Here is a 57671-nt window from a genome sequence, read left to right as displayed (position 1 = left end):
ATTTTAAAATATAGATTAATAAAGTATATATTTAAGTTTATAGTTATTTTACTTAACCATTAAATTCTGAAGGATTTGGTCCAATGCGTTTATCTTCATTAAGTGCGTCCAACATTTGTATTTGATCATCATTTAAATTAAAATCAAATACTTCAAAGTTCTCTTCTATACGTGATGGTGTAACAGACTTAGGAATTGTGATGACACCATGTTCTATATTCCAACGTATAATGACTTGTGCAGGTGTTTTGTTAATTTCTTTGGCAATATGATTAACGACTTTATCTTTTAATATTTCTGCGTTCATTAGAGGAGACCAAGATTCCATTTTTATGCCATTTCTATATAAATAATTTCTAAGTTCTAATTGAGTTAAGTATGGATGGAATTCTACTTGGTTTAAGACGGGTTTATATGTCGCTTTGTTTGATAATTTTTCTAAATGATCTATATTGAAATTACTTACACCGATATTATTAACTAATTTTTGTTGGTATAATTCTTCTAGACCTGACCATGTGTCTATCATAAGATTTTCATCTGTACCTGGCCAGTGCATTAAATATAAATCTAAATAATCTAGACCTAATAACTTTAATGACTTTTCATATGCTCGTTTAACATTTTCCTTACCGTAATCTTCTAACCATAATTTAGAAGTTATAAATAAATCTTCTCTTGAGATATTTGCTGCTTTAATTCCCTCTACAATACCTTCTCCAACTTTACTTTCATTTCCATATATAAATGCTGCATCAATACTTCTATAACCTGAAATAATTGCGTGTTTAACTGCATCTTTTGCTGTGTCATCATTTTCCACTCTAAAAACACCTAGGCCAACATTAGGCATAGTATTACCATTATGAAATGTTGTGTAATTCATGCTCAAAACTCCTTTTTAATATTGTATGGAATAGTATAATTGTAAATAAAATAAAATGTAAGTACGCACTATTTAGTTCCATAGGTACAAAAAAGTAATATTCAAACTTAATAGTTGACGGATTAAAATATCATTGTATGATAATAACGAGTATCAAAATTTATAAATTAAAAATAAAAATATATATGGAGATGAATTTCATGATAAGAACAATGATGAACGGGAAGATTCATCGTGCGAGAGTTACAGAAGCTAATTTAAATTACGTAGGTAGTATAACAATAGATGCAGACATATTAGATGCGGTAGATATTTTGCCTAATGAGAAAGTTGCGATTGTTAATAATAACAACGGTGCAAGACTTGAAACATATGTTATTGAAGGTGAAAGAGGAAGCGGTAAAATTTGTCTTAATGGTGCTGCGGCACGACTTGTACAAGTAGATGATGTGATTATTATTATGAATTATGTTCAAGTAACAGATGAAGAAGCGAGATCACATGCACCGAAAGTAGCAGTTATGAATGAAAAGAATGAAATTATTGAAATGATTCATGAAAAGGAAAGTCAAATAATTCTATAGAGGAGATTTAAGGTGAGTATTCTAGCAACGATTTTTGTCGTTATTGTAGCAGTTGAACATTTGTACATTATGTATTTAGAAACAATCGCTACGACTTCTAAAAAAACGGCAGAAACATTTAATATAAAGCAACAAGTGTTAAAAGATAAAAATATTCAAACACTACTTAAAAACCAAGGTATTTATAATGGTTTGCTCGCATTATCTTTATTTTATGGTGCCTTTTTATCAAGTAATCCTAAAGAGTTTGTAGCGGTTCTGTTAATATTCATTATATTAGCTGCCATATATGGCAGCCTTACAAGTTCAAAGTCTATTATTTTAAAACAAGGTGGACCAGCAATTCTTGCATTAATTCTACTATTAATATAGATCTAAGAAATCCCAAATGTGAACGTTTTGTTAACAGCTTTTCTACAATTTTTGAAAAGTGTAGACAAAGTATACACATTTGGGATTTTATCTCTTTTTAGGGAACATTACAGGTGTTAGTATAAACGTTATGCTGTATACACTGTATGCATAAACTATATAGTAGATTTAAGGGAGGAAATATTTTTGGCGAACTTTTTATACAAATTGGGTTCTTCTATTGCTAAACATAAGTGGTTAACAATATTTATATGGGTCATCTTATTAGCTGGAATCGTGACGCCATTAACGATTAATAAACCCACATTTGACAACGATATTACAATGAGTGGTATTAAATCAATCGACACGAATGAAAAGATTGAGAAAGAATTTAATCAAGATAGTGAAAAAGCAAATATAAGAGTTGTCTTTAAAAGTGAAGATAAAAAAGGCATAACGGATCAAAAAGTTATGCAAGATATTCAAAAAGCTTTAAAAGATGTAAAAGATAAAGATGATGATATTAAAGAAGTGACAGATCCTTATAAAAATAAACAAATTAATAAAGATCAAACAACTGCTTTTGCAGATATCAATTATAAAGTATCTCAAACTTCTATTAAATCAGATTCCGTTGAGAAAGTTAAAGATGCTGTTAAAACTTTAGAAGATGATGACGATATTCAAACTGAATTAACAGGTAATGCTTTAACTGCGAATACTGAAATTGGTGGCGCTTCTGAAGCTATTGGTATCGTAATTGCTTTCGTTGTGTTACTTGTGACTTTCGGATCATTTATTGCTGCAGGCATGCCAATACTAAGTGCGGTTATCGGACTTGGTTCTAGTATTGGTACAATCGCTTTACTTACGTATTCATTTGATATTCCAAACGTTACGCTATCATTAGCAGTTATGATTGGACTAGCGTTAGGTATTGATTATGCTTTATTCATTTTATTTAGATATAGACAAATTATTAAGACTGAGAAAAATCATATTAAAGCAATTGGATTAGCATTAGGTACAGCCGGAAGTGCCGTTATCTTTGCAGGGGTTACGGTTGTCATAGCTGTCTGTGGTTTAGCATTAGTTGGTATTGATTTCTTAGCTACAATGGGATTTGCATCAGCACTAAGTGTTATCTTTGCTGTACTCAGTGCGATTACATTACTACCAGCATTAATTAGTGTCTTCCATAAACAAATTCATCCGAAAAAACGTAAAATACATTCAAATGAAAGTTTGGATACACCATGGTCAAAATTTGTAGTAGGTAAACCGTGGATTGCTTTAATCATTGGATTTGTCATTTTAATTGCAGCAGCACTACCGGTGACACATATGCGTTTAGGTATACCAGATAATGGTATGAAACCAAATGATTCTACAGAGAAGAAAGCATATGATATTATTTCTGACGATTTTGGAGAAGGCTTTAATGGTCCGATCGTCATGCTTGTAGATACTTCTGATAAAAAAGATAACCCGAAAGCATTACAAAAAGATTTAAAAGATTTGATGCAAGATGTAGACGATATTAAAAATGTTAAAACTGTCACACCACCTCAATTGAACAAAGATCAAGACTATGCACTTGTGACAGTTTTTCCTGAAAAAGGTCCAAATGCAGAATCAACATATGATTTAGTTCATGATTTAAGAGATTATAATAAAGATGCTAAAGACAAATATGATTTAGATACAGAAATATCAGGTCAAAGTGTTATTAATATAGATATGTCTGAAAAACTTAACGATGCGATACCGTTATTTGCAGGTGTTATTATATTATTAGCCTTCATATTATTAATGGTTGTATTTAGATCAATTATTATTCCTTTAAAGGCAGTACTGGGATTTGTATTATCATTAGCAGCGACTTTAGGATTCACAACACTTATCATGCAAGATGGCTTTATGAGTAGCCTGTTTGGGGTAGATACAACAGGTCCGCTATTAGCATTCTTACCAGTTATCACAATAGGTTTGTTATTTGGTTTAGCCATGGATTACGAAGTATTCCTTATGTCACGTGTACATGAAGAATATGTACGTACAATGAATAATACGAAGTCCATTAAAGTTGGTCTTAAAGAAAGTGGACCGGTTATTGTCGCAGCAGCACTCATTATGTTCAGTGTATTCATCAGCTTCGTATTCCAAGATGATGTTATGATTAAATCGATGGGTATAGCATTAGCATTCGGTGTTTTATTCGATGCATTTATCGTAAGAATGACAATTATTCCAGCATTGACGAAACTATTTGGTAGAGCATCATGGTATATACCAAATTGGCTAAATTCAATTTTACCTAAAATCGATATAGAAGGACATGCATTAAGTGAGAATAATCAAGTTGCTGAAGAAGCAGGTGCAGACAATACAAATGCGACAACAATAGAAGTAAGTTCAAAAACAAAAGCATTATACGATAAGATAGATGAAACAAATAAAGATGAAGTATTATATGAAGCATTGCGTCAACATCGTTACAAGCAAGAAAATAATACTCAAGATGATATTAAAACAAACAAAGACAACCAAGAGATCGTAGAAATATTGAATCGACAAACTAAAAATATCGAACAAGTAAACCAATTAGTAGAACGTTTGATAAATAAGAAATAATAGAATAATGAAGAACGCCGGAACTGCAGAAGTTCCGGCGTTTTTTTGGGTGGGGAGTAATCTTAGAGATTGAATGTATTAAATTTAAATAGAGTCTTGGCTTAATTACTGAGTAAAGCCAAGAGATCGCTCAAGTCATGGCTTAAGTGCTGAGTAAAGCCAAGTGATTGAGCAAGTCATGGCTTAATTACTGAGTAAAGCCAAGAGATAGCTCATTACTTTCAAATTTACCTACAATCCCCACATTCTGTAACGAGATTTCGCAAATATCCATATAAACTTTTAACTATTGAAATAATGTTTCAAAAATGAGATAATGTAAACGATTCCAATAGGGGTGAGTTGCTATGTTAGGGTTTTCGGTATATTTAGGTGAGACGTTTGATGAATTATATATTGAAACGATGTTAAATCATGGTTTCAAGTATGTGTTTACTTCTCTTCAAATTCCTGAAGAGAATTCGGAATTGTATTTTGATAGGTTAAAAGCATTAAAGTTACTTGTAGGTGATAAAGCTGAGATTATAGCTGATGCGAGTCCTCATGCTTTTCAAAACCTTGGCCTTTCTTATAAGCAACCTGATGTATTAAAAGGTTTAGGTATTGATTATATAAGGTTAGATATTTCTCTAGCGATTCCAGATATTATTTCTTTATTAAGTGAAGTTAAAATTGTCTGTAATGCGAGCACGGATGCTATTAGTTTATTGGATGAACTTAAAGATCAAGATATTGATATGTCTCGTATTATGGTTGCGCATAATTATTATCCTCGTCCTGAAACTGGACTGGATAAAGCTTACTTTATAAAGCAAAACACAAAATTAAAGACATCATTCCCGGATATTTCAATTATGGCTTTTGTAACAGGTACGGTATTTAGAGGTCCGGTATATGAAGGCTTACCTACATTAGAAGATCATAGATATTGCCACCCATTAATTGCTGCTCATGAATTAGCGGCATTAGGAGTAGATGATATATGTATAGGGGATACAGGTATCGATACAACAACGATTAATCAATTCAACAACTTCTTTAATAAAGGAATCGTGTCACTTCATGTGCAATCTGAAACAAAGCATTTAGAAAGTTATATTGGGAGAATTTTTCATAATAGAAAAGACAAAGCAAGAGATGTGATTAGAGCGGAAGAAGGACGGCAAATGTTTCAATCTGAAATATTACCTGAAAACACGGTTGCAAGAACAAGGGGTGCGATTACTTTAGATAATAACAAGTATGGTCGCTATATGAATGAATTACAAATCGTCAATAAAGATTTAAAGCGTCATGAAGCTGTTAATGTTATTGGACATGTATACCAACAAGATATACCATGCATAGATTTAATTGATGCAGGTACAGCTTTTCAGTTTGTGAAGGGGGAAGAATAAATGGATATCAGTCGTTTAACGACAGAATCAAGAAATGAGCACTCGTCTAAGTTAGACACATTAACACCTGAGCAATTTGTTGATGTTATGAACAACGAAGATCAAAAAGTAGCTCAGTTTATTAAAGAAGAAAATCATGCAATTGCTCAATTAATTACACAAGTTATTAACGGATTAAACAATGGTGGAAGATTAATTTATATGGGCGCAGGTACAAGTGGTCGATTAGGTGTATTAGACGCAGCTGAATGTGTACCAACATTTGGTGTAACACCTGATGTTGTCGTAGGACTTATTGCGGGTGGTCCAAGTGCGATGACTGTAGCTGTTGAGGGTGCAGAAGATGATGAAAGTCTAGGAGAACAAGATTTAAGAGACTTAAATATTAATGAACATGATACGGTTATCGGGATAGCTGCCAGTGGTAGAACACCATATGTAATAGGTGGTTTAAGATACGCACAAAGTATAAATGTACCTACTGGCTGTGTGACATGCAACAAAGCATCTGAAGTTGGTAAACATGCAGATTATCCGGTCCAAGTTGATGTTGGTCCTGAAGTATTGACAGGTTCAACAAGATTGAAGGCTGGTACTGCTCAAAAATTAATTCTTAATATGATATCAACAGGGGCTATGGTTGGTATAGGAAAAGTATATGAGAATTTAATGATTGATGTAAAACCAACTAATAAAAAATTAAAGCAAAGAGCTGTAAACATGATTCAAGAAGTATTGCAAACAACGGATGAAGATAGTGAGAGATTATTCAATCAAAGTGATGAACAAGTGAAAGTTGCAATTGTAATGGGGATGCATGGAATTTCTAAAGAGGAAGCATTAGTAAGACTTAAACAAGCTAAGGGGTTTGTGAGAAACACGTAAATTAAGGGGTGTGTAGGCTATGTCAAAAGAAAGAGAGATTGCACAAAATATTCTTAAAGAAGTCGGCGGAAGAGATAATTTAGACAAAGTGATACATTGTATGACGCGTGTCAGAATGAATATCGTGGATTACAGTAAAGTCGATGTCGAAGGTTTAAAAAATATAAAGGGCGTAATGGGTGTAGTAGAAGATGATATGCTTCAAGTTGTAATTGGACCAGGTACTGTTAATAAAGTAGCTAATGAAATGAGTTCAATTATAGGGGTTCCTTTAGGTGAAGATATAAAGCATAAAGCATCTAATAAAGAACAAGTTGAAAAAGAAGCGGATTTGTTTAAGCAAAGTATTAATAAGAAGAATCAAACACCATTTAAAAAAGTATTAAGATCTATTGCTAATATATTTGTACCATTAATTCCAGCCTTTGTTGGTGCAGGTTTAATTGGTGGTATTTCTGCAGTACTATCTAATATGTTAACAGCAGGTACAATAGATGGTGCGACATGGGAACAGTTCGTATTAATATTCGATATCATTAAAAATGGTATTTTTGCATATCTCGTGATTTATGTTGGGATTAATGCTGCAAAAGAATTTGGTGCGACACCAGGATTGGGTGGTGTTATTGGTGGTACAACCATGCTGACGGGTATGGATCCAGAAAGTCCACTTAAAAATATTTTTAATGGAGAACCATTAGCTGCCGGTCAAGGTGGTGTCATTGGAGTTATCATTGCAGTTTGGATTTTATCTTTAATTGAAAAAAGGTTACACAAAGTCGTTCCGAGTGCGGTAGATATCATTGTCACGCCAACGATTACACTATTTATTATGGGACTAGGAACAATTTTCTTAATCATGCCAATTGCCGGATTTATTTCAAATGGCTTATTAGGCGTAATAGATTGGGTTCTAAATATAGGTGGTGCATTTAGTGGATTTGTACTAGGTGCAACGTTCTTACCACTTGTAATGTTTGGCTTACACCAAGTATTAACACCGATTCATATCGAAATGATTAATCAATCTGGTGCAACTTACCTCTTACCAATTCTAGCAATGGCTGGTGCAGGTCAAGTAGGTGCAGCATTTGCATTATGGTTTAAATGTAGAAAAAATAAAAAGATTATCAACTTACTTAAAGGTGCATTACCAGTTGGTATTTTAGGCATTGGAGAACCGTTGATTTACGGTGTAACACTTCCTTTAGGTAGACCATTTATTACAGCATGTATAGGTGGCGGTGTTGGTGGTGCAGTTATCGGTGGCATTGGTCATATCGGTGCATCAGCAATTGGACCGAGTGGCGTTTCACTTATTCCACTTATTTCTGATAATATGTATTTAGGATATATCGCAGGATTGCTTGCAGCATATCTTGGAGGATTCATTGCCACATATTTATTTGGAACAAATAAAGAAATGACGGCACCACAAGAATTAGAAGAGGATTAAATCATATGGAACATCAACATTTACTCATATTTATAAAAGAACAAATGCCACGTTTAACGAAACATGAAAAACGTATTGCAGAATATTTTATTGAACATCCTGAAAAAACAATTAACTTGAGCGCTAAAGAACTTGGCAAATTAACGAATACGAGTGCAGCTTCTGTTATTAGATGTACACATAAACTTGAATTTAAAGGGTTCACAGACTTGAAGTTAGCAATTTCTAGATATTTACCGCAACATGAACAAAGTATTTATCAAGAAATTAAACAAGATGAAACAGTCGACTCAATTAGTAAGAAGCTTATTACAAGAGCTTCTCATACACTTGAAATGACCGAAAAGAATATTTCGAGTAAACATATTGAGCAGGTTGTCAATCAATTATACGATACAGATACGATTATCGTATTTGGTGTCGGTGCTTCAAGTTTGGTTGCTCAAGATTTGTATCAGAAGTTCACTAGAATAGGTAAACAAGTGATTCATTCATTAGATACACACTTTTTAGCGACAGCCATTGCTTCACATAGTGATAGTTGTGTTCTGATAGGTATATCCAATTCAGGCGAGAATCATGAGACGTTATCTTTAGCAAAAGTAGCTCGAAAATATGGTGTAAAAATAGTTGGTTTAACACAGTCAGAACAGTCTACATTAGCAAAAGCTTCTGATATATATTTAATTCATGACGCAAGTTCTGAAAAAAGTTTGAGGTTAGCAGCGACAAGTTCTCTTATATCTCAACTTATGACTATAGATATTCTTTTCTATAGTTACTTATCAAGAAATTATGATGAACATGTCGTAACAATGAGTAAAACAAGAGATGCAGTAGAATTGTATCTAGAATAGGATTATCAAAGGGAGCGAGACAGAAATCTAACTTGAAAAAAAGATTTCGTAGTCTCGCCCTGGCAAGGATGACTAGAGTTGAAAAAAGCTTGCTACAAGTGCATTTTCAACTCAGTCATCTACTGCCAAGATACTAAAAGAGACTGAGACATTCCATTATGTCCCAGTCTCTTTGAATTAAGTATTATATTGAAAAAACAATAAAAAAATAGTACAATTTAACTAATAATCTTATTGCCAAAAAATGTAATGTAGTGATATTAATAATGTAAAAAGTTTATATATCCTAAAGAAAAAGAAATGGCATAAGACAAATTATATAAATATTCTTCAACTCTATGAAACAATAGTAGCAGTCATCTAAGCGCTTATCATCACATTTCATATAATAAGAATTAAAGAAAGTTAGCGTGAAATCATGAAACAAGTGGAAATTATAAGAATATTAGATGATACGTCATTTATTATTAATGCAGGAACAGATAAAGGTATTAAACCTGGTTATTATATTGATGTATTGAAAAGAGATAAGTCATATAATTATATTGCAAAAGTAGAAGAAGTATATCCTGAGTTATCTTTATGTACAAGGTATGGAGAACAAAGGTTATTTTATGGGGATGTTGTCAGAATTAGATATCCAGATGAGTTTAATATAAAAACAAAAGTTATTAAATCTAAAACAAATAGACGCAAAAAGAGAGGATGAGATCGCCGAATCTCATCCTCTTTCCCGTTTAATATGTCATAAAAATTAAAAAACAAGTAACGTTGTAGATTTATAATAATACTCTATCATATAATGTATAGATTTTCCAGAAATAAGTATGGAATCTTTGTATAATTTAAATATTCATTACAGGATTATTTAAATTGTGCACATAATTATGTTCAATATGGAAATGTGGTATAAATAAATGTATAATAAAGAAAAAAATAGAATGGACTGAGAACACGTGGCAAACCAATATGAGCGTTCTACAAAGAAAAAGAAGTCAACAGCATTCAAAATAGTAACGACAATCATTATTATTTTATTACTCGTATTTTTATTAGTGATCGCATTTTTTGTCTATAAATTCTTTGCATTAGGTAATTCAATACATAATCCATTAGACAGAGATAAATCAGAATTAAGAAAGAAAGCAGTAGATACGAATGGCGATCCGATATCTATCGCATTATTCGGTATTGATTCAGATTCAACAAGAGCAGCAGAAGGTGGCGGAGAAAGATCAGATTCAATATTACTATTATCCATCAACCCTGATAAGAAAAAGACTGTAATGGTAAGTGTACCTAGAGATACAAGAGCTCAAATCGTAGGCAGAGATTCTGTCGAGAAAATTAACCATGCATATGCATATGGTGGACCAAAAATGGCAATTAATTCTTTAGAGAAATTAATGAATGTACCGATTGACCACTATGCGACAATTAATATGGATGGTGTTAAAGAATTAGTAGACCAAGCAGGTGGCGTAACCGTTAAAAGTAATGCAACATTTACAGTTAAAGGCAATTCATATGTTAAAGACCAAAAGTATAAACTTGATGGAGACGAAGCTTTAGCATTTATTAGAAGTAGAAAAGAAGATGGTGCTGGTGGAGACTTTGGTAGACAAGAAAGACAACAACTTGTTATCCAAGCATTAGCAAAAGAATTAGTAAGTATCGGTTCATTACCGAAAATCAACCAAATCTTTGATACATTAGGCGATAATGTTCAAACAGATTTAAAAATTTCACAAATCAATAGCTTAAGATCTAAATATAGTGACGCATTAGATAATGTTGATAGAAATCAATTAGAAGGTCAAGATGCCATTCTAGATGATGGATTGTATTATTTTGTACCTAGCGATTCAAGCAAGAAAGAAGTCGTAGATAATTATCGTACTAACTTAGAATTAGATTAAATATAAAAAATCTTGGACATCCATTCGATGCCCAAGATTTTTTTGAATATTTATTTCGTTTGTTTTAATATGTGTTTCTCTATCCTCTATTTTGTACAATTAATAATTGTACAGCGTTCGTCTTTAAGAAATAAGTTTCGTCAATTTTATTTGTATTATAATCTGCCATTTCTATATCTGGTGAACAATATCTATCTAATAATACTGTATTTAAGAAGTCCAAATTACCATGAGTATGATCTAACTTTCTAATAGCTTTAAAGATATTTCCATTGTCTTGATCGAAAGTAATTTTAGTGACTCTGAAATTATTGAATGGAATGTCTCGATAAGATAGTATAATCCCGATATTATTTTGATAGTTGATATCATGTGGGTGGTACAGCTCATAGTTAAATAATAAATAGAATATTTTATTATGAATTTCAAATTTAATATAGTTTGGACCTTCAGAAAATTCATGACCGTTAAAATGACTCAGTATAGATAATAAATAATTCGTTGGACTTTTACAGTGATATTTTAAATATAAAGATAAAGGTTGATCGATGGTTGAATATTTAGCAGATGATTCTTCCATTAACCAAAATCCTATACCAGATATGTAATTTGTAATACTCATTAAATGCTTTAACATAATTGATGCATTAAAATAAAAGCTTTTACTTGTATACGTATCACCGTTTAATATATTCCATTCAATAGGAATAACATGTTTATTTTTTGATTTTAAATAAGCCATATTTTGAATGAGTTGTTTAGTATATTGTTTTGTAATATCTGCGATATCATAATTGTTGATCTCATTTAAGTTATACAAGTCATTAAAGTTATAACTTAATGCAAAGGCATCAATGTCTTCATATTGCGAGAAATCGATCTCTAATTCTTCATATATATGCATAAATGGATTTGGCGCATTTAATCCAATATGTATATCAGGTAATTTCATCTTTGTTTCTCTAATTTGCTTGTTAATATGATGAATATCATTATAATCTACATCGAAGAAGATTTCTCCGTTCTTATTATAGAAATAGTTATAAATGGCATCTATTAATTCATGCCAGTCGTTTTTAAAGCTGTCGTCGCCATAATCAATATCATATATTTTTATGGCAGGTATAATTCTCGTATCTGAAAACATACTTAAACAAAATGCTAAATTTTGTTTATAATGATTTTGATGTTCTTCACTAAAGAAAGTCTTCATAGAACAGTGAATGACAATAATCGGCGTATCCGTCATTTTCTCTACATTTTCTAAAATTTCTCCAAGAAAAGGTGTATAAAAATCATAAACATCACCGATATGTAAATATGTCTTATGATTTGCTGAGAGTGTCTTAAAAGGTACATCACTAAATGCCATCCTTTTATATTCATGAACAAACGATTTATTATGCATCAATTTTTGTAATTTCGAAATCAATGAAGCTTTTTCCTCTTTAGAAATCACTTCATTTTCTTTATCTTTTTTATGACGTCTATATTGAAGACGATATTGATTAGGCGTTACATGAAACTGTTCTTTAAATTGTCTATTAAAGTTATGATAACTAGAAAAGCCATGACTATTTGCGATTTGTTCTGTTTTAAACTGAGTGAACAGTAGTGCATATGTCGCTTGAAAAAGTCTTTTTTCTTTTAAATATTGTATGAATGTAGTACCCATTTGTTTAGAGAATTCTCTAGATAGATGTTCAGGAGAAATATAAAAATGACTCGCGACACTATTAAGTGATAATCTTTCGTGATAATTTTGATCAATATATTGTTTTACTTTATAAATAAGGCTACTGAGTTCAATTTCAATATGACCATAATTTTTAGTATCCACTTGAAAACGTTCAAACATGATTTTATAAATTTCAACAACGTAATTACTACATCTAATTTTAACGTTTGTTAAGTTTGCAAGTATGGCTCTAATATATAATTCTTTAATTTCATGCTTATATCTATCTAATTCATTTGTCTTCGTCGTACGTGGAATCCTAAAGACAAATGCTTCTTCTCCACTTAAATTCTCCATCATTGCATAACTAATATGAAGTATAGCGACTAATCCATTATTAATAATCGGCAAATAATTATCGTTATCTTGAAGATAAAATAGGTCACCGACATTAAATTCATAAGTCGTTTGATTTAATGTAACTTCTGTGTGACCTTCTAAAACAAAACATAAAGCACCAAATCCAAGTAACTTCGGATTAATGATACTTTCTTTATGGAGTGAAATCTTATAATTGTACAAATAATCACCTCTAAATATAGACAAATTATGGAATAAAACATCAAAATTCGTCAATATATTTCTTTATTTAACAATATGATATCAAAAATCGTATGTAAATGTTACCTAATTTAATAAAATGGAGAAGATACTTCATAATAAATCAAATATGTTAATCGATTTAATCAAAATATGAATTTAAAACGCGTTAAAATAATAATTAATGTAATTTGTGTATTGTGAACTATTAAAAATCGGGGAAAATTAAATTGGGAGGGCTTTACTTGATAGAAACATTCAACAAAACCATTCAACAAATGATCGACTATGAGAATAAATTGACAACATTAAAAAATGAAAAGAAATTATCACTCGTGGATTTCATTATTTTAGAAGAAATATATACTGCAAAAGAAATTACAATCAAAGAAATTCTTAGTGGAAAACTTTTAGAGTTAACAACAAGACCTTCTAATATAGGTACAAACTTAGCAAAATTATATAGAAAAGGTTTAATCGATAAATATAGAAGTAATCTCGACGAAAGAAAAGTTTACTATTTTATGGATGCATCACATAAAGAAAAATACGAAACACTTGTTAAAGATATATAAGAAAAAGGCAAGGACAAAATTAATGTCCTTGCCTTTTCTGTTACTCTAGTATATTTATTTAATCAATTGGCGTGTGCTGCGCTCGATATATTGTGCGGAATGGATTGATACGAGCTCACCTTTGTTTAAGTTAAATAAGTTAAGATTCATAATTTTATTCATCGCATTTTCAACGATATCACTTGATAAGTCTGCTTTTGGATTTTGAATTTGTAATGTGAATGTTTTATCTAAAGATGTTTTGAATGTTAATTCTAATACTCTTTTCATATTTTCACCTCCTAAATCTTTTTAGATAGCATTAATTCTCTATCTGTATTGTTTTGACGATATATGCATCTTTAAATTTCTCGTCACTTAATGTTTCGATAATGCCTTTAAAAGTTTTAACTTGTTCGGGTGTAACATTTAAATTAATTGCATTAAATTTACGTTGAACAGTTTTTACTTTAGAAGCTTCATCTAAATACTGATGCAATAAAATGATGTTGATATCTTTAACTGTTTCCATGATTAAAACCTCCTTTCACTTTATATATCGAAGCAAGTATGTAAAAACGACAAAAAAATGTATAAATTACTTTCATGTTACTCAAATATATATTATTATTAATATGTACCTTAATTAGGAAGGATGGACCAAATTTATGCAACAAGTATCTCCAATTAAGAATAAAGATGACATTAGAGCAATGTATGAAGTATTGAAATCACATAGTGAACGAGACTATTTATTGTTTAGCTTAGCTATTCATACGGGTATGAAAGTAAACCAGCTACTTAATTTAACGGTCCAAGATTTATTTGATGAGGACAATGATATAAAGCAAGATTGGATAAATGACGAACAGGATTTAATTAAAGTTGTTATACCGTTACATTTGAGATCAAGTTTATCCACTTTTATATATGAAGAAGGATTAAAAAGAGATGACTTTGTGTTTATGTCCATCAAAACAAAAAAACAATTATCAAGGCAACAAGCTTATCGAATTATACATGTTGCAGCTGAAGAAGTAGGGTTGAAGAATATCGGGTTGTACTCGTTAAGAAAGACTTTTGCATATCATGCCTTCAAATCAGGGGTATCTGTTTCGATTATTCAAAAATACCTCGGACATCAATCTTTAATAGAAACTTTAAAATTCATTGATGTCACGACAATAAAAAAAGAAACGACAATTGAACTTAATATATAGAGAGAAAGGGGTCAATGTATGGCTTTAATATGGCTGTTTTTAATGATTATCGTTGTGATTTCGATCGTGCTCATGACGATGAATACAAAGTTTAGCCGATTTGCTGGATGGCTAAGTTTAATTGCGCCAGTTCTAAGTTCCATATATTTCTTAAGTCAGATTAAGACGATATATGCTGGCCAAAGTATTACTTATTTCCAAGAGTGGATTCCACTTGTAGATGTTAATTTAGATTTACGTTTAGATGGTCTATCTTTAATTTTTGCACTACTTATTTCATTAATTGGTGCAGGTGTCTTCTTATATGCCATTTATTATCTTTCCCATGAAAAAGAGAATCTTCCAAGATTTTATACGTATTTGTTAATGTTTATGTTAGCAATGTTAGGTGTCGTACTTTCAAATAATACGATATTGTTGTATACATTTTGGGAGTTAACAAGTATTTCTTCATTCTTGCTCATTTCATATTGGTATCAACGTAGAAAGAGTCAAGACGGTGCTTTGAAATCATTCTTAATTACAGTGTTTGGCGGTATGGCAATGTTAGTAGGTTTGATTTTGCTATACAGCATTACGGGTACGAATACAATTACTGAACAAGTCGGTATGATTGATAAAATTTATGAATCACCATGGTTTGTATTTGCAGTCATTTTAATCTTACTCGGAGCATTCACGAAATCTGCACAATTTCCATTTCATATTTGGTTACCAGATGCAATGGAAGCACCAACACCTGTCAGTGCTTATTTACATTCAGCAACAATGGTTAAAGCAGGATTATATTTATTATTAAGATTTACACCAATTATCGGTCAAAGTACATGGGTCGTTTATACAGTAGTCACAATCGGTTTAGTGACGTTATTAGTTGGTTCATTCTTTGCAGTTAACAAGAAAGATTTAAAAGCCATGCTTGCCTATTCAACAATCAGTCAGCTCGGTATGATTATGACGATGATCGGTTTAGGGTTATTAGCATTAAATAGTAATTTTAAAGCAGATAATGAAATCTTTTTAGCGAGTTTATTTGCAGCAATATTCCATTTAATAAATCATGCGATTTTCAAAAGTGTTCTATTTATGGGTGTCGGTATTATCGACCATGAAACAGGAACAAGAGATGTTAAAAAGCTTGGCGGATTAAAAACAATCATGCCAATAACTGCAATCGTTATGACAATCAGTGCACTATCTATGGCAGGTATACCCTTATTTAATGGTTTCTTAAGTAAAGAGAAGTTCTTTACGAGTTTAGTAGAAACAGGTCACACAGATATCTTTAATCAAACGATGTCTACCGTGATGATATTAGCTGGCTTTGTCGGCAGTATATTTACATTTGTATATTGTATTAAACTCATTAAAGAACCATTTTTCGGTAAGCTTAAAAAAGAGCAATTACCGAAAGTACCGCGTCATGATGGCGGCGGGTTATTAATCTCACCAATGATTATCGTATTGTTTGTTCCAATCATTTTCTTTGTACCGAATGTACTAGGAGAATATCTAATTGGACCAGCATTAAGAGATATCTTCCACGATAGCGAGATTATGGCTCATTTACCACATATTAAAGCATGGCATGGATTTACAGTGGAATTATTCTTAACACTTGGCATATACATTATTGGGACTCTTCTTATACTCGTGCCAAAATGGGATGTTATTTATAGTAAGATTTCTAAAAACTTAGAAATCAATACGCTATATACGAAAGGTATGGATGCATTAGATCGTATCAGTACATTTTCAATTCAAGGTATTATGAATAATAAACTGAACCAATATTTACACATTATCTATGTAATCTTCTTTGTCATTATGGGATATGGTATTTATCAAGTAGGTATTTATGATATTGCTTATTACCATATTACTGAAGCGACAACATTTGAAATCATTATATTAATTAATATTGTGATTACTGCAACAGCATTAATGTTTATTCGAGAAAGAATGACAATGACAATTTTAAATGGTGTCATCGGATATTCAATCGCGGTCGTATTCATATTTATGAAAGCACCTGATTTAGCTTTAACTCAACTTGTTATAGAAACGATTACGACAGTATTATTCTTATTAGTCTTCTATCATTTACCAAATGTTCAGAAGGATACACCAAATGTTATCAGTGAAATTGTGAAATTAACAATTGCTTTATTAATGGCAGTCTTTGTTGTTGTCTTTGTTATTATGATGCAACAAGATAGTCTGTTCGACAAAATTTCATTCTACTATGATAATGCATACGAATTAGCAGGTGTTAAAAATATCGTCAATGGTATTCTAGGAGACTTTAGAGCATTAGATACAATGCTTGAAGGGATCGTTATATTAATTGCAGGATTAGGCATATTTACATTAGTTAAATTTAAGATAAGAAAGGATGAGTCAAATGAAAGAAAATGATGTTGTATTAGAAACGATATCTAAAATTGCTATATTCATAATATTGACGTTTGGATTTTATATTTTTCTTGCTGGTCACGATAACCCAGGTGGTGGGTTTATAGGTGGACTCGTCTTTAGCTCAGCCTTTATCTTAATGTTTTTAGCTTTTGATGTGGAAACAGTCGTTCAATCTATGCCATTAGACTTTAGAGCAGTTACGATTATTGGATGTCTCATTTCAATTGGTACAGGTATTATTCCTATGTTCTTTGGGCATCCGATGCTAACACATGAAGATGGCTATATGACTTGGCCGTTGTTAGGTGAGATTCATTTATCAAGCGTTACACTATTCGAGCTCGGCATACTACTTACTGTAGTAGGGGCTGTTGTAACAATCATGCTTGCGATAAGTGGTGATAACAGTTGAATTTAATACTTGTCATTATAATAGGCGTACTCACGTTTGTAGGAACATATATGATTTTGTCTAAGAACTTAATTCGAATTGTTATTGGTACAGCAATTTATACACACGTAGCAAACTTAATGATTTTATCAATGAGCGAGTTTGGTGGAAATAATGTTCCACTTATTAATGGAGAAGGAAAAGATTATGTCGATCCTTTACCACAAGCATTAATCTTAACAGCTATCGTTATTGGTTTTGCTGTTACAGCATTTTTACTCGTGCTTATATATAGAACATTTAAGTTGACGAAAGTAAATAGAATAGAAGCGTTACGCGGTGAGGATGAAGATGTAGATGAATAATTTAATATTAGTACCATTACTCGTACCTTTAATTACTGGATTAATATTGTTCTTCTTTAAAGAACGTTTAGCTTTAACAAGACGTATCGCGATAACGAGTTTAGCAATCACAACAATCATCACAGCATGGCTTCTGGTAGAAGTCAGTTTAAATAAAGTACTCGTTATTAACTTTGGTGATTGGCAACCTCCATTTGGTATACAATTTGTCGGAGATGAATTGGCACTTCTATTTACAACTGTTTCTTGTTTTGTTGTAACAGTTATTATATATTTTGGTTTTGGTAAGCGAGAAAGAGTAGCAAATAGATATTTCTTACCATCTTTTATACTATTTTTATTAACAGGTGTAAACGGAAGCTTCTTAACGGCAGATATCTTTAATTTATACGTTATGTTTGAAATTATGTTATTAGCATCATTTGTATTATTAACACTTGGACAATCTATTGAACAATTAAGAGCGAGTGTTATCTATGTTGTTATTAACGTTGTCAGTTCTTGGTTCTTCTTAATGGGTGTAGCATATTTATATGGAACGTTAGGTACTTTGAACTTTGGACATATCGCAATGCGTATTACTGAAAGCAATCAACCAACGACCGTTACTTTAGTAGCAGTTATTATGATTTTTGTCTTTGGTGGTAAAGCAGCTTTAGTCATGTTTATGTGGTTGCCGAAAGCATATGCAGCTTTAAACACTGAGTTAGCAGCATTGTTTGCCAGCCTAATGACTAAAGTCGGAGTTTATGCATTGATAAGAGTTATGGTGTTGATGTTCGATGAAAAGCCAGAAGTTACACACTTCCTTTTATATATCATGGCTATCATCACAATGATCATCGGCAGTATCGGTGTATTAGGATTTAAAGATATTAAAAAGATTGCAGCGTACCAAGTTATTTTATCAATAGGATTTGCTGTTCTCGGTTTAAGTGCAAATAATAGTGATGGCATCACGGGCGCAATATTCTATGTCAGTCACGATATGATTATCAAAACATTACTATTCTTAATCATTGGTACTTTCGTATTATTATCTGGCACGAGATATTATGATCAATTTGGTGGATTAATTAAATATTATCCGAGTCTAGGGATTATATTCTTTATCACGATTTTATCAATCGGTGGTGTACCACCATTTAGTGGATTTCCTGGGAAATTATTAATTATTAAAGGTGCTTTAGATAATGGTTATACAATTGGTGTCATCGTGATGGTAATTACAAGTGTCATCGCAATGTACAGTTTACTAAGAATTTTCTTAGTGATGTACTTCGGTAGAAACGATATTCCTAAAGTTGACAAAGTTCCACTTTCTAAACATAAATTATACGCGATGATTATATTAACAGTAGCTACCATATTATTAGGTATTGCATCACAATATGTATTAAACATTTCAGAATTAGCAGCACAATTTAACATACATGAACAGTCATATATTAAAGAAATTATTCCAAACGTAGAAGTGGAGGCGAAGTAATAATGGCACAGTTGTTATTAAATATTTTAATCGCCTTCTTATGGACGCTGTTCCAAGATGAAGATAAATTTCATTTATCAACCTTTGTTGGTGGATATCTCATTGGTATCTTTATTGTTTATTTAATGCATAGATTCTTCGGACATGTCTTCTACTTGAAAAAGGTTTGGGTAATCTTCAAGTTTATATGTGTTTATAACTATCAACTTGTGACTTCAAGTATGACAACAATCAATTATATTTTATTTAAAACGAACAAAGTTAATCCAGGTCTTGTAACTTATGAAACAACGTTAAAACAAGATTGGGCGATTACATTGTTAACATTGCTTATTATGCTTACACCAGGTTCCGTCGTGCTTAGACTTTCACCTGATGGTAGAAGATTCTTTATACATGCAATTGATATTTCAGATAAAGAAAAAGAAATTTTAACGAAGCAAATTAAGAAATACGAAAAACTAATCTGGGAGGTGCTTAAATAATGTCATTTATCATTTTAGCAATTATCAAAACAGCGCTTGTTATATATGGTATTTCCATTGTTGTCGTACTTCTCAGAATGATCATAGGTCCTACTACCGCAGATAGAGTCATTGCTTTTGATGCTATCGGTGCGATTCTAGTTTCCGTAGTAGGGGTATTAAGCATTATTTATGATACATTCAGTTATTTAGAAGCGAGTTTAATTATCGCAATACTTTCTTTCTTGAGTACAGTAGGTATTTCACGTTTCATAGAAGGGGGTCGTGTCTTTGAATCTAAGCGAGATCGTTAGTTTAATTGCCGCTTTATCAATATTGTTAGGTTCAATAGCAGCACTTATTAGTGCGATAGGAATTGTACGCTTTAGAGATACATTTCTTCGAAGTCATGCCGCTACTAAAAGCTCTACATTATCTGTGTTGCTTACTTTGACAGGTGTGTTTATATATTTCTTAGTGACACAAGAATACTTTAGTGTCCGTACATTATTAACAATATTGTTCTTATATTTAACATCTCCAGTAGCAGGGCATATGATTATTAGAGCAGCTTATAATTCAGGATCATATATGTATATGAAAGAATTTACTAAAAAAGGTACTTCACTAAACTTCAGGTATGATCGTAAAGAAACAAAAAAAGACAGAAGAAGAAGAGCCGAAAAAAGACAAATGATGAACGAAGCATTTTCTAAAAATGATAAAGAAACATTTAGTAAATATAAACAAGTCATGAAAAAAGATGATCCAACATTAAAATAATAGATATTGTTTGAGAAGTGTATGTTATGGGTGTCGTTAGGGACAGAATTCTGAGAAATGTCCGTAAGGATACGAGTTCTAATTACCAGAATTCAGAATAATGATAGTTAAATACACAAAAAAGAGGTCGAGATGATTAAATCTCGACCTCTTTTTTCATTATTTCATACTGTTATGAATAGCTTCTGCATTGTGTTCCATCATGTTGTAATATGAGTTACCTTTAGAGTCTTTTTTACCGATTGAATCTGTAAATACTTCATCTTTAATGTTGAGGTTTGTTTCTTCTGCTAATGTTTGCATACTTTTCTTATCAACACTTGTTTCGACGACTAATGATTTTAAATCGTGGTCTTTCACAAATTTAATGGCTTGTTTCATTTGGTCTGGTGTACCTTGTTTTTCTGTATTAATCTCCCATATATATCCTGGTGTAATATGATAGCTTTTCGCAAAGTATTTAAATGCACCTTCACTTGTTATAAAAGCACGTTTATCTTCAGGAATATCATTGAATGCTGTCATCATTTTATGATGTAGTTTATCTAATTTATTCGTGTATTTCTCAGCATTATCTTTAAATTGTTTACTGTGATCTTTATCTATATCACTTAAGTGCTTTTCAATTGTATTTACGTATTTTATACCATTTTCAATGCTTAACCAAGCATGTGGATCGATTTTATTTTTATCGCCTTCTCCACCTTTTAAATAAATAGGCGTAACGTCTTCAGTTGCTTGAATAACATTTTTGTCTGAGATTTTTTTACCTGCTTGTTCTAATGCTTTTTCAAACCAACCATTTCCACTTTCAAGATTAAAACCATTATATATAATGACATCTGCATCTGTTAAAGCTTTGACGTCTTTAGGTTTGATTTCATATTCGTGAGGGTCTTGTCCAATAGGAACGATACTTGTAACTTTTGCGTCAGACTTTGTTACTTCTTTTGTCATATCAGCTAATATTGAGTTTGTTGTTACAACTTTTAAATTTTTATCGTCATTTGAAGACGACGCATTACAAGCACTTAATAAAATAATAACGACGAGTAAAGGCATAAATAACTTTTTCATGTTTAACCTCCTAAGCAAATTTCATTTTCATTTTATGTATGGTGAATGTAATCATATATACAAAGCAGCAGACTAATACGATACACGCGCCACTTGGTAAGTTATAAAGGTAGCTAACATACATGCCACAGGCCGCACATATTGCACTGATAATACTTGCGACAATCATCATTGATTTTAATGATTTAGTTATTAAAAATGCAGCTGAACTCGGTGTAATGAGTAGTGCAACGACAAGTATAATGCCCACTGTTTGTAAACTAGCAACTGTTACGAGCGCCAATAGCATCATGACAAAATAATGAATGAATTTTACATTTAAACCACTCATTCTAGCTGCAATAGGGTCAAATGTTGATAAATGCAAGGGTTTGTAAAATAATATGACACAAGCGATAACAATCAGACTGACAATACTCGTTGTATAAAATGCACTTGAAGTTACAGCTAGTATGTTCCCGAATAAAATATGATATAAATCAGTAGAGGAGTTAATTTGACTTATGATAATAATTCCAAGGGAAAAGAATGCAGTAAAGATAATACCAATAGCTGCGTCATTTTTAGTTTTAGAGTGTTGGGCAATATAACCTATCAGAAAGCTCGTTAACATACCCGTGAACAAGGCTCCTATAAACATTGGGATGTTTAATACATAGCTTATTGCAACACCAGGTAGTACAGCGTGGCTCATAGCATCACCCATTAAAGATAAACCTCTTAATATTATGAGGCTACCTACAATGCCACAGACAACACCAACTATAATTGCAGTAATCAGTGCTCGACTTAAAAAATTATATTGTATTAGGGATGAGATAAATTCATTAATCATGGTGTAACGCCTTCCTTTAGAAATACTTCTTTAATATTGTGTTCTGTTAAAGCTTCAGATGCTGAGCCAAAAAATTTAATAGTTCGATTGAGGAGGATGATTCTATCAAAATATAATTTGGCTTTTTGAATATCATGATGAACAATGATGATGAGTTTTCCTTCTGACTTTAATCTTCTAAGCATGTTTATCATGATTTCTTCACTCTTAAAATCAATGCCGACAAATGGTTCATCGAGACATAATAAATCACTGTCTTTCATTAAAGACTTTGCTAAAAGAACACGTTGTAATTGTCCACCACTTAATTGATTTAATGTCTTATCTTTTAATGAAGTAAGTTGTAACTCTGACATTAATTGATCCCTTTTTTGATAAGCTTCTTTCTTTAAAGGTCTAAACCAACCTGATGTAGCATAATAGCCTGTTAACAAACTATCTTGAACAGTGATAGGAAAATCTAGATCTAATTGATTTCTTTGAGGAATATACGTTAATTGTTTCAGCTGTTGGTTTATCGGCTTATCTTGCCAATAAACTTCACCTGATGCCTTAAATTCACCCAAAATCGATTTAATAAATGAAGATTTTCCTGCACCATTTGGTCCCATTATGCCAATTAATTCACCCGTAGATTTAATTGTTAAATTAATATCATGCAATATGTGCTGTTGACCTAAATATAAATTCAAATTTTTTACCTGCAACATGTTATCACCTTTTCTAAAAATAAGTTTAGGTTAACCTAAACTATAATTTGATTATATTAGAAAATTATCTAAAGTCAAGAGATAGCCTGTAAAAATAAATCGTGGTACAATAAATATACGATAATAAAAGTGAGGTCAGAGTAGATGTTGACTGAAGAACAAGAAGACTACTTAAAAGCGATTTTTGGATTAAATGGCACAACAGATTACGTATCCAATAAGAATTTAGCGCAAGATTTAAATATTAAACCTTCATCAGTAAGTGAAATGATGTTACGTTTGAAAAAGGATGATTATGTAGATATTCGTCCATATAAAGGTGTGAAATTAACTCAAAAGGGTTTAGATCATACAACAAATATTATTAAAAGACATAGACTCATAGAGCGATTCTTAATAGAAGAACTTGAATATACTTGGGATGAGGTTCACGAAGAAGCAGAAATACTGGAACATCGTGTATCTGACCGTTTTATAGATAAGATAGATAAGTTAATGGGTTACCCAACAACTTGTCCGCATGGTGGTATTATTCCAAGAGAGAATCAACTAGAAGAAATTTATAACACATCATTAAATGAGTTTGAAATTGGAGATGACGTTGAAATTAAACGTGTAATGGATTACGTGAATCTCCTAGATTATTTAAGTAATCAAGAATTGCATATTGGAGATGTAGTAACAATTAGCAATAAAGATAGCTTAAACCAACTCATAGAACTTAAACTTAAAGATAAAACAATTATGATAAGCGAAACAAATGCATCATATTTGTTTGGTATAAAAACAGCTTAATAAGTAAAAACCAGCAGAAATTCAAACGAATGAATTTCTGCTGGTTTTTTGTTAATGGATACAATATAACGCACGAAGACTAAGAGATATCGTGCGCTAAGGTACAAAATCAGGATGTAACACACGAAGACTGAGAGATATCGTGCGCTAAGGTGCAAAATCAGGGTGTAACGCACGAAGACTCCGAGATATCGTGCGCTAAGGTACAAAATCAGGATGTAACGCACGAAGACTAAGAGATATCGTGCGCTAAGGTACAAAATCAGGATGTAACGCACGAAGACTGAGAGATATCGTGCGCTAAGGTGCAAAATCAGAGTGTAACGCACGAAGACTCCGAGATATCGTGCGCTAAGGTACAAAATCAGGATATAACGCACGAAGACTAAGAGATATCGTGCGCTAAGGTGCAAAATCAGAATATAACGCACGAAGACTAAGAGATATCGTGCGCTAAGGTGCAAAATCAGAATATAACGCACGAAGACTAAGAGATATCGTGCAATAAAGTATAAAGTCGAATTATACTACGCGAAGACTTCATATTAAAAGTTCCAATATCTATGGCCATAAAATATTAAAAGTATACATAACCGCATATACATTAATTGCTATCCATATGACACTAAAGAAAATAGTTGGAATTTTAGTGAGCTGTTTTAACTGACTACCATCCCATTCTTGTCTTGAACGAGAGAATGTTAATAGGAATATTGTAATACTTGATTGTGCGACTTCACCTAATAATGTTCCTAAACTAATGTGATAAATATACGTAATGATTTGTCCAAAGTCATGTATATTCGGTGCAGACAGTACTTCATATAAAGCTAGTGCAATAATGACGAGAATGATACTTGGGATAAATTTCTTAGATGTTAATATGACATAGAATAAAAACATAATCAGAAGAATGATTAAGAAAATAGGTCCGAATGTGTGATGTTTAAGCCACACACCTAAAATCAACATAATTGGCGGCATGATATAACCGAATAAAGTCGTTATAAATTGATTTAATCGTGATTTAGAACCAGTAACGGCGTAACCTTGTCTACCGGTTTCCATACGCTCTTTACGACGCCAAACAACTACGAGGTCTTTAGGCTTACCACCTGATAGTTTATTTGCTATAACATGACCCATCTCATGGATGAGTATTGGAAAATATCCTAGAATAATATCGATTAAACTTAAAATGGGTTGTTGTCTTCTATGATGAACAAATACATATATAAGCGCGATGATCGTTATCATTGTTAAGGATAAATTAATTGGTTCTGATAGAAAATTCGGTAAAAATTGAATCAAAAAAACGTCACCTCGTATTGAATAGTTTAAGACTATTCTACACTAAAGTGACGTTTTTGTTGTCGGACTTAAGACTTAATATCCGTTATTATTTTTTCTTACGCTTGATTAACCAAGTTAATAAAAGGATAATACCGATAGCAAGTAAAATAGATGCTGTCATAATAATAGGTCTATTATCAGTACTTGTTACTTTTTTCTTTGTTTCGTTAAATTTATGTTTACTTGGCGTTTCTACTTTTACAGATGGTGGACCATAGCTATCATTGATATAAGATCGGTTATAATCAATGCTTGCACGTCCATCTTTAAGTACAACTTTATAATCTACGCCTTTACGAACGACATCATATAAATCTTCTGTTACATAATATTTCTTGCCATTAATTTTTTGAGTCCCTTTAGATAATACTTTTTTCCATTCATATTCTTTGAATGATTTTTCCATCAAGCTATTCCCCATCATATTACGTTCTTTCTCACCACCGACACTATTATAATCTCCGGCACCAAAGAGAATTTGGTTAATTCTTAATCCATCTCTCTTAGTAGAAAGACTGTGGTTATAGTCCGCTGTATCACTAGAACCCGTTTTTAGACCATCTGTACCTTTAAGTGACATATCTGCACCTTCAAGTGAATGATTATACGTATAATATGTAACGTAGTGAACAGTAGGGGCAACTTTTTTAGTGTATTCTAAAATATCAGGATACTGTTTTACAAGATGTTGCGTTAAAATTGCATAGTCTCTAGATGTTGAATAATTATCCTCATCTGATTGATATCGTTTTGCTTTATATTCTAATAATAAATTATTAGAAGCACCGTTGGCATTGTAGAATTTTGTATGTTCCATACCTAATTTCTTTGCTGTTTCATTCATGTAGTCAACAAAGTCAGAATCTAAATCCTTTTTTTGTTGTTTAGATGCAGTATTTTTATTGGAGTCTTTATCTTTTTTATCTATCTTTTTAGCAGAAGCTAAGTTCTCAGCTTTCATCGTTTCTCTTCCTAAAATCATCGCACCTGCATTTGAAGAGTTAGAAACGGTTATTTGCATAAGTTCAGAGATTGTATATACATCTCCTGGATACAATTTTGTATTACTTAATTCTGGTAATGTAGATAAACGATATTCTTCATCCGTCATTTTAACTTTAGCATTTTTATCAAGTTTACCACTATTGATTGCTTTCTCAGTTAAATATAATGTCATTAATTTAGACATACTTGCTGGATACCATTTAGCATCTATTTTATATTCATACATAATTTGACCAGTCTCAGAACTATAGTTAATAGCGCCTTCAGGTTCATAGATTTCACCGAGTGAGTATCCATTCTCATTGGCTACTTGTGTTGGTGATTTCGGATTATCCGCTGCATAAGCATTTTGAGTTACCGGTATGCTCAATATAAGTAATGCAAAAAATAATAATAGACTTTTTTTCATGGATAAGACCTCTTTATTTATTTTTAAAATTAACTATATCATTCTAACATATATTAATTAACTACCCTACAATAAGATAACAAATGAACGTTAATTTTTTGTGAACATATTTTAAATTTGGTATGTATAATCTCAATGCTGTAAAATATAACTATATCATTAACTTTAGTGAAGAGGTTATTAAAATGACAAAACAAAATCCTCTGCTTTATTTACTAAAAAAGGTAGACTGGCCTAAAAAATTAGTGTTTACGGCTATGACACTTTCAATTTTAGGTAGTCTTAGTGGTTTGCTTGTACCATTATTTACTGGGAAATTAGTAGATACATTTAATGCAGAAAGTTTAGATTTAAGAATGGTTTGGCTATTTATAGGCGTATTTTTAGTAAATGCAGTCTTGAGTGGTATTGGGACATATTTACTAAGCAAGATTGGTGAAAAAACAATTTATTCAATTAGGGAAAAGCTCTGGAAGCATTTAATCAATTTGAAAATGAGTTTCTTTGACAAAAATGAAAGTGGACAATTGATGAGTAGAATTACAGATGATACGAATGTGATTAACTTATTTATCTCTGAAAAAGCACCTAGCGTATTACCATCATTGTTAACACTTATTGGTTCGATAGTGATGTTATTTATTTTAGATTGGCAAATGACGCTCATGACGTTCCTAATCTTACCCATATTTATAGGAATAATGGTACCTTTAGGACGAAAAATGGGTAAAATTTCAAGAGACACACAAACTGAGATTTCTAGATTCAGCGGTATATTAGGAAGAGTGCTGACTGAAATGAAATTAGTTAAAGTGACAACTTCAGAAGAAAAAGAACTCGAAAAAACAAAAGGAACTTTATTAGGCATATATGATCTTGGTTTAAAAGAAGCTAAAATTAGAGCAATTATTTCCCCGCTTTCAGGCGTTATTATGACGTTAACAGTAGCTGTGATACTTGGTTTTGGTGGTATTAGAGTTTCGAGTGGAGCGATTACTGCAGGTACTTTGGTCGCAATGATATTCTATGTCGTGCAATTATCAGCGCCAATTTTGAATTTTTCAATGTTTTTAACGGATTATAAGAAAGCTGTCGGCGCAAGTGAACGTATCTATGAGATTTATCAAGAAGAAGCTGAAAAAAGAGGCGATGATCATAATCAACCGATTACGAATCATCAAGATATTACATTTGAAAATGTTTCATTTGGATATGAAGCTCATTCCGTTATTAAAGATTTATCTTTATCTATTCGATCTGGAGAAGTTACGGCATTTGTTGGTCCTTCTGGCTCAGGAAAAAGTACGCTGTTCAGTTTAATTGAAAGACTTTATCCAATCGATCACGGCCAAATATTATATGGAAACCAACCAATAGATGATATATCTTTAAAATATTGGCGACAGAAAATTGGATATGTTATGCAATCTAATGCAATGATGTCAGGGACGATAAGAGATAATTTAACATATGGTGTCTATTCAGAAGTAGAAGAAGAAACACTTGTACACTATACGAAGATGGCACGATGTTATGATTTTATAATGGCGTTTCCACAAGGGTTTGATACAGAAATCGGTGAAAGAGGTACAAAATTATCTGGCGGGCAAAGACAACGTATAGATATCGCACGGAGTTTCATTAAGAATCCAGATATTTTACTATTAGATGAAGCGACAGCTAATTTAGATAGTGAAAGTGAATTCTACATTCAACAAGCATTAAATGAATTAATGAAAGATCGCACAACTATTGTGATCGCACATAGACTTGCTACGATTAAAAAAGCGAATCAAATTGTATTTTTAGATAAAGGTCAAATTACAGGTGTAGGTACACATCAAGAATTATTAGCATCTCATGAAAAGTATAGACATTTTGTAAATACGCAAAGTTTAACTGAATAATATAGTATTGAACAAGATCCTAGAAAAATATTTCAGGATCTTGTTTTTATTATAAAAAATTAAAAAAATATGAGAAATAATGAAAACGCAACCATTTAGATAGAGCAAAGGATTCAATAAAAATCAAAAAACCAGTAGTAAATAAATCGTGAATATTTTCACAAAATATGCGTAAAACCTATTGACCTCAAGAAATTGAGGTGCTATATTTACATTGTGAAAAGAATCACAAAAGTTAAAGATGCGCATCTTGAAAAATAAAAATAAGAAAGAAGTTGTTCATTGTGCTACTAAATAATATAAATCCATTAGACAACGTTACACTATCAGCAATTGTTGCTAGTATACCGATTATATTATTTCTATTATGTTTAACAGTTTTTAAAATGAAAGGTATTTATGCATCTATTACGACACTTATTGTAACTTTACTCATTGCATCATTTATCTTCGAATTACCACATACTGTGGCGATTGGTGCTATAACAGAAGGATTCTTTCAAGGTATTCTTCCAATAGGCTATATTGTCGTAATGGCAGTATGGTTATACAAAGTTTCAATTGGAACAGGACAATTCAGTATCATTCAAGATAGTATTTCAGGTATTTCTCAAGACCAACGTATCCAATTATTATTAATAGGTTTTAGTTTTAATGCATTTTTAGAAGGTGCTGCTGGTTTTGGTGTCCCTATCGCAATATGTAGTGTATTGTTAATTCAAATTGGTTTTAAACCTTTACAGGCAGCAATGCTTTGTTTAATTGCTAACGGAGCAGCAGGCGCTTTTGGTGCTATAGGTATTCCAGTTGGTATTATAGATAGTTTAGGTCTTCACGGTAATATTTCAGCGCTTGAAGTATCACAGATTTCAACACTTACACTCCCAATCCTGAACTTCTTTATTCCGTTTTTACTTGTCATGATATTAGATGGATTTAAAGGTGTGAAAGAAATTTTACCGATGATACTTGTTGTAAGTACAACATATACTGGCTTACAAATATTGATTACGTATTTCCAAGGTCCAGAATTGGCTGATATTATACCACCATTATTATCAATGGTTGCATTAGCAATTTTCTCAAAATATTACCAACCTCAAAATATTTTCAGAGTTTCAGATCAAGAAGTATTGGAAACAAAGAAACATTCTGTTAAATCCATTATGTATGCATGGAGCCCATTCTATATTTTAACGATTTTTGTCATGATATGGAGTGCACCATTTTTCAAAGCTTTATTTGCTGAAGGTGGTTTACTTTCTTCATTAGTATGGAATATAAATATTCCAGGAACATTTAATGAAATTACAAATAAACTGATTACATTAAAAATCGACATATTTAGTGCAACAGGTACTGCAATATTAATTTCAGTAGTGATCACAATACTCATTTCGAAACACTTTAAGTTCAGTGATGCCTTTAATTTATTAGGCGTAACAATTAAAGAACTTTGGTTACCAATTTTGACAATCTGCTTTATTTTAGCCATCGCGAAAATTACAACTTATGGTGGACTTACAGGTGCAATGGGACAAGGTATTGCAAAAGCTGGTAACATCTTCCCGATACTATCTCCAGTATTAGGTTGGATAGGTGTATTCATGACTGGTTCAGTTGTAAATAACAACACATTGTTTGCACCAATTCAAGCATCAGTAGCTAGTCAAATTGGTACAAGTGGACCATTGTTAGTTGCTGCAAATACAGCAGGTGGTGTAGCAGCTAAATTAATCTCACCACAATCTATCGCAATTGCAACAGCTGCTGTTAGAGAAGTTGGTAAAGAGTCTGAATTGCTCAAAATGACTTTGAAATATAGCGTAGGATTCTTAATATTCATCTGTATATGGACATTTATTTTAACAATAATTTTATAAATATAAATTGAGGAGCGATTATAATGAAACAATTCAAAGGTAAAAAAGTCGTATTAGTAGGTAATGGTGCAGTAGGTTCAAGTTATGCATTTTCAATGATAAACCAAGGTATTTGTGATGAATTTGTCATCATAGACTTAGATAAAAAGAAAGTAATCGGGGATGTAATGGATTTAAATCATGGTACAGTATATGGTCCTTCACCAATTAAAGTTAAATCAGGTGATTATAAAGATTGCCATGATGCAGACTTAGTTGTGATTTGTGCAGGTGCAGCTCAAAAACCAGGTGAAACAAGACTAGATTTAGTAGCAAAAAATATGAAAATTTTCAAATCAATCGTTACTGAAATTATGGATTCAGGATTTGATGGTATATTCTTAATTGCAACTAACCCAGTAGATGTATTAACATATGCAACTATGAAATTCTCAGGTTTATCAAAAGAACGTGTAATCGGATCAGGTACTATATTAGATACAGCAAGATTTAGATATTTATTAAGTGAAGAATTCGATGTCGCACCACAAAGTGTTCATGCAAATATTATTGGTGAACATGGTGATTCAGAATTACCAGTTTGGTCTCATGCCAATATTGCAGGTAAACCATTAAGAAGTATTATTGAAAAAGATGAAACACGCAAACATAGAGTAGAAGAAATATTTGTACAAACTCGTGATGCAGCATATGAAATTATTGAAGCAAAAGGTGCAACTTATTATGGAGTAGCAATGGGGTTAATGCGTATTACAAAAGCTATTTTGAACAACCAAGATGTGGTGTTAACAGTGTCTGCATATTTAGAAGGCGAGTATGGACATGAAGGTGTATATATAGGCGTACCAGCACTTATAAACAGATCAGGCATTAGAGAAGTTATCGAAATGCCATTAGATGAAGAAGAAAAATCATTATTTGATAACTCTGTTAAAGTGTTAAAAGATATACAAGAACCCTTTGAAAAAGAATTTTAAGAGGAAGATATATCAGGGATTTAATATACGAAGACAGTAGTACCGACAAAATCTAGAAACGATTTTGTCGGTACTTTTTTGGTGGTGACAGTTTGAATTAAGTGGCGAATGTGAAAATGAAGGAGATTGAAGATATAAGATAGTGGAAGATGTGAGTTAAAGGAGGAATAAACACACGAGTTGTGGCTTAATGTCTGAATAAAGCCAAGAGATAGTCCAAGTCATGGCTTAACGACTGAGTAAAGCCAAGAGATAGCCTAAGTCATAGCTTAACTTCATAGTAAAGCCAAGACATCACCCAAGTCATGGCTTAAGTCCTGAATAAAGCCAAGAGATTCCCTAAGTCATGGCTTAACGCCTGAATAAAGCCAAGAGATAGCCTAAGTCATAGCTTAACTTCCTAGTAAAGCCAAGAGATTCCCTAAGTCATGGCTTAAGTCCTGAATAAAGCCAAGAGATTCCCTAAGTCATAGCTTAACTTCCTAGTAAAGCCAAGACATCACCTATTTCTCTCTCCTCCATCACTTCACTCAATTCAAACTACTTTCTTCACATCATCGTTATACATCCATTATATGATTCGTCTTCTATTTAGAATCGGCATGTTGAGGGGATTTGAGGATTGTGGTAGTATCTATATGTCTGTTAAAAAATATAGAGGAGGTAAGGTCATGAAAAATAGAATTTTACGAGATATGATATTAATTTTGGCAGGGTCTTTTATTTTTGCTACGGGTGTTAATGCCTTTATCATTTCTGCTAATTTAGGTGAAGGTGGCGTAACTGGGGTTTCTTTAATCTTACTTTATGCATTCGACATTTCACCTGCATGGTCTACGTTTATTTTAAATGCTATTTTAATTGCGTTAGGTTATAAATTTTTAAGCAAGAGAAGTACTGTTTATACGATAATAGCTGTTATTGCTATTTCTGTATTTCTAGGTCTAACTGACTCTTGGGTTGTGCATACGAATGAAATTTTAATTAATACAATCTTTGGTGGTTTCATGGTTGGTCTAGGTATAGGACTAATTGTATTATCTGGTGGTACGACTGCTGGAACGACGATTCTTGCTCGAATAGCGCATAAGTATTTAGACGTTAATACATCATATGCTCTATTATTCTTTGACCTTATCGTCGTGATGTTCTCACTTACTGTAATGCCTTTAGAAAAAGCGTTACTTACAGTGATTTCATTATATGTAGGAACAAAAGTGATGGACTTTGTAATTGAAGGTCTAAATCCTAAAAAAGCCGTTACAATAATTTCTCAAAATCCCGATCAAATCGCTAAAATGATTGATGAACAAATTGGTCGTGGTTGTACGATTCTAAATGGTAGAGGCTATTATTCTAAGAAAGATACAGATGTCTTATATGTCGTTATTGCGAAGACACAACTTTCTAGAACAAAACGCATGATTAGAAAATTTGATGAAAATGCATTTGTCGTTGTCCATGACGTAAGAGACGTTCTTGGAAATGGATTTTTAGTAGATGAATAATAATGTTAAGAGGTTGGAATACGTTAAGTGTTCCAACCTCTTTTTGTGAACGGAATACGAAAATGTTCAGAAAATGATAGAAAAAGATACTATTAAATGCTATAATACATGAATGTGAAAGATGATAATGATTATCATTTACAGATATATACAATTAATGAAAATGTCATATAAATAGAGTTAATTTTAATGGAAAGAGGGTTCTTTATGAATCGTTTAACGGGAGAAGCTATTTCAATAGGTTATGGTGAAAAATTAATAGTTAATGAATTGAATCTTGAAATACCAGATGGCAAAGTGACTTCTATAATTGGACCAAATGGTTGTGGTAAGTCTACTTTATTAAAAGCTTTAAGTCGTATATTAAATGTACAAACAGGTCAAGTATTGTTAGATGGTAAGAATTTACATTCAACTTCAACTAAAGAAATAGCTAAAAAAATTGCTATTTTGCCACAATCTCCTGATGTTGCAGATGGATTAACAGTTGGAGAACTCGTATCTTATGGTAGATTTCCTCATCAAAAAGGTTTCGGTAGATTATCAAAACAAGATAAAGAGGAAATTGAATGGGCTTTAAATGTAACAGGTACGCATGAATTTAAATATAGATCGATTAACGATTTAAGTGGTGGTCAAAGACAACGTGTTTGGATTGCAATGGCTCTCGCACAAAAAACAGATATCATCTTTTTAGATGAACCAACTACTTATTTAGATATTTCACACCAATTAGAAATTTTAGAGCTTGTACAAGAATTAAATAAAGAACAAGGTTGTACAATTATTATGGTATTACATGATATTAACCAAGCAATTCGTTTTTCAGATCATTTAATTGCTATGAAATCTGGTGAAATTGTTGCACAAGGTCAAACAGAAGAAGTTTTAACAAATGAAATATTGGAAGAAGTCTTCAATATTGATGCAGAGCTCTCTACAGACCCACGAACTGGAAAACCAATGCTTGTAACATATAATTTATTATGTAAGCACTATACGAAGTTATAAAGGATGGCAACTCAATGACTCAGACTAAATCATTAAAAGTTAATCGCTATCCCATTATACTAACAGTTACAATCATGTTACTTGTAGCTGTTTTACTTCTGTCATTTTTATTTGGTGCAAAGACGACTTCGATACAAGTGGTTTATGATGCGATTTTTCATTATAATCCAAAAATAGAAGAACATAATATATTAAGAGAAATAAGAATTCCGAGAGAAATAGGTGCTGTCATTGTTGGTATGGCACTTGCTGTATCCGGTGCTGTCATGCAAGGTGTTACACGTAACGGCTTAGCTGACCCTGGTTTATTAGGGCTTAATGCTGGTGCGAGTATGATGCTTGCTTTAACTTTAGCCGTTATACCTAATGCAGGTTATTTCACATTAATGCTTGCTGGATTTGTAGGTGCTGGTATAGGTGGCATACTCGTTATGAGTGTAGGCTCATCTAAACGAGGTGGGTTCAGCCCAATGAGATTAGTACTTGCTGGTGCTGCAGTATCTGCGCTTTTAACAGCTGCAAGTGAAGGGATTGCTTTAATATTTAGATTAAATCAAACATTAACATTCTGGAGTGTTGGTGGTGTAAGTGGTACAACTTGGAAACAACTTATGATCTCTACACCGATTGTTATTGTTATTTTAATTGTCCTTATTATCATGAGTAGACAACTTACAATACTTAGTTTAGGTGATACACTTTCAAAAGGATTAGGTCAAAATAGTACATTTGTTAGATACACGAGTCTAATTGCTACAATGTTCCTAGCAGGTATAGCGGTTTCAATCGTTGGACAAATCGCATTTGTCGGATTAATGGTGCCACATATTGTTCGATTCATGGTTGGAACTGATTATAAACGTGTGATACCTTTATCAGCAGTTCTTGGAGGTTTTATCCTGTTATTTGCAGATATGATTGCAAGAATGTTAGGAGAAGCACCTATTGGAGCTGTTATCTCAATTATCGGTGTGCCGTTCTTCCTTTATCTTGTAAGAAGGGACGGTAAAATATTATGATACATCCTAAAATAATTAAAAAGCAGCGTATTACATTTATTATATTAGTTATCGCACTTATTGCTTCTATGGGATTTGCTATGACAACTGGTGAATTTAATATGTCCTTTACACAATTTTTTAAGACGATTTTTGGACAAGGTAATGAACTAGATACAATGGTATTATTTGAATTTAGAATGCCTAGAATGCTCATCACAATACTTGCAGGTGCAAGTTTAGCACTAAGTGGTGCAATCCTACAAAGTATTACGAAGAATCCTTTAGCAGAACCAGGTATTCTTGGTATTAATGCAGGAAGCGGGTTTATGATTACACTATTTCTTGTTGTTGGTACGATAAAAGCAGGAGATTTTGTATATGTATTACCAATTGTAAGTATGCTCGGCGGTTTAGCAACTGCAATGGTTATTTTCATATTCAGTCATAAACGTGGAGAAGGTATAAACCCTGTAAGAATGGTCTTAATAGGTGTAGGTTTATCTACTGCTCTGAGTGGTGCATCTATTACAATTATGTCTACATTTGATCAAGATCAAATGGAATTTATCGCAAGATGGTTTGCAGGTAATATATGGGGAGATGAATGGCCGTTTGTGTTCGCATTTATCCCATGGTTAGCTATTGTCATGCCATTCTTATTCTATAAAGCAAATGTATTAAATGTATTAAGTACGAATGAACAAATTTCCGTTTCTTTCGGTATTAATAATAATAGAGAAAGAATACTACTTGTATTCTTAGCTGTTGTATTATCATCAGCTGCAGTTTCAGTAGCAGGCGGAATTGGTTTCGTCGGCTTAATGGGACCACATATAGCAAGAAGTATTGTTGGACCGAGACACCAATTATATTTACCAATTGCAGTGTTAAACGGTGCGATTTTACTTGTTGTAGCAGATACAATTGGTAAAATTGTATTAGAACCTAACGGACTTCCAGCAGGTATTATCGTTGCAATAGTTGGTGCTCCCTATTTCTTATACTTAATGCAAAAATCAACGCATATATAATAATGAACTCTCTTTCTATAATGGAAGAGAGTTTTTTAGTTTTTAATTACTACAAATTTTAAGATTTATTAACATGTTCCAAAAAAGTTTACTTAAATTAAAAAATTTAGTTTTCAAAATCGTTTTAGGGGTATAACTATGAGTAGTAATAGAACTTTACATAGGAGGTGCAGTTGCCAGTGAGAAGATTAAAGAATTTTTTCCTAGGCTTATTCATAATAGTAGTTGTAGGCACGCTTCTTTTTATGTACTTGGATATTAGCCAAATTAAGAGCTATCAACAAGAATTATTAAAATATAATTGGTTTGAACCAACGTTGATTGCTTGTGCAGGCGTATTAATATTCTTTGGTATATTGATGTTCTTTGCAACATTTAAACCAACACATAAAAAGCCAGGCTTACATCGTGACTATGAGGATGGTCACATTTATATTACGAGAAATTCAGTTGAAAAATGTGTTTATCGTACTATTCAAAAATACGATGAAGTACGTCAACCAAATGTTATTTCTAAACTGTATAATAAGAAAAATAAATCTTATGCAACAATCAAAGCTGATTTCTTTGTGGTTTCAGATACAGGCCAAATTCAAACATTAACGGATCGAATTAAATCAGATATTAAGGAAAATGTTGAGCATTTCTCAGAAATACCTGTAAAAAATATTGAGATTAATGTCAGAGATCAAAAATCGAGTGACACAAGAGTTTTATAAGACTAAGGATAGGAGGTTCCGATTATGCCAAATGAAAATCAAGATCCAAATCAATTCATTAATTTTATTAAAGAATATAAATGGAGAATTATTGGTTTTATCGCAATGTTAATATTAGCAGTACTATTTTTAACAATTGGTTTTTGGAAAACAGTTTTAATCCTAGTCCTATGTTTAATAGGTGTAGGGTTGGGGTATATTAAAGATTGTACACAGCAGTTCTTAAATTTCTTAAATAGAATAAGTTAGACTGCTTACAATATAAATAATGCAAATAAACAAATTATAAATTAAAGGGAGAGAATCTATTATGGCAAACGTAGACAACAACAAAGTAAAAAGTAGTTACAATGAACAAACAGGGGTAAATGAACAAGAGCGCGAAGCTCAACAACAACAAGCTCAAGCTCAAGAGCAACAATTTTCAAATACATTATCATTTTCAGATGAAGTAGTAGAAAAAATTGCTGGAATTGCTGCTAGAGAGGTTAGAGGTATTTTAGATATGAAAGGCGGCTTTGCTTCTAGCTTAACTGATCGTTTCACATCTGGAAATAACGTAACTCAAGGGGTTTCTGTTGAAGTAGGAGAAAAACAAGCAGCTGTAGATTTAAAAGTAATTTTAGAATACGGCGAATCAGCTCCTAAAATCTTCAAAAAAGTTGCGGACTTAGTTAAAGAGCAAGTTAAACATATGACTGGACTTGAAGTTGTTGAAGTAAATATGCACGTTGATGATGTTATGAGTAGAAAAGAATACGAACAAAAGAACGCATCATCAGATGAAGAAAACCAATCAAAAAGCAATAAAGAATTACAATAAAGTATAAAAAAAGACGAGTGAGATAAATATCTCACTCGCTTTTTTTATGCTTTTTGAGTCTTTGGTTGTTTCTTAATCGTTAAACAAATTAGGAATGCAATGAAGCTCAATGCACCAGCTACATATAGACTAGATACAACATTAAAGTATGATACAAATATACCACCTAATAATGAACCAGCGCCTATTCCTGCATTTAAACTAGACATATTCCAACTCATTGCCGCACTTGTATCTCCTTCAATTTGAGAGATGATACCGATTTGGATAGGTGGATTTGATCCCCATTGGACAATATTCCAAGCAAATACGCCTATTAATGTAATAACAAGTATAGGTAAGAATTGTTCAAATACAAGCATTAGTACTGTATAAGTACTTAATGAAATTAATAGCCACTTTTTACTGCCTAATGCATCTGTAATATATCCACCTAATGAAGTACCAATAATTGCACCGATACCAGCTACGAGTAGTACAAGTGATACGATATTTAAATCATATCCATACACAGATAGTAACGGACTAATATACGTTACGACAACATAATTTGCCGCTAATATAAGGAAAGTTATGCTTAAATATTTTACAATTTCTAACGGATGAACGACTTTGTAATCTTGGCTTTGATTAGAAGATTCTACTGTATCTATTTTATTACTTGCTACATTAAAAATAATAAGTATAAGTGCAATAATCCCTACTGTAGATATAAATACAAATGACATTCTCCAACCTACTAAATCACCTATTTTAGTGCCTAGAGGAACACCAAGTACGTTAGCTGCACTGAAACCAGTATAAACAAGTCCAATCATTTTCCCGCGTTCGCTTGGATTTGAATACACAACAGTTAAAGATAAAATCTTCACGACAATAATTGCAGCAGCCGCTGAAGATAGTATTCTACCTATTACTAGTATTGTAAAGTTAGGTGAAATCGCAATTATCCCGTTTCCTAAAATAAATATAGCCATACTTACTAATAATATAGTCTTTGGTGAGACGTTTTTAGTGAGTTTAACAAGTATGGGACCACTAATTGCGAATGTTAATGCATAAACTGTTACAAGTTGTCCTACAATTGCTTCTGATACATTCAAATCTTTACTCATTAAAGTAAGTATACCTGCAATCATTAGTTCAACCATTCCCACAACAAATACGCTTAACATAAATGTAATTAATCGAGGTTTCGACATCATATAACTCCTTCTCTTTGACATATAATCATGATTATAACAGTGTGATTTGTAAAAATACAGATAAAATTTAATACCCGAACAATATAAAAGCGACTCAAGATTAATTGTATAAAAATGCTAAGTAAGCACGTTAGTTCAATATGATAATACGGGATTTATACAGTAGTTTGAATATTTAAAATATTAATAATATAGAAGTAAGATTTCTTTAATGTTATATATATAAATTTAATTAATAAATCTATTATTTTTGATGACAGCGCTTACATAAAAATATATAATACAATTAGAGATGAATAGTATTGAATATTTATTAATTATTGTGTATAGTTAGTCTTGCGAAAAGGAGAGAAAGTATGAAAGAGACGAGCGTTTTAGTAGGAAGGTTAAAGTTTATTATATTATCAGTGCTAGGAATATATTTATTTTTAGTTCCCGTTACGGTAACTGACGATAAAGGGGAGAAAGAAACAAGTTTACCTGTTGCATACCTTGCAAATACAGCTTTAGATTGGATAGGTGACTATGCTGGACTAATTATAATGCTTTTAATTAGTTTCTCTGCAGTAATGACATTAATCTATTCTACGATATTCAGTACTTCTACTAAGAGATCTATAGCGAACGAATTGTTTAACGTCAATTGGATTTGGGTCGTAATTAGAATAATAGGTGCGATATTTGCAATATTCATTTATTTCGATTTTGGACCTGGTATAGTTGTAAATGAAAATACTGGATTAATGGTTTACAATGATTTATTACCAACATTGCTTGCAGTATTCTTCTTTGCAGGTTTATTCCTTCCATTATTAATGGACTTTGGTTTATTAGAGTTTTTAGGGCCAATGTTTGCGCCAATTATGAGACCAGTATTTAAATTACCTGGTAGATCAACTGTTGATAATCTAGCTTCATTTATTGGTGATGGAACTGTAGGCGTAATGATTACAAGTCAACAATATGAACAAGGCTTTTATACACGTCGAGAGGCAACTGTCATTGCGACAACATTCTCTGTTGTATCCATCACATTTGCAATTGTCATTGCTCAAACAATTGGCTTAATGGATTATTTCTTTAAATTTTATTTATCCGTTATTTTAGCTTGTGTTGTAGCAGCTTTTATAATGCCTAGAATTTGGCCACTTAAACAAATTCCAGATAAGTATTCAAACGGAAGTACTGAACAATTAAATGAATCTATTCCAAAAACGCATAATCCAATATCATGGGGATTTGAACAAGCAACTCAAAAAGCTGTAAAATCACCTGACTTTAAACAATTCATTATCAATGGTGTGAAAACTGTATTGGATATGTGGTTAGCAGTACTACCAGTCGTTATGACAATCGGTACATTAGCAACTATTGTTGCTGAATATACACCAACATTTAGTATTTTAGGTGCACCATTTGTACCATTATTAGAATTAATGCAAATACCATATGCAAAAGAAATGTCTGAAACATTATTAATCGGTTTTGCAGATATGTTCTTACCATCATTACTTATTAGTAATGTACCAAGTGATATGACAAGATTTATCGTAGGTGCTTTAAGTATTTCACAATTAATATATTTATCAGAAGTAGGGGGCGTTATACTCGGTTCGAAAATACCAGTAAGCCTAGGGAAACTCTTCATGATTTATATTATGCGTACAATTATTGCATTACCGATAATTGTAATATTAGCTCATATTTTCTTTTAAATTAAAAAACGGACAAAATGAACTTAAATAGTTCAGTTTGTCCGTTTTTATACTATTATTTTGGATCGATTGTTGTTTCGACTTTAGCGATTGCGATTTTAGATCCTAACATTGGTGATTCACCTTTGTCTTTATTACTGTCTCCACCGCGACTATGTGCTTGTTTAAATGCATCGCTCGTTTTCCATGCTTCAAAGTCTTCTAGTTCTTCCCACCACATATTTACATGTAATTCGTCATTGTCATCAATGTCTTGCATGTTCCAAGTTTCAACTTTTATGAAACCTTTCATTTCTTGTAATGCGCCACCTTTAGTAAACATTGGTGCTAATTTTTCTGCATAACCTTTTTTCATTTTAATTCTATTTGTTACAACATACATTGTTATCTCTCCTATTCTTTTGGTGTTGGGTTAGTAGCCCAGATTTGTGCTGTCTTCATAAATGTTCTTGGTTGTAGTTTCAATTGTGATATGACTACGTCTGCTATATCTTCTGGATGCGTCATTGTATCTTCTTGTAATTGTGTTTCTCCAATTAAGTCTGTTAATACAGCTGAAGGGGTTAAATATGATACTCGGATGTTATGTTTTCTCATTTCTTGCATAATACCTTCAGTCATACCAATTACTGCATATTTAGTAGCAGAATAGATACTGCTTGTTGCACTGGCTTTTAAACCAGACATTGAAGCGATATTAATAACATCTCCGCTTTTTTGTCTTACGAGATGTGGTAATGCTTCTTGTAAAACGTAATATATACCTTTAACATTTGTTTCGAATAATTGATCAAACTCAGATTCACTTACATCTAAAAATGAATTGTTCTTCATAATACCTGCATTATTTATCACGATATCAATAGAGCCTAATGCATGATATGAATCTTCTATAAAACGTTGCACATCTTTTTGGTGCGCAATATTAGTTTCTTTATAAAATACTTTGACGTCATATTGTTTAAGTTCATCGGCTGTTGCTTTTAAAGTATCAATATTTCTACTTGCAATTGCAACGTTGACGCCTTCGTGAGCTAATGCAATCGCGATTGATTTACCGATACCTTTAGAGCCACCTGTAATGACTGCATTGAGCCCTTTTAAGTCTCTTAACATATTGATCATCACTCCTTTCTTATATGTTAGCATGCTTTAAAAATGTATCATAATAATTCAATTTGAAAATGCCATATAAATAACACCACGAAGTCAGCTTTATATGACTTCGCGGTGTTTATTTAAAATGCCTGAAAGTTTGAACTTAAGCTTCTTTAGTAAGTTCGTTGTAAACTTTCTTATCAGCATGTGTATAAATAATATATTCTTTATCATTTGTTTCGATAATCACACGATTTGTTTTGCCAAAAGTTGAGCCAATTCTTACGATATGATCTTGGGCTTCATTAGACAAAGCGTGAATATCTTGATCCTCTTTAATGTTTTTAATTTCATTATTTGGAATTGTAATGTCCGCTACTCTCCATTGAATATGAACTTGATTATTGTCCTTTGATACTCTCATTGCCATATCTAAACACATCCTTTTGTTTGATGACTACATCATAACGCATTATGTATCCGTTTTCAATAGAAAAACGAGAAAATGTGTTATATTTTTTAATTATTATGTCATACTAATTGATGATAGTATTTTTATGCAATATATTGAATAACTATTTACAAACAGAATGCTATGTTGTAATATTATCTTTATAAATAAATGAGGAGCTGGTTTCATTGGGACGAAGTTATCTATGTTAAAAGAATTAAACAAGACAAGTTTTTTAAAAGAAGTTGATTTTTCTAAAGGAGAATTAGAATCGCTTATTGATTTGGCAATGGAATTAAAATTCAAAGAAAAGCATCAGATCCCACACCGTTATTTAAACGGGAAACATATCGCTTTATTATTTGAAAAGCAATCAACGAGAACACGTTCAGCTTTCACAGTAGCTGCAACTAAGATGGGTGCAAGTGTGTCTTATTTAGGTAAAGATGATTTACAGTTAGGTAAGAAAGAATCTGTTGAAGATACAGCAGTCGTACTTGGATCCATGTTTGATGGTATTGCTTTTAGAGGATTTGAACAAAAGACAGTAGAAGATTTAGCTCAATTTTCGAACGTACCAGTATGGAATGGCTTAACAAATGAGTGGCATCCTACACAAATGTTAGCAGACTTTATGACAATTAAAGAATACTTTGGTACATACGAAGGAAAGACTTTGACGTTTATAGGAGATGGACGCAATAATGTTGCGAACTCGTTGCTCGTTACGAGTGCAATTTTAGGTGTGAATATTCATATTGTTGCACCATCATCACTCCAACCAAATGAAGAAGTTCAAAATATGGCATTGTCATTTAGTAAAGAATCTGGAAGTGAGATATTAATTACAGATAATATCCAAGAAGGTATTTACGGCAGTGATATCATATATACAGATGTTTGGTGTTCAATGGGTGAGGAACAACAATTGGAAGAACGCTTTGAATTACTTAAAGATTACCAAGTTAATCAAAACTTAATTAATTTAACTGGTAAAAATGAAACTTTATTTTTACATTGCTTACCAGCTATTCATGATTTGAATACTGAAATGGGCGCGCTTTGTTTCGAAAAATTTGGTGTAACAAGTATGGAAGTGACAGATGACGTATTTAGATCAGATTATTCGAAAGTATTCCAACAAGCAGAAAATAGAATGCATACAATTAAAGCATTATTAGCTACAACTTGTGGCGATATATATTAATAAATAAAGGGTGAGATATCAATAAATGTCTCACCCTTTATTTATTGCTTCTATTGTTTTTTAGTTAGCTTCTTTTGTTAATTTTTTTCTATTGCGATTAAGTTCTACATATTTACTGTAGCTATATATGATAATACCTGCCCAGATAAATATGAATGTAATAAATTGATCAACATCGAAATGTTCGTTTAACAAGAATATACCGATAAAGAACATGATAGTTGGACCGATATATTGTATAAAGCCTGTTAATGATAGTGGTATTCTTCTTGCTCCAGCACTAAATAAAATTAATGGAACAGCTGTAACAGCACCAGAAAGTAATAACCATCCGCTTGAACTGTTCATACCAAATGTAACGGCATTATGTTGTGATAAGTAGAAGATATAAATAAGTGCTGCTGGTAATGTTACGATACATTCTATCGTAATACTACTAAATGCATCGATATCTACAACTTTCTTGATTAACCCATAAAGCGCAAATGATGTTGCGAGTAATATTGAAACGAATGGAAATTCGCCAACTTGAAAAGTCATATAAATAACACCGACAAATGCTAATAGTATAGCTACCCATTGAGCTTTTGAGAATCGTTCTCCTAAGAAAATAAAAGCTAGGAAAATACTCATTAACGGATTGATGTAATAACCAAGACTTGCTTGTAGTACATGGTGATTATTAACAGCCCAGATAAATGTACCCCAGTTCACTGTAATAATATAACCAGCGATGATAATAGCGAATAGCATTTTCTTTTGTTTAAATAATTTAATCGTTGCTGCTTTGAACATTGGAAATTGTTTTGTAAATAATAGCAGTAATAACATGAATACTGCTGACCATATAATACGATGTGCCAAAATTTCGAATGGTCCAATTTCACTTACGAGGTTCCAATAAATTGGTAGGACACCCCAAATAATATATGCAAATATTGCATAAATAATACCTTTTTTAAATTCTGACATGATTTAGGACTCCCACTGTGATTGAATAACTTCTGCTTGATCGTGATAAATATTCGATGCAATATTAGCAAGTAATCTTGCAGTTCGATTATCTATATCGAATCTTGGTGATAGTTCAGCAATACTAATGCTTGAACTTTTGTTTGAGTTTGTAACTAATTGTAAAATTGTTTGAACAATTTGAGGTTGTAAGCCCATAATACAAGGTGCACTTACTGCAGGCGCATAACTTACATCTATCGAATCTGTACATAATGTAATGAGGATTTCGTCATATCCTTCAATAAATGAATTAATAGAAGTAATAGTCTCTATTGATAAATGGCTACGAAGCTCATCTTCACGAATGTATTGGACACCGTATTCATCAGCTCTTTCGAAGAGTGCTTTTGTATTACCATTTTTCTGAATGCCTAGCACGAAATAACCAACTTGATCGTCTTGATCTAAAATCTGTTTAAACATTGTGCCAGAAGATGGTTTCTCATCGTAATCTCTCATATCAAAATGTGCGTCTATATTGATGATGCCAATTTTTTTGTCTTTGTTGGCTTTTCTTACGCCTAAATAATGGCCATATAATACTTCATGACCACCACCGATAATAACTGTAAAGTCATTATGTAATAATATGTTTGAGATTTTATCTCCAAGTTCTGATTGCGCTTCTTCCATTTTATTTTTGTGGCAAATGATATCTCCGTAGTCAGTTAAATGTAAATACTCATTATGTATTGGTAAAGGACTTAAGGCTTTTCTAAAATGTTTAGGACCATCTACAGCACCTGGTCGACCATTATTTCTAGAAACACCTTCATCGCATTCAAAACCTATAAGTGCCATATTAACTTGATTTTCGAATTCTTTCTTTGGTGTAATGTCTTCTTTCTCAATATGAATTGAATCAACGATTTGATGAAATCTAAAAGCAGAACGCAATGTTGTACTATCTGTTCTACCTGTCCACTCATCCTTTTTAACATTTCTATACATATTTAATACCTCCTACATGTTACAATAGTTTTTACTAATGTTAGTTTATCATGTATGATATTCTTATGTTTTATTAAATGCTTAATTATTTTATAAGAAAGAAGTGTCTTTAATGAATAGTAAGAAAGAAAAAGCAAAAAGGCCGAGGAGTGATTCTATGAAATGGATTTATGGTCTCTTAACAGTTTGCTTATTATTTCTAGTAGCATGTGACAACCAAACTTCTAAGAATAATGAACATAATGATAACGAAAAATCATCTGAAACGACTACTACTGAAGAAAAAACAACTGCAGAATCGACAGGTGAAGATGTTAAAACTAAAGAAGAAAAATCAAAACCAAATAATAATAATCAGAACGAACAAAATGATAATAACAATCAACAATCTACAGATGAAATTCCAGTAGAAGAAAATGTAAATGGTGTTAAACCAAACAATCACAATGAAACTGAAACGTTTGATACAGAAGCTTATACAGTAGCTAGAAATTGTTTATTAAATCAAGGTAACTCTCAAGCGGAATGTGATAAAGCAGAAAATACAATAGAATTTACGAGAGCTTGGCAAAATTTATCACGTGATGGTTACTTATGTAATGATGATGGCTGTTCATTACCTAAAGAAAATGATCAAAATAATCAAGGTCATCATGATCAACAACACTCAAACACAAATGAAGATTCTAATCAAGGATCAAATGAACAAAGTAATGAACCATACGAAGAGGATAATAATCAAACAGATCCTTCTCGAAACACGAACCAACAAGATGAGAATACAAATAGAGAAGGGCAAAGTCAAAATCGCGCTCAACAATCAAGCAACAATGAAACCACTCAAAGTGATTATCATCAAGAAACGCAATTAAATAAAGCAAGCTAAATAAAAAAACGTTCATCGCGAAGGATGAACGTTTTTTTAATTGTGAAATAAGGGGGTTATTTCAACAATGGTATAGGGTTATGTTTAATATGACTTACAACTATAGTTTAACAGGGATTAATAACAAATCAATACTTATGTGATTCTTTTCACAATTTTGTCATTTGAATTGTAATTATGTGAGGTATATCACTATAAAGTCACAAAGTGTTCGTATACTTGTTCGGTATTTTATGGTAAAATAAAATAAAGTAATTGAAAAGAGGAAACATTAATATGACAGGAAAAACACATCTCTCATGCGGTATATTCATCGGGTCATCATTAAGTATTTATTATGGAGAAGATATTTTTACTTCATTTACGATTGTAAGTTTGTGTGGCGTAGCAAGTTTGGTCCCAGATATTTGTCATTTCAAAAGTAATCTAGGCAAGAAAATATTTCCTATTAGTTTTATTGTTAGATTAATTTTTGGACACCGAACGTTTACCCATTCATTATTATTTCTATTTTTAATATTTTGGGGATTGAGAAGCATATCCGCACCAGAACCATATTTAGTTTCGATTATATTAGGTATGTTATCGCATATTATTTTAGATATGTTAACACCAAGAGGCGTTAAACTATTTTATCCTTTAAATGTCTCAGTTAAATTACCCATTGTATTTAGAACGGGCGGTGTTATGGATTTAAGTCTATCATCTGCATTTACCATTATCACGGTCGTTTTATGGTGGAAAGATATTTATCGATTGTTTATATAAAAAAGAAGCTAAGACAAAAGGTAGTGTCTTAGCTTCCATTAAACATTATGTTATTTTCCGAATTTACCTTTTAAATCTTCGCCTTTATCTTTAGCGAAGTCTTTACCTTTTTCAGTATATTCGTCTTTATTCTCTTCTACATGATCTTTACCTTTTTCAACTGCTTTGTCTTTTGCATCGTTAAACTTATCTCCTAAACTCATAATAAAATCCTCCTTGGCCTATTATATATAGGGATATTTTGTGTTTAAAGCAACACATTATTATAAATACCCATTTAATTTTGAAATAATCATTTTAATTATAAATTTTCTATGATATTTTTAGACAAATCGTTCTAAAGTCGTATAATAAGAATGAGTCAAATTTTCGGAGGTATTATAATGCTAGATGAAACAAACCTGATAGAACATGGTCAAAATCACATTTTAGAATATACTAAAGTGATGAGCCAAAGTGAGAAAGAACAATTAGAATCTGATATTAATCAATTAGATTTAGATGAAATAGATAAACTATATCAAGATGTATACATAAATAGAAAGACAATAGATGTTGCAGATAATATAGAACAAGTTGAGTTTGAAGTTAAAGATCAACTTTCAGAAGAACAACTGAAATCTTACCGTTCACTTGGGATACAAGCGATTAAAGATGGTAAATTTGCGGTATTATTAATGGCTGGTGGGCAAGGTACAAGATTAGGTCATAAAGGACCAAAGGGTACGTTCTCGTTTAATGACAAAAGTTTATTCGAAAGACAAGCAGAACAATTAAAGCAATTAAAAGAAGAAATTGGTACACCTATTCATTGGTATATTATGACAAGTGACGTAAATCATAAAGATACGCTGTCATTTTTCTTAGAGAATAAATACTTTGATTACGATGAAAATTATATTCACTTCTTCAAGCAAGATCACATTGTATCTTTAACAACAGATGGTCAATTAATTTTAGATACAAATAAAAAAGTGATGCGTACACCTAATGGTAATGGCGGTGTATTCAAATCTCTAGAGAAAACAAAGTTACTTGCTGAAATGAAAGAAAATGGCGTGGAATACTTATTTTTAAACAACATTGATAACGCGCTCGTAAAAGTTCTGGATCCTGAATTTGTTGGATTTACAGTAGAGCATAATAGTGATGTAACAACTAAATCTATTAAAGCACATAGTGGTGAAAAAGTTGGTCGCCTTGTATCAATAGATGGTAAAAAACGTGTATTAGAGTATTCTGAGCTATCTGAAGATGATGTTGATAAATTAGAGAATGCTAATATAGGTATTCATGTATTTAAATTAGATTTCCTTATAGAAGCGGCTTCTAAACCATTGCCGTATCATTTAGCAGTTAAGAAGTTAAAACAATTAGATGAAGACTTCGGCGTTGTAGAAGAAGAGTCATTGAAATTCGAACTGTTTTATTTTGATATTTTCCAATATGCAGACACATTTGCTACACTACAAGTAGATAGAACGAAAGAATTTAGTCCTTTAAAGAATAAAGAAGGACAAGACAGTATTGAAACAGCTCAAAGAGATTTAGAGAACAATCAACTATTATAAAAAGAGGTATATGAATGGAACAAATCAACTATACAAAGTCTCATCCTAGAAAAAATGGGAAAGTTAAAGAAGCTTTCAAAGATATTATGCCACTTTCCTTTGGCGAAGAAGTCGGAAATGCAGTTTCACATGGTGTCCCTGCTTTCTTTCTGTTATTCTTCTTACCATACGCAGCAGTAGAAAGTTATATTAGTGATGGTGCACTTAAATCGACGAGTGTATCTATATATATTATCAGTATTATGCTGATGTTTTTATCATCTGCTGTTTATCACTCAATGTCATCTTCATCACCTCAGAAATACATTATGAGAATTATTGATCATAGTATGATTTATATCGCAATTTGTGGGACTTATACTCCTATTGCATTATCTTTAGTTGGCGGCTGGTTAGGTTGGCTTATTATGGCAGTCCAATGGGGGATTACAATTTGGGGAATTGTATATAAATCAACAGCTAAGAACGTTAATCATAAATTAAGTTTAGCGATGTATTTAATCATGGGTTGGATGGGTGTTCTCATGTTACCATCAGTTATCAATAAGACATCGTTAATATTTATGTTGTTTATTTTATTTGGTGGTCTTAGTTATACAGTAGGTGCTTGGTTCTATGCTCAAAAAGATAAAAAGTACTTCCATATGATTTGGCACTTCTTCATTTTGATTGCTTCAGTATTTCATTTTCTAGCAATTATGTACTTTATGTAGGAGGATAAGATGAACTATCGTTTGTATTATACGGTTCTTACAATTATTATTTTAATTCAAGGCTATTTCTTTTATTACTTTGTATTTAGTGGCGGTAAACAAAATGGTTTACAGTTTATGGGCATTGTTTCACTTATATTCGGTCTAATATTAATATATGCATTTGTATTACTGATTAAACACCAACGTAGAAATAATAAACAAACGTTTAATGAACATCTTAAAAAAGGTGAACAAAGACGATTGAAATAAGAATAGTGAGCGGAATATGTAATCTCTTTAGAATATTGAGATTTCTATCCCGCTCTTTTTGTTATTTTTTTGCAAAACGGGTAAATAGATAATATTAAATGTTATACGATATGAATAGGGGGAAATCATAATGTCAGAAAAAAGAGATTTTGAAACATTCGATCGTGACAAGCTAAATATTAACGAAGAGATTCAGGGAGAAACAGTTGAAGATAGAAGCGGCCATAAAATTGACCAGACTGATGATCAGTTTCTCGATATGACCAAAGATGAAATTAAAGGTAAAAATCAAATTGAAAAGAAACTAGTAGAAGAACTTGATAATATTGTAGACCAAGGAGCAACATTGGAAAGACAAGAAGAAGTGACTAAGTTACACAGAGAATGGTTAACATATAGTTGGCCAAATTATACAGAAGAGAAACACATAGAAATCATAAATATGTATGATGCAGATGATAGATATAAAGCATATTTTGGTGAAGAAAGAACGGAAGCATTAGTTGCTGCCGTTAAGCATGTCATACAATAAAAATTAACTTTATAAAATTAAAATAGGAGACATCGATTTTATCGGTGTCTTTTTTACTATTAAATATGTAGAATTAGAATAAACTTGAATGTATAAAGGGGCTGAATCGAATGAAAAAGTTATATCAGAACGGAACAATATATACAATGGAAAAACCAGATGATACATATGCAGGTGTAATTGTAGACAATGGTATGATAGAAGCTGTTTTATCACAAAAAGATTTAAACCAACTTCAAACAACGGATTATGAAACAATCGATTTAAAAGGTGGAACGATGTTTCCTGGATTTGTTGAAACACATATTCATGTTATGGGGACTGGTGTTTGGCTATCATCAGTCATTTTAAATGGTGAGACCAATATTGAAAATGTAAAACAAAAAATTAGACAGAAAGCCCAAACATTACAACCAGGTGAATGGTTAGTTGCTGAAGGTTATGATGAAAATTTATTAAATGGCATTAGACTTAATAAATTTGATTTAGATGCGTTATGCAAAAATAATCCGGTTATTGTTAAAAGAGTATGTAGACATGCAGCAATCGTAAATTCAAAAGCATTAGAGATTTTAGATATGACAAATGATGTAGAAAATCCTGACGGTGGTTCATATGAAAAACAAGAAGGTGAACTGACTGGTTGGCTATATGATACAGCTATGGAACCATTTGAAGAATTAGCTTCAAATGAAGATGAACAGTCTCTTACTAAACATTTAAATAACGCGATTACATATTTATATCAATATGGTATAACAGGATCGCATACAGAAGATTTAGGATATTACGAAGATTATAAAGATGTCTTAAATGCTTATAAAACAGTTGTAGGACCAGGTGAAGATCAAAAGCCATTTAGAGTACGATTGTTACGCCACTTTAGTGTTTATGAACAAATGATGGAAGAACAAGCGACTTTTATTGATAAATGGATAGAACCTGATGCTATGAAATTTTATGCAGATGGTGCTTTTGGTGGCAGTACAGCATTGTTGAAAGAACCTTATTCTAATGATCCGACTGGAACAAATTATGGACTTGCGATATTTACTCAAGAAGAACTCGAAGAAAAAGTAAAAATCGCAAGAAAATATAATGGTGCGATAGCAGTTCATATGATTGGTGACAAAGCTTGTGAAATGGTATTGGATGCAATAGAAAAATATCCTGTGCAGAACGGACTCAGAGATAGATTAATTCATATTAGTACGTTAAATGAAGCGTTATTACAACGCGTTGCGAATTTACCAGTGATTTGTGATGTACAACCACAATTTATTACAAGTGATTTTCCATGGGTTCAAGATAAAGTAGGCAAAGAAAGAGCTAGATATTTATATCCATTCAAGTCAATGTTAGACTTAGGTATTATAATAGGTGGCGGTTCAGATGCACCGATTGAAACTCCGAATCCGATGCTAGGTATTCATGCGGCAGTTAATAGACAAACGTACGGTGAAGAAGGTGCGTATTTCATAGAAGAAGCACTATCCGTATTTGATGCGTTACGGTTATATACAACGCTTGCGAGTGAGATTGGTCAAACAACTGACCGTACTGGAAAAATTAAAGTAGGATATGAAGCGGATTTCACTGTGTTAGATCAAAATCCATTTAAAGTTAACCGTCAAGATTTAGCACAAATTCAAGCTAAATTAACAATTGTTAACGGAAATATTGTATACGAAAGAGCGTGAATTATGACTAAGAACAAAGGAATTGTGTTGGCTTTAGTACTTATTATGTTTATGAGTGCTATAGAAACATCAATCGTATCTTTAGCGACACCAACAATGCAAAAAGACTTTAATATTGATACGGAAGTTGCATTAATCTTTACAGTATATTTAATAGCGGTTGTGTTTATGACGCCAATAGTTGGTGAACTTGTAAAGAGAATTAATATTAAGTTAGTGGTGTTATTAGGGATATCTGTATTTATTATTGGAAGTGTATTTTGTGGGTTAAGTGAAATGACACATAGTTTCCCGTTGCTTGTCATTTCTAGAATCATCCAAGGTTTAGGTGCAGGTGTCATGATGACTTTAGGTCAAGTTATACCTAAACTTGCTTTTCCAATTCCGAGAAGATATAAAGTGATGGGTATTGTTGGTAGTGTTTGGGGGATATCTAGTATTGTAGGACCACTGTTAGGTGGCGCAATATTAGAATCTTTAAACTGGAGCTTTCTATTTTATATCAACGTACCTATAGCTTTAGTTTCAATGTGGTTGGTTATTAAGTATTTTAATTTTGAACAAGAGAAAGTAGAGAAAACTAAATTAGATTATAAAGGGTTATTTATATTTTATGGCGTAGTCGCAAGCTTTTTACTAATCGTTGCAGAACATATACCATTTATTGTACGTGTGATTTGCTTCATATTATTAGTTGGATTTGTCGTATTACTCTATAAAGTGGAGACACGTATGCGAAATCCATTTGTACCCGTTGAAGCATTTAATAGAAAAATCATTCTCGTGTTGTTTACAGATATGATTTATTCAACAATGTTAATGGGCTACACTATTTTTATGCCAATCTATTTACAAAATGAACAAGGCTTTACACCATTACAAAGTGGTTTAATCATTTTTCCAATGTCGGTAGGTTGGTTGTTTATCACGTTTGTACTTGGCAGATTAGATCAACTTAAATTGAAATTTATTTATATGTTAGCTTTCCTGGCAATGTTTGTTGGTAGCTTTGCTATTTTAACAGGCGTCGAATGGATTGTAATCATACCATTTGCTGTTTTTGTAATGGGAGTATCTTTTGGTACAGTATATACAAAAGATGTTGTCGTTGTTCAAGAAGAAGCGCCACATCACCAACTAGGTTCTATGATGTCGATTTATACATTATTTAAGACGATTGGTAGTACAACAGGATCTTTAATCGTTTCTTCAATATATGTATTGAATATTTCATTTTTAAGTTATGGTGTTCAAAATATTATGTTGTATATTATGTTAGTAGTCATTATATTGACAATTATTTGGTCAATTATATTTAAAGAAAAGAGAAGAAAAAGTTTTTAAAGGTAAAACATATTTAGAGGGAGTCACAATGTATGAAAAGAAAAAATAAGCGTTTTGATATTTTTCATTTATTGTCCATATTGATTATAATAAGTATTTTCACATTGTCTGGTGCAATTTTTATTGTACTACTTTCTTTTGGTATGTTTGGATTAAGCAGAATTTTAATTTATTATGGCTTAGCGGAATTCAATTACAATAAAAGTATGATAGATAATTTGTTCTATTATGGTAGTTATATATTGTTTGGGTACTTTACACTTGTCGCTATAGAATTTTTATTAGATAGATTTAAAAATAGACTGAATGATAATCCGTATTTCAAGGGCATGACTTTTCATTTATTAACGATAACTGTTAGCACAATTATGTTTTATTTCACAGTACATATATATTATTCACAAATTAAAATTGAGTTTTGGGTGATATTAGTCATTATCACTGTTCTATATATATGTACTGAAATTTTCTATCCAGATAGCAAAAATTTAAACCGATGAAACATTTATTTTGATTTCCGAAATAAAATAGTGCATAATAGCAAAGGTATATTTGGAAGGAGTTGAAACCATGAATGTTCAGGACATTTCAAAAGGTAAAAGAAATTTAGTAGTAGCTGTTATGTTAGTAAGTGCCTTTGTGGCGATTTTAAACCAAACCTTATTAAATACAGCAATACCTGAAATCATGGTGCATTTAAAAATCGATGCCAACCAAGGTCAATGGTTAATGACAGGATTTATGTTAGTCAACGGTGTTATGATACCGGCTACAGCATTTTTAATGGATAAATTTAATACAAGACCACTTTATTTAATGGCGATGTTATCATTTACAATCGGTACGTTAGTTGCCGCTTTATCGCCTAACTTCGGAATATTAATGTTAGCAAGAGTACTTCAAGCAATGGGTGCAGGTGTTATGATGCCTCTTATGCAATTTGTACTCTTTAATTTATTCCCTAAAGAGAAACGTGGTTTTGCGATGGGTATGGCAGGTCTCGTTATCTCATTCGCCCCAGCATTAGGTCCAACATTGTCTGGTTATCTCGTTGATAACTTTAGTTGGAGAAGTCCATTCTACACAATCATTCCATTCGCGGTTGTAGCATTAGCTTTTGGTGCGAAATACTTAACGAATATTTCTAAACCAAAAGATGTTCACTTAGATGTACCATCTATTATTCTATCTACAGTAGGATTTGGATCTTTATTATATGGATTCAGTAGCGCAGGATCTCTAGGATTCACATCACCAATTGTTATCGTTACTTTAATTGTTGGTATTGTAACGTTAGTAATCTTTGTATTTAGACAGTTAAAATTAGAAACCCCATTATTGAATATAAGAGTATTCAAGTATAAAACATTTGCACTAACAACAATCATTGGTGTGTTCTCAATGGTATCTTTAATAGGACCATCTTTATTAATGCCGATGTATATGCAAGATGCAAGAGGTTATTCAGCATTAATCTCTGGTTTACTATTGTTGCCAGGTGCAATCATTACAGGTGTTATGTCACTTGTGACAGGTCGTTTATTCGATAAATATGGTGCGAAATGGTTGGCAATCATAGGTTTTACAATCATTACAGTGACAACGTTCATGCTTGCATTTCTAAATGATAGTACGTCATTATTGTATTTAATAGTTGTTTATTCAATTAGAATGTTTGGTGTTTCTATGATTATGATGCCTGTTAATACTGCAGGATTAAATGCAATTCCAAACGAAGTGTTATCTCATGGTACAGCGATGATGAATACACTAAGAACAATCGCTGGTTCAATTGGTACAGGTATATTAGTAACAATTATGTCAATTGGTGCTAAGAATTTTGAACCTTCCAAAACACAATTAGAACATGCCAATGCTGGTAATACTGCGAAGATATTACAATCTGAAGCAATGATTCACGGTATCAATATTGCTTTCTTAGTATTGACTGTTATTGTATTTTTCGGAGTTGTCTTATCTATATTTATTAAATCAGAAAATAAACATCGCAACACAAGAATACCTAATCATTCAAAATAAGTAGATTTAAAGGCTGAGATTATGATCTCAGCCTTTTTTTGAACAATAAACTACCTGTATGTTTAAATTTTTTGTTACACTTAATATAATGATAAGTAGATAATTATTTTAGAAGGGGAGTCGTAGATTTTGTTATCAGTAGAACAGGTTAAAGAACTTGTGGGAGCGTTACATGATCCGATTGTAGATGTACCACTTAAAGAAACAGGCGGCATAGTTGAAGTTAGCATTAAAGAAGAAAAAGAACATGTGAGCGTTAAAGTTGCCATAGCTAAACTAGGTGGGCAACCACAACTTGATTTACAAATGGAAATTGTAGATCTCTTAAAAGAGAATGGTGCGAAAACTGTTGGGATAAGATTTGACGAATTATCTGATGATGCATTAGAAAAATTCAAAGGTGTAATGGAAGAACAAACTATAGAAGGATTATTATCTAAAGATAATCCAGTAGAATTTATTGCGATTGCTTCAGGTAAGGGCGGTGTTGGTAAATCAACAGTAGCTGTTAACTTAGCTGTATCTCTTGCAAGAGAAGGTAAGAAAGTAGGACTTGTTGATGCTGATATTTATGGATTTAGTGTTCCAGATATGATGGGCATACAAGAAAAGCCAGAAGTTGAGGGCGAACAAATTATTCCTGTTGAGCGTGAAGGTGTTAAAGTTATTTCTATGGCATTTTTCGTCGAAGAAAATGCGCCAGTCATTTGGAGAGGTCCAATGCTAGGAAAAATGATCACAAGTTTCTTTACAGAAGTTAAATGGGGAGAATTAGATTACTTAATACTTGATCTACCACCAGGTACTGGTGATGTAGCTTTAGATGTACATACAATGTTACCTTCAAGCAAAGAAATTATTGTAACGACACCTCATCCTACTGCAGCATTTGTTGCGGCAAGAGCTGGTGCAATGGCTAAACATACAGAACATTCTATTTTAGGTGTAATCGAAAATATGTCTTACTTCCAAAGTAAAGAAACAGGAAATAAAGAATATGTATTCGGTAAAGGCGGCGGTGCAAAATTAGCACAAGAACTTCAAACGACGTTATTAGGTGAACTTCCATTAAGTCAACCTGAGTGGGATGAAAATAACTTTTCACCTTCAATCTATAAAGAACATGAAGATTTAGGTAAAGTTTATAGTCAAATTGCTAAGAATATCATTAATATAACAGAGGAAGATTAGTGCGGAGGTAAGCAAGTGACTTTAAAATATTTAATTCAATTTTACAGAAATACACTTTTAATAGGTGTAGTTGTGACATATATTGCGTCACTTATCTTTGGATATGATAAAGTAACGAAATATTTATTTGCTGGAGAAATAGGTGAGTTTATAGCAGCTTCAATATGGTTCTTAGTTGTAGGACTACTTGTAGCAACTATAAGTCAGCTTGCATATTTCATCTATTTATTCATTAATCAATTAGGCATAGGTATCTTTGGAAAGATATGGCCACATGTACAAATCGTTGTAACTGTATTTGCTATATTTGATTTAGTGTATTTTAGATTTTTAAGATTTGGTGGAACAGATCAAATCATATCATTTATATGGCTACCAATAGTTGTTGTTATTTTTGCAATCATCACAAGTAATATAAAAAACAAACAATCTAAAAAGAATTTATGGATTCCATCTATGTTTTTTATGGTTGTTATGACAACTGTAGAACTTATACCATTTTTAAGAGTGGAAGATACAAGTTGGATTTATCTTACAATCTTTGGATTATTATTATGTAATGCTTATCAATTAATTACATTACCTAAATATAATGCGTTGTCTCTTGAAGAGAGAAAAGCAAAGAAATCAAAGTTAAATAATGACAGTAAATCATTGAAGAAATGATAAAAAGCACAAGATTAAATTCTATTTACACCTTAATCTTGTGCTTTTTAATTTTTTGTTAAAAAAGATGCTAAATAGTGTTGACTTTTAAAACCTCGCTTGATATTATATAAAAGTCGCTGAAAACGACAGCACAACAACGAAAAAAGTTATCAAAACTTTTTCTTGAAAGTGTAAAATTGACTCTTGTTAATACGAAATAAATGTTATATATTTATAAACGTGTTAAAAATAAGTTAACAAAATTAGTTGAAAACAAACATTGTTTTTAGTACAATATTGTTTAGACGCAAATTAGATGAACATTGAAAACTGAATGACAATATGTCAACGTTAATTCCAATAATTGAGTACTGAAAGTACTTCAGAGTGATTGGCTTAACCAATCA

At 31.9% G+C, this 57671-nt stretch carries 59 protein-coding genes; 43 read left to right on the top strand and 16 right to left on the bottom strand.

What is annotated here, in order from left to right; genetic code table 11:
* Positions 1–52 precede the first annotated feature (52 nt).
* The gene (locus LQ675_RS09930; RefSeq protein ID WP_075578417.1) at positions 53–886 is read right to left on the bottom strand and encodes an aldo/keto reductase; all 834 of its coding nucleotides are present in this window, start codon (positions 884–886) and stop codon (positions 53–55) included.
* A gap of 200 nt (positions 887–1086) precedes the next feature.
* On the opposite strand from LQ675_RS09930, the gene panD reads away from it, so the two are divergent.
* The 9 genes from panD to LQ675_RS09885 all read left to right on the top strand — a co-directional run bounded on the left by panD (position 1087) and on the right by LQ675_RS09885 (position 10972).
* Complete coding sequence (gene panD / locus LQ675_RS09925) at positions 1087–1470, top strand: aspartate 1-decarboxylase (RefSeq protein WP_025905023.1); 384 nt, start codon at positions 1087–1089, stop codon at positions 1468–1470.
* A gap of 12 nt (positions 1471–1482) precedes the next feature.
* Positions 1483–1842 (top strand): DUF1304 domain-containing protein, encoded by a 360-nt coding sequence (locus LQ675_RS09920; protein ID WP_048540020.1) that lies wholly within the window; start codon positions 1483–1485, stop codon positions 1840–1842.
* A 186-nt stretch (positions 1843–2028) separates the two neighbouring features.
* Positions 2029–4458 carry an MMPL family transporter gene (locus tag LQ675_RS09915; protein WP_075578418.1) on the top strand — a complete coding sequence of 810 codons (2430 nt, stop codon included), beginning with the start codon at positions 2029–2031 and terminating at the stop codon, positions 4456–4458.
* Positions 4459–4805: 347 nt separating this feature from the next.
* Positions 4806–5855, top strand: coding sequence for a MupG family TIM beta-alpha barrel fold protein (locus tag LQ675_RS09910; RefSeq protein WP_075578419.1), 1050 nt, complete (start codon positions 4806–4808; stop codon positions 5853–5855).
* On the top strand, positions 5856–6740 hold the full coding sequence (gene murQ / locus LQ675_RS09905; RefSeq protein ID WP_048540027.1) for an N-acetylmuramic acid 6-phosphate etherase: 885 nt from the start codon (positions 5856–5858) through the stop codon (positions 6738–6740). It begins immediately after the preceding gene.
* Positions 6741–6759: 19 nt separating this feature from the next.
* Complete coding sequence (locus LQ675_RS09900) at positions 6760–8196, top strand: PTS transporter subunit EIIC (RefSeq protein WP_048540028.1); 1437 nt, start codon at positions 6760–6762, stop codon at positions 8194–8196.
* Positions 8197–8201: 5 nt separating this feature from the next.
* Positions 8202–9053: a MurR/RpiR family transcriptional regulator gene (locus tag LQ675_RS09895; protein ID WP_048540030.1), complete on the top strand. Its 852-nt coding sequence runs from the start codon at positions 8202–8204 to the stop codon at positions 9051–9053.
* Between the two features lie 418 nt (positions 9054–9471).
* Positions 9472–9762, top strand: coding sequence for a hypothetical protein (locus LQ675_RS09890; protein ID WP_048540031.1), 291 nt, complete (start codon positions 9472–9474; stop codon positions 9760–9762).
* A 247-nt stretch (positions 9763–10009) separates the two neighbouring features.
* On the top strand, positions 10010–10972 hold the full coding sequence (locus LQ675_RS09885) for an LCP family protein (protein ID WP_049320945.1): 963 nt from the start codon (positions 10010–10012) through the stop codon (positions 10970–10972).
* 79 nt (positions 10973–11051) lie between these two features.
* Here LQ675_RS09885 and LQ675_RS09880 read toward each other — a convergent pair whose 3' ends face one another.
* On the bottom strand, positions 11052–13232 hold the full coding sequence (locus LQ675_RS09880) for an AraC family transcriptional regulator (RefSeq protein WP_048540033.1): 2181 nt from the start codon (positions 13230–13232) through the stop codon (positions 11052–11054).
* A gap of 263 nt (positions 13233–13495) precedes the next feature.
* On the opposite strand from LQ675_RS09880, the gene LQ675_RS09875 reads away from it, so the two are divergent.
* Positions 13496–13825, top strand: a complete 330-nt coding sequence (locus tag LQ675_RS09875; protein ID WP_048540035.1) for a MarR family transcriptional regulator — start codon at positions 13496–13498, stop codon at positions 13823–13825.
* A 54-nt stretch (positions 13826–13879) separates the two neighbouring features.
* Here the strand turns inward: LQ675_RS09875 and LQ675_RS09870 are convergent, their stop codons facing one another.
* The gene (locus tag LQ675_RS09870; RefSeq protein WP_048540037.1) at positions 13880–14095 is read right to left on the bottom strand and encodes a DUF2922 domain-containing protein; all 216 of its coding nucleotides are present in this window, start codon (positions 14093–14095) and stop codon (positions 13880–13882) included.
* A 31-nt stretch (positions 14096–14126) separates the two neighbouring features.
* Positions 14127–14336: a DUF1659 domain-containing protein gene (locus tag LQ675_RS09865; RefSeq protein ID WP_025906021.1), complete on the bottom strand. Its 210-nt coding sequence runs from the start codon at positions 14334–14336 to the stop codon at positions 14127–14129.
* A gap of 136 nt (positions 14337–14472) precedes the next feature.
* Between LQ675_RS09865 and LQ675_RS09860 the strand changes: the two genes are divergently transcribed.
* Genes LQ675_RS09860 through LQ675_RS09825 form a run of 8 tightly spaced genes read left to right on the top strand, consistent with a single transcriptional unit; the run spans position 14473 to position 20934 of the window.
* Positions 14473–15024 (top strand): tyrosine-type recombinase/integrase, encoded by a 552-nt coding sequence (locus LQ675_RS09860; RefSeq protein WP_048540039.1) that lies wholly within the window; start codon positions 14473–14475, stop codon positions 15022–15024.
* 18 nt (positions 15025–15042) lie between these two features.
* A complete protein-coding gene (locus LQ675_RS09855) occupies positions 15043–17442 on the top strand; it encodes a DUF4040 family protein (RefSeq protein WP_239727824.1) in 2400 nt (799 codons plus the stop codon).
* The gene (locus tag LQ675_RS09850) at positions 17429–17854 is read left to right on the top strand and encodes a monovalent cation/H+ antiporter subunit B (protein ID WP_025906014.1); all 426 of its coding nucleotides are present in this window, start codon (positions 17429–17431) and stop codon (positions 17852–17854) included. Before LQ675_RS09855 ends, LQ675_RS09850 begins: the two co-directional genes overlap by 14 nt.
* Positions 17851–18198 (top strand): Na(+)/H(+) antiporter subunit C, encoded by a 348-nt coding sequence (locus LQ675_RS09845; protein ID WP_048540042.1) that lies wholly within the window; start codon positions 17851–17853, stop codon positions 18196–18198. Before LQ675_RS09850 ends, LQ675_RS09845 begins: the two co-directional genes overlap by 4 nt.
* The gene (locus LQ675_RS09840) at positions 18191–19687 is read left to right on the top strand and encodes a Na+/H+ antiporter subunit D (RefSeq protein WP_048540044.1); all 1497 of its coding nucleotides are present in this window, start codon (positions 18191–18193) and stop codon (positions 19685–19687) included. Before LQ675_RS09845 ends, LQ675_RS09840 begins: the two co-directional genes overlap by 8 nt.
* Positions 19688–19689: 2 nt before the next feature.
* On the top strand, positions 19690–20172 hold the full coding sequence (locus tag LQ675_RS09835) for a Na+/H+ antiporter subunit E (protein WP_048540046.1): 483 nt from the start codon (positions 19690–19692) through the stop codon (positions 20170–20172).
* Positions 20172–20465: a monovalent cation/H+ antiporter complex subunit F gene (locus LQ675_RS09830; RefSeq protein ID WP_078355149.1), complete on the top strand. Its 294-nt coding sequence runs from the start codon at positions 20172–20174 to the stop codon at positions 20463–20465. Before LQ675_RS09835 ends, LQ675_RS09830 begins: the two co-directional genes overlap by 1 nt.
* Positions 20443–20934: a Na+/H+ antiporter subunit G gene (locus LQ675_RS09825; RefSeq protein ID WP_025906003.1), complete on the top strand. Its 492-nt coding sequence runs from the start codon at positions 20443–20445 to the stop codon at positions 20932–20934. Before LQ675_RS09830 ends, LQ675_RS09825 begins: the two co-directional genes overlap by 23 nt.
* Positions 20935–21093: 159 nt before the next feature.
* On the opposite strand, the gene mntC is transcribed toward LQ675_RS09825, so the two are convergent.
* Genes mntC through LQ675_RS09810 form a run of 3 tightly spaced genes read right to left on the bottom strand, consistent with a single transcriptional unit; the run spans position 21094 to position 23556 of the window.
* A complete protein-coding gene (mntC, locus tag LQ675_RS09820) occupies positions 21094–22011 on the bottom strand; it encodes a manganese ABC transporter substrate-binding lipoprotein MntC (RefSeq protein WP_075578422.1) in 918 nt (305 codons plus the stop codon).
* Positions 22012–22021: 10 nt separating this feature from the next.
* Positions 22022–22846 (bottom strand): metal ABC transporter permease, encoded by an 825-nt coding sequence (locus LQ675_RS09815; RefSeq protein ID WP_048540051.1) that lies wholly within the window; start codon positions 22844–22846, stop codon positions 22022–22024.
* Positions 22843–23556: a metal ABC transporter ATP-binding protein gene (locus LQ675_RS09810; RefSeq protein ID WP_058592205.1), complete on the bottom strand. Its 714-nt coding sequence runs from the start codon at positions 23554–23556 to the stop codon at positions 22843–22845. Before LQ675_RS09810 ends, LQ675_RS09815 begins: the two co-directional genes overlap by 4 nt.
* A gap of 144 nt (positions 23557–23700) precedes the next feature.
* Here LQ675_RS09810 and LQ675_RS09805 point away from each other — a divergent pair, with 144 nt between their 5' ends.
* On the top strand, positions 23701–24351 hold the full coding sequence (locus LQ675_RS09805; protein WP_048540055.1) for a metal-dependent transcriptional regulator: 651 nt from the start codon (positions 23701–23703) through the stop codon (positions 24349–24351).
* Between the two features lie 561 nt (positions 24352–24912).
* Here LQ675_RS09805 and LQ675_RS09800 read toward each other — a convergent pair.
* Positions 24913–25662: a M50 family metallopeptidase gene (locus LQ675_RS09800; protein WP_048540058.1), complete on the bottom strand. Its 750-nt coding sequence runs from the start codon at positions 25660–25662 to the stop codon at positions 24913–24915.
* 88 nt (positions 25663–25750) lie between these two features.
* The gene (gene pbp4, locus LQ675_RS09795) at positions 25751–27118 is read right to left on the bottom strand and encodes a penicillin-binding protein PBP4 (RefSeq protein ID WP_048540059.1); all 1368 of its coding nucleotides are present in this window, start codon (positions 27116–27118) and stop codon (positions 25751–25753) included.
* A 185-nt stretch (positions 27119–27303) separates the two neighbouring features.
* On the opposite strand from pbp4, the gene LQ675_RS09790 reads away from it, so the two are divergent.
* The 10 genes from LQ675_RS09790 to LQ675_RS09745 all read left to right on the top strand — a co-directional run bounded on the left by LQ675_RS09790 (position 27304) and on the right by LQ675_RS09745 (position 37978).
* Complete coding sequence (locus tag LQ675_RS09790) at positions 27304–29025, top strand: ABC transporter ATP-binding protein (protein ID WP_075578423.1); 1722 nt, start codon at positions 27304–27306, stop codon at positions 29023–29025.
* A 284-nt stretch (positions 29026–29309) separates the two neighbouring features.
* Positions 29310–30908 carry an L-lactate permease gene (locus tag LQ675_RS09785; RefSeq protein WP_075578424.1) on the top strand — a complete coding sequence of 533 codons (1599 nt, stop codon included), beginning with the start codon at positions 29310–29312 and terminating at the stop codon, positions 30906–30908.
* 23 nt (positions 30909–30931) lie between these two features.
* Entirely contained in the window at positions 30932–31885 is a 954-nt protein-coding gene (locus LQ675_RS09780) for an L-lactate dehydrogenase (RefSeq protein WP_048540064.1), read from the top strand.
* Between the two features lie 671 nt (positions 31886–32556).
* Positions 32557–33393, top strand: a complete 837-nt coding sequence (locus LQ675_RS09775; protein ID WP_048540065.1) for a YitT family protein — start codon at positions 32557–32559, stop codon at positions 33391–33393.
* Positions 33394–33600: 207 nt separating this feature from the next.
* Positions 33601–34404, top strand: a complete 804-nt coding sequence (locus LQ675_RS09770) for an ABC transporter ATP-binding protein (RefSeq protein ID WP_048540067.1) — start codon at positions 33601–33603, stop codon at positions 34402–34404.
* A 14-nt stretch (positions 34405–34418) separates the two neighbouring features.
* On the top strand, positions 34419–35423 hold the full coding sequence (locus LQ675_RS09765) for a FecCD family ABC transporter permease (protein ID WP_048540068.1): 1005 nt from the start codon (positions 34419–34421) through the stop codon (positions 35421–35423).
* Positions 35420–36436 (top strand): FecCD family ABC transporter permease, encoded by a 1017-nt coding sequence (locus LQ675_RS09760; RefSeq protein WP_048540071.1) that lies wholly within the window; start codon positions 35420–35422, stop codon positions 36434–36436. The genes LQ675_RS09765 and LQ675_RS09760 overlap by 4 nt, the downstream gene beginning before the upstream one ends.
* Positions 36437–36615: 179 nt before the next feature.
* The gene (amaP, locus tag LQ675_RS09755) at positions 36616–37155 is read left to right on the top strand and encodes an alkaline shock response membrane anchor protein AmaP (RefSeq protein ID WP_048540111.1); all 540 of its coding nucleotides are present in this window, start codon (positions 36616–36618) and stop codon (positions 37153–37155) included.
* 21 nt (positions 37156–37176) lie between these two features.
* Positions 37177–37404, top strand: a complete 228-nt coding sequence (locus tag LQ675_RS09750; RefSeq protein ID WP_369919472.1) for a DUF2273 domain-containing protein — start codon at positions 37177–37179, stop codon at positions 37402–37404.
* A gap of 61 nt (positions 37405–37465) precedes the next feature.
* On the top strand, positions 37466–37978 hold the full coding sequence (locus LQ675_RS09745) for an Asp23/Gls24 family envelope stress response protein (RefSeq protein ID WP_048540072.1): 513 nt from the start codon (positions 37466–37468) through the stop codon (positions 37976–37978).
* A gap of 44 nt (positions 37979–38022) precedes the next feature.
* Here LQ675_RS09745 and LQ675_RS09740 read toward each other — a convergent pair whose 3' ends face one another.
* Positions 38023–39180, bottom strand: coding sequence for an MFS transporter (locus LQ675_RS09740; protein WP_048540073.1), 1158 nt, complete (start codon positions 39178–39180; stop codon positions 38023–38025).
* A gap of 359 nt (positions 39181–39539) precedes the next feature.
* On the opposite strand from LQ675_RS09740, the gene LQ675_RS09735 reads away from it, so the two are divergent.
* The gene (locus LQ675_RS09735) at positions 39540–40898 is read left to right on the top strand and encodes a YjiH family protein (RefSeq protein WP_048540075.1); all 1359 of its coding nucleotides are present in this window, start codon (positions 39540–39542) and stop codon (positions 40896–40898) included.
* Between the two features lie 55 nt (positions 40899–40953).
* Here LQ675_RS09735 and LQ675_RS09730 read toward each other — a convergent pair whose 3' ends face one another.
* From LQ675_RS09730 to LQ675_RS09720, 3 genes are all read right to left on the bottom strand, one after another.
* Positions 40954–41280 (bottom strand): heme oxygenase, encoded by a 327-nt coding sequence (locus tag LQ675_RS09730; protein WP_048540077.1) that lies wholly within the window; start codon positions 41278–41280, stop codon positions 40954–40956.
* An 11-nt stretch (positions 41281–41291) separates the two neighbouring features.
* Complete coding sequence (locus LQ675_RS09725; RefSeq protein ID WP_048540079.1) at positions 41292–42014, bottom strand: SDR family NAD(P)-dependent oxidoreductase; 723 nt, start codon at positions 42012–42014, stop codon at positions 41292–41294.
* Positions 42015–42159: 145 nt separating this feature from the next.
* Entirely contained in the window at positions 42160–42426 is a 267-nt protein-coding gene (locus tag LQ675_RS09720) for a SunI/YnzG family protein (protein WP_025904965.1), read from the bottom strand.
* A 226-nt stretch (positions 42427–42652) separates the two neighbouring features.
* On the opposite strand from LQ675_RS09720, the gene argF reads away from it, so the two are divergent.
* A complete protein-coding gene (argF, locus tag LQ675_RS09715) occupies positions 42653–43654 on the top strand; it encodes an ornithine carbamoyltransferase (protein WP_048540081.1) in 1002 nt (333 codons plus the stop codon).
* A gap of 60 nt (positions 43655–43714) precedes the next feature.
* On the opposite strand, the gene rarD is transcribed toward argF, so the two are convergent.
* Together rarD and hutG are read right to left on the bottom strand one after the other, a co-directional pair.
* Positions 43715–44626 carry an EamA family transporter RarD gene (rarD, locus tag LQ675_RS09710; protein ID WP_107610352.1) on the bottom strand — a complete coding sequence of 304 codons (912 nt, stop codon included), beginning with the start codon at positions 44624–44626 and terminating at the stop codon, positions 43715–43717.
* Positions 44627–44629: 3 nt separating this feature from the next.
* Complete coding sequence (hutG, locus tag LQ675_RS09705; protein ID WP_058591257.1) at positions 44630–45619, bottom strand: formimidoylglutamase; 990 nt, start codon at positions 45617–45619, stop codon at positions 44630–44632.
* A gap of 157 nt (positions 45620–45776) precedes the next feature.
* Here hutG and LQ675_RS09700 point away from each other — a divergent pair, with 157 nt between their 5' ends.
* Both LQ675_RS09700 and LQ675_RS09695 read left to right on the top strand, forming a co-directional pair.
* A complete protein-coding gene (locus LQ675_RS09700) occupies positions 45777–46505 on the top strand; it encodes a hypothetical protein (protein WP_048540087.1) in 729 nt (242 codons plus the stop codon).
* A 276-nt stretch (positions 46506–46781) separates the two neighbouring features.
* Positions 46782–47273 carry a metal-dependent hydrolase gene (locus LQ675_RS09695; protein ID WP_048540088.1) on the top strand — a complete coding sequence of 164 codons (492 nt, stop codon included), beginning with the start codon at positions 46782–46784 and terminating at the stop codon, positions 47271–47273.
* A 50-nt stretch (positions 47274–47323) separates the two neighbouring features.
* Here the strand turns inward: LQ675_RS09695 and LQ675_RS09690 are convergent, their stop codons facing one another.
* The gene (locus LQ675_RS09690; RefSeq protein WP_167388692.1) at positions 47324–47476 is read right to left on the bottom strand and encodes a hypothetical protein; all 153 of its coding nucleotides are present in this window, start codon (positions 47474–47476) and stop codon (positions 47324–47326) included.
* Positions 47477–47656: 180 nt separating this feature from the next.
* Between LQ675_RS09690 and LQ675_RS09685 the strand changes: the two genes are divergently transcribed.
* The 10 genes from LQ675_RS09685 to LQ675_RS09640 all read left to right on the top strand — a co-directional run bounded on the left by LQ675_RS09685 (position 47657) and on the right by LQ675_RS09640 (position 57282).
* Positions 47657–48844 (top strand): UTP--glucose-1-phosphate uridylyltransferase, encoded by a 1188-nt coding sequence (locus tag LQ675_RS09685; protein WP_239727823.1) that lies wholly within the window; start codon positions 47657–47659, stop codon positions 48842–48844.
* Between the two features lie 14 nt (positions 48845–48858).
* Positions 48859–49557, top strand: a complete 699-nt coding sequence (gene trhA / locus LQ675_RS09680; RefSeq protein WP_048540092.1) for a PAQR family membrane homeostasis protein TrhA — start codon at positions 48859–48861, stop codon at positions 49555–49557.
* A 9-nt stretch (positions 49558–49566) separates the two neighbouring features.
* Positions 49567–49809, top strand: coding sequence for a hypothetical protein (locus LQ675_RS09675; protein WP_048540094.1), 243 nt, complete (start codon positions 49567–49569; stop codon positions 49807–49809).
* Between the two features lie 130 nt (positions 49810–49939).
* Complete coding sequence (locus tag LQ675_RS09670; RefSeq protein ID WP_048540096.1) at positions 49940–50341, top strand: TipAS antibiotic-recognition domain-containing protein; 402 nt, start codon at positions 49940–49942, stop codon at positions 50339–50341.
* A gap of 110 nt (positions 50342–50451) precedes the next feature.
* Positions 50452–52041 carry an amidohydrolase gene (locus LQ675_RS09665; RefSeq protein WP_048540097.1) on the top strand — a complete coding sequence of 530 codons (1590 nt, stop codon included), beginning with the start codon at positions 50452–50454 and terminating at the stop codon, positions 52039–52041.
* A gap of 3 nt (positions 52042–52044) precedes the next feature.
* On the top strand, positions 52045–53385 hold the full coding sequence (gene sdrM / locus LQ675_RS09660) for a multidrug efflux MFS transporter SdrM (protein WP_048540099.1): 1341 nt from the start codon (positions 52045–52047) through the stop codon (positions 53383–53385).
* 32 nt (positions 53386–53417) lie between these two features.
* The gene (locus tag LQ675_RS09655) at positions 53418–53885 is read left to right on the top strand and encodes a SepA family multidrug efflux transporter (RefSeq protein WP_048540101.1); all 468 of its coding nucleotides are present in this window, start codon (positions 53418–53420) and stop codon (positions 53883–53885) included.
* A 70-nt stretch (positions 53886–53955) separates the two neighbouring features.
* Complete coding sequence (locus LQ675_RS09650; protein WP_048540103.1) at positions 53956–55425, top strand: MDR family MFS transporter; 1470 nt, start codon at positions 53956–53958, stop codon at positions 55423–55425.
* A gap of 129 nt (positions 55426–55554) precedes the next feature.
* Positions 55555–56616 carry an Mrp/NBP35 family ATP-binding protein gene (locus LQ675_RS09645; RefSeq protein WP_049321026.1) on the top strand — a complete coding sequence of 354 codons (1062 nt, stop codon included), beginning with the start codon at positions 55555–55557 and terminating at the stop codon, positions 56614–56616.
* Positions 56617–56631: 15 nt separating this feature from the next.
* Positions 56632–57282, top strand: a complete 651-nt coding sequence (locus LQ675_RS09640; protein ID WP_048540107.1) for a KinB-signaling pathway activation protein — start codon at positions 56632–56634, stop codon at positions 57280–57282.
* Positions 57283–57671 lie beyond the last annotated feature (389 nt).

Source organism: Mammaliicoccus sp. D-M19, assembly GCF_022386695.1.
Lineage (GTDB): Bacteria > Bacillota > Bacilli > Staphylococcales > Staphylococcaceae > Mammaliicoccus > Mammaliicoccus sciuri.
The sequence above is the reverse complement of the archived record's forward strand: the minus strand, read 5'-3'. Positions and strand labels throughout refer to the sequence as shown.

What these genes read in the sequence shown, in the direction of transcription:
- LQ675_RS09670 (WP_048540096.1), top strand. Translation starts at nt 49,940, where the DNA reads ATGTCAGAAAAAAGAGATTTTGAAACATTCGATCGTGACAAGCTAAAT.
- LQ675_RS09930 (WP_075578417.1), bottom strand. Translation starts at nt 886, where the DNA reads ATGAATTACACAACATTTCATAATGGTAATACTATGCCTAATGTTGGC.
- hutG (WP_058591257.1), bottom strand. Translation starts at nt 45,619, where the DNA reads ATGTATAGAAATGTTAAAAAGGATGAGTGGACAGGTAGAACAGATAGT.
- LQ675_RS09865 (WP_025906021.1), bottom strand. Translation starts at nt 14,336, where the DNA reads ATGGAAACAGTTAAAGATATCAACATCATTTTATTGCATCAGTATTTA.
- LQ675_RS09840 (WP_048540044.1), top strand. Translation starts at nt 18,191, where the DNA reads ATGAATAATTTAATATTAGTACCATTACTCGTACCTTTAATTACTGGA.
- LQ675_RS09835 (WP_048540046.1), top strand. Translation starts at nt 19,690, where the DNA reads ATGGCACAGTTGTTATTAAATATTTTAATCGCCTTCTTATGGACGCTG.
- LQ675_RS09725 (WP_048540079.1), bottom strand. Translation starts at nt 42,014, where the DNA reads ATGTTAAGAGACTTAAAAGGGCTCAATGCAGTCATTACAGGTGGCTCT.
- LQ675_RS09790 (WP_075578423.1), top strand. Translation starts at nt 27,304, where the DNA reads ATGACAAAACAAAATCCTCTGCTTTATTTACTAAAAAAGGTAGACTGG.
- LQ675_RS09860 (WP_048540039.1), top strand. Translation starts at nt 14,473, where the DNA reads ATGCAACAAGTATCTCCAATTAAGAATAAAGATGACATTAGAGCAATG.
- LQ675_RS09830 (WP_078355149.1), top strand. Translation starts at nt 20,172, where the DNA reads ATGTCATTTATCATTTTAGCAATTATCAAAACAGCGCTTGTTATATAT.
- LQ675_RS09700 (WP_048540087.1), top strand. Translation starts at nt 45,777, where the DNA reads ATGAAATGGATTTATGGTCTCTTAACAGTTTGCTTATTATTTCTAGTA.
- LQ675_RS09895 (WP_048540030.1), top strand. Translation starts at nt 8,202, where the DNA reads ATGGAACATCAACATTTACTCATATTTATAAAAGAACAAATGCCACGT.
- murQ (WP_048540027.1), top strand. Translation starts at nt 5,856, where the DNA reads ATGGATATCAGTCGTTTAACGACAGAATCAAGAAATGAGCACTCGTCT.
- LQ675_RS09770 (WP_048540067.1), top strand. Translation starts at nt 33,601, where the DNA reads ATGAATCGTTTAACGGGAGAAGCTATTTCAATAGGTTATGGTGAAAAA.
- LQ675_RS09695 (WP_048540088.1), top strand. Translation starts at nt 46,782, where the DNA reads ATGACAGGAAAAACACATCTCTCATGCGGTATATTCATCGGGTCATCA.
- LQ675_RS09850 (WP_025906014.1), top strand. Translation starts at nt 17,429, where the DNA reads ATGAAAGAAAATGATGTTGTATTAGAAACGATATCTAAAATTGCTATA.
- LQ675_RS09910 (WP_075578419.1), top strand. Translation starts at nt 4,806, where the DNA reads ATGTTAGGGTTTTCGGTATATTTAGGTGAGACGTTTGATGAATTATAT.
- rarD (WP_107610352.1), bottom strand. Translation starts at nt 44,626, where the DNA reads ATGTCAGAATTTAAAAAAGGTATTATTTATGCAATATTTGCATATATT.
- trhA (WP_048540092.1), top strand. Translation starts at nt 48,859, where the DNA reads ATGGAACAAATCAACTATACAAAGTCTCATCCTAGAAAAAATGGGAAA.
- LQ675_RS09730 (WP_048540077.1), bottom strand. Translation starts at nt 41,280, where the DNA reads ATGTATGTTGTAACAAATAGAATTAAAATGAAAAAAGGTTATGCAGAA.
- sdrM (WP_048540099.1), top strand. Translation starts at nt 52,045, where the DNA reads ATGACTAAGAACAAAGGAATTGTGTTGGCTTTAGTACTTATTATGTTT.
- LQ675_RS09665 (WP_048540097.1), top strand. Translation starts at nt 50,452, where the DNA reads ATGAAAAAGTTATATCAGAACGGAACAATATATACAATGGAAAAACCA.
- LQ675_RS09815 (WP_048540051.1), bottom strand. Translation starts at nt 22,846, where the DNA reads ATGATTAATGAATTTATCTCATCCCTAATACAATATAATTTTTTAAGT.
- LQ675_RS09765 (WP_048540068.1), top strand. Translation starts at nt 34,419, where the DNA reads ATGACTCAGACTAAATCATTAAAAGTTAATCGCTATCCCATTATACTA.
- LQ675_RS09655 (WP_048540101.1), top strand. Translation starts at nt 53,418, where the DNA reads ATGAAAAGAAAAAATAAGCGTTTTGATATTTTTCATTTATTGTCCATA.
- mntC (WP_075578422.1), bottom strand. Translation starts at nt 22,011, where the DNA reads ATGAAAAAGTTATTTATGCCTTTACTCGTCGTTATTATTTTATTAAGT.
- LQ675_RS09745 (WP_048540072.1), top strand. Translation starts at nt 37,466, where the DNA reads ATGGCAAACGTAGACAACAACAAAGTAAAAAGTAGTTACAATGAACAA.
- LQ675_RS09760 (WP_048540071.1), top strand. Translation starts at nt 35,420, where the DNA reads ATGATACATCCTAAAATAATTAAAAAGCAGCGTATTACATTTATTATA.
- LQ675_RS09690 (WP_167388692.1), bottom strand. Translation starts at nt 47,476, where the DNA reads ATGAGTTTAGGAGATAAGTTTAACGATGCAAAAGACAAAGCAGTTGAA.
- LQ675_RS09780 (WP_048540064.1), top strand. Translation starts at nt 30,932, where the DNA reads ATGAAACAATTCAAAGGTAAAAAAGTCGTATTAGTAGGTAATGGTGCA.
- LQ675_RS09740 (WP_048540073.1), bottom strand. Translation starts at nt 39,180, where the DNA reads ATGTCGAAACCTCGATTAATTACATTTATGTTAAGCGTATTTGTTGTG.
- LQ675_RS09855 (WP_239727824.1), top strand. Translation starts at nt 15,043, where the DNA reads ATGGCTTTAATATGGCTGTTTTTAATGATTATCGTTGTGATTTCGATC.
- LQ675_RS09870 (WP_048540037.1), bottom strand. Translation starts at nt 14,095, where the DNA reads ATGAAAAGAGTATTAGAATTAACATTCAAAACATCTTTAGATAAAACA.
- LQ675_RS09720 (WP_025904965.1), bottom strand. Translation starts at nt 42,426, where the DNA reads ATGGCAATGAGAGTATCAAAGGACAATAATCAAGTTCATATTCAATGG.
- LQ675_RS09805 (WP_048540055.1), top strand. Translation starts at nt 23,701, where the DNA reads ATGTTGACTGAAGAACAAGAAGACTACTTAAAAGCGATTTTTGGATTA.
- panD (WP_025905023.1), top strand. Translation starts at nt 1,087, where the DNA reads ATGATAAGAACAATGATGAACGGGAAGATTCATCGTGCGAGAGTTACA.
- LQ675_RS09650 (WP_048540103.1), top strand. Translation starts at nt 53,956, where the DNA reads ATGAATGTTCAGGACATTTCAAAAGGTAAAAGAAATTTAGTAGTAGCT.
- LQ675_RS09685 (WP_239727823.1), top strand. Translation starts at nt 47,657, where the DNA reads ATGCTAGATGAAACAAACCTGATAGAACATGGTCAAAATCACATTTTA.
- LQ675_RS09735 (WP_048540075.1), top strand. Translation starts at nt 39,540, where the DNA reads ATGAAAGAGACGAGCGTTTTAGTAGGAAGGTTAAAGTTTATTATATTA.
- LQ675_RS09810 (WP_058592205.1), bottom strand. Translation starts at nt 23,556, where the DNA reads ATGTTGCAGGTAAAAAATTTGAATTTATATTTAGGTCAACAGCACATA.
- LQ675_RS09675 (WP_048540094.1), top strand. Translation starts at nt 49,567, where the DNA reads ATGAACTATCGTTTGTATTATACGGTTCTTACAATTATTATTTTAATT.
- argF (WP_048540081.1), top strand. Translation starts at nt 42,653, where the DNA reads ATGTTAAAAGAATTAAACAAGACAAGTTTTTTAAAAGAAGTTGATTTT.
- LQ675_RS09900 (WP_048540028.1), top strand. Translation starts at nt 6,760, where the DNA reads ATGTCAAAAGAAAGAGAGATTGCACAAAATATTCTTAAAGAAGTCGGC.
- LQ675_RS09890 (WP_048540031.1), top strand. Translation starts at nt 9,472, where the DNA reads ATGAAACAAGTGGAAATTATAAGAATATTAGATGATACGTCATTTATT.
- LQ675_RS09775 (WP_048540065.1), top strand. Translation starts at nt 32,557, where the DNA reads ATGAAAAATAGAATTTTACGAGATATGATATTAATTTTGGCAGGGTCT.
- pbp4 (WP_048540059.1), bottom strand. Translation starts at nt 27,118, where the DNA reads ATGAAAAAAAGTCTATTATTATTTTTTGCATTACTTATATTGAGCATA.